Raw genomic sequence first — 57671 nt, 5'->3', positions numbered from 1 at the left:
GGCCTTGGCCCACGGCACCAACGACGCCCAGAAGACCATGGGTGTCATCACCTTGGTTCTGGTGGCGTCAGGTCTTCAGGAATCCGGCACCGGACCGCACTTCTGGGTCATTGCCACGTGCGCCATTGCCATCGCGGCCGGCACCTACGCCGGCGGTTGGCGCATCATCCGCACCCTGGGTTCGGGGCTGACAGACGTCAAGCCCGCCCAGGGATTCGCGGCCGAAACCAGCACGGCCACAGCCATTTTGGCCTCCAGCCACCTCGGTTTTGCCCTCTCCACCACGCACGTGGCCTCAGGCTCCGTCATTGGTTCAGGCCTTGGCCGCAAGGGTTCCACGGTTCGCTGGCGGGCCATTGGCAAGATCAGCCTGGCATGGCTGTTCACGCTCCCGGCCGCGGCATTCGTGGGTGGCCTGGCTGCCCTGCTGATCCGCACCGGCGCCGTGGGCATCGTCATTGTTGCTGTTCTGGGTTTGAGCGCCATCTCCATCATGTTTGTGCTGTCCCAGCGCGAAACCGTTGATCACAGCAATGCGATCAGCGATGTTGACGCCGTGGGCGAGGCTATGCACATTCCCAGCAAAAAGGAACGTGAACGCCTGGCCGCCAAGGCACGTGCGGCGGAAAAAACAGCTCAGAAGGCGGCCAAGCGTGCCGCCGAGGCTGCTGCCATCCGGGCCACCGCCCAAGCCGCACTGGACACGGCCGACACTGCCGTTTTGAAGGCCATGACCAAGGCCGCCGAGGCTCCCAAGGTCAAGGAAAAGGTTGGTGCGGCGCCCCTGGCCAAGGAGGAAGTTGTTGAGACTCCCTTGGGTACGGAAGAGACTGCCACCAAGAAGGGGAAGAAATGATCGACTGGCTCGGATTTGTCTCAGTAGCCCTGACCACCTTGGTGGGTGCCGGGTTCGTTGTTGTCATGTACTCCCTGGGCGTGCGCCTGACAGCCGTCAGCGGTGACGACGCTGACAACGTCAACCAGGCCGCCAAATGGGGCTCCTACGTGTGCTTCGGTTTCTGCGTATTAGCCGTTGCGCTCGGCATTGTCTTGATTGTGCCGCACCTGAACGAGCCGTTCTTTGCCATGCTGGACCGCTTGTTCTAAGAATCGCTGACAGCGTACGACGCCGGCCACTGACCTTTCGTTTTTCGCGGAAGGTCAGTGGCCGGCGTCGTGGGTGACGGGACGGGCGGGCTAGGCGTCCAGGATCATGTTGGTGATGCGGCAGGTGGAGAGCCGGCGGCCCAACTCATCTGTCATGACCACCTCGTGGGTGGCGAGGGTGCGGCCCAAGTGAATGGGTGTGGCCGTGCCGGTGACAAGACCCGCAACGGCGCCCCTGTGGTGTGTTGCATTGATCTCAATGCCCACTACTTTCTTGCCGGCGCCGGCATGGAAAGCTGCGGCGAAGGAGCCCAGCGTTTCGGCCAGAACCACGTGCGCGCCACCGTGCAGCAACCCCGTGACCTGGGTGTTGCCCTCCACCGGCATGGTGGCCACCATGGAGTCGACGCCCATGGTGGTGAACACGATGCCCATCTTCACCACCAGTGTCCCCACCCCATGGTGGCCCAAAACTTGATGGAATTCGGCAGGAATCCCTGCCGTCAATAGTTCAGCTGCCCGGGGATGCGGTGTGAAATTTTCGCTCATGATGACTAGGCTGACACTTGTGAGTGAATCTGCCAAAACGGCCCCCCAGTCCAGTGCACCAACCACCCCCGATTCCGGACTGTCGGAAGACGCAACGCCGCGCCTGTTGGTCATCGATGGCCACTCCATGGCTTTCAGGGCTTTCTATGCCATGCCGGTGGATAAGTTTGTGACCCAATCCGGTCAGCACACCAACGCCGTCCACGGTTTTACCGCCATGCTGCTGACCATGATCAAGGAACGCAAACCCTCCCATGTGGTGGTGGCCTTTGACCTGGACACGCCCACCTTCAGGTCGTTGGAGTACACCGAATACAAGGCCGGGCGCAACAAGACGCCCGAGGAGTTCTACGGCCAGATTGATCTGATCATCAAGGTCATGGCCGCCATGAACATCCCCACCATTTCGGTGGACGGCTTTGAAGCTGACGACATTATTGCCACCTTGTCCACCCAGGGTGAGGCTGCCGGCTGGGACGTCTTGGTCGTTTCCGGCGACCGTGACGCCTTCCAGCTCATCACCGACAAGGTTTCGGTGCTATACCCCACCAAGGGTATTTCCGCGATCCCGCCCATGGACGCCGCCTCCGTGGAGGCCAAATACTTTGTGCCGCCCAACAGGTACTCGGACCTGGCCGCCCTGGTGGGCGAAACCGCCGACAACCTCCCCGGGGTGCCCGGCGTCGGCCCCAAAACGGCAGCCAAATGGATCAACCAGTACGGCGGGCTCGAAGGCATCCTGGAGAATCTGGACGCCATTGGAGGCAAGGTGGGGGAGTCCCTGCGCGCGAATGTGGACGACGTCAAGCGCAACCGCCGCCTGAACCACCTGCTGCGTGACATGGACTTGCCCGTTCCGCTGGCGGAGATGGTGTTGCAGGCCCCGAACCGGGACGCCGTGGAGGAACTGTTCGATTCCCTTGAATTCAACCAACTGCGCAAACGCCTCTTTGACCTGTTCGGTGAGGCGGCGTCGGAGGACGACGGCGAGGCCCACGTAGTGCCCGCCCACCGCGTGGTCACCGAGGCTGCGCACCTCCAGGAGTGGTTGGCAGGGGAGGGCCTGTGCGCCATTGATGTTGTGAGCGAAAAGCTGGGGCTGGCACACGAAGCAGTCGCCGTCGCCGTGGTCCGTGCCGACTCTGCCGTTGTGGTGGACTTGCGCACGGCAGATTCGGCACTGGAATCGGCGTTGGCCAGCTGGCTGGAATCCGACACGCCCAAAGTGGTGCACGAATACAAGGAGGCGCTGAAAGCGCTGTCGGTGCGGGGCTTGTCCCTGACAGGTGTCAAGGACGACACCTCCTTGTCCGGCTACCTGATCCAACCCGATCGCCGCAGCTACGAACTCGCCGAACTGAGCCAGGTTCATTTGAAGGTCGGCTTCGAAGCGGGCGTGCAGGAGTCCAGCGGGCAACTTGATCTGGGTCTGAGCGAGGACACCTCCCTAGCCGATGCTGTGCAGCGCGGCTATGTGGCGTTGCTGCTCAGCGAGCACCTCGCCCCACAGCTGATCGAGCGTGGCGCGGCCGTGCTGTTGCGTGAGTTGGAGCTGCCTCTGGCGGCGGTTCTGGCGCGGATGGAATTGACGGGTATTGCCATTTCGCAGGAACGTTTGGCTGTCTTGCTGGCAGACTTCACGGCGGCCATGAACGCCGCCCAGAGCGCAGCCTATGCGGCCATTGGCCACGAAGTGAACCTTGGCTCACCCAAGCAGCTGCAGGAAGTCTTGTTTGAGGAACTGGGCCTGCCCAAGACCAAGAAGATCAAGACCGGCTACACCACTGATGCCGCCTCGCTGAAGGCGCTGCTGGAGAAGACCGGGCATGAGTTCCTGGCCCAGCTCATGGCGCACCGTGAAGCGTCCAAGCTGAAGCAAATGGTGGAGACCCTGAAGAAGTCCGTGGCCGAGGACGGGCGCATTCACACCACCTACGCGCAAAACGTGGCGGCCACGGGCCGGTTGTCCTCCAACAACCCCAACCTGCAAAACATCCCGGTCAGGACCGAAGAGGGACGCCGGGTCAGGGACATCTTCGTGGTCAGCGAAGGCTACGACTGTCTTCTGGCAGCCGACTACTCCCAGATTGAGATGCGCATCATGGCGCACCTTTCCGGGGACGCCGGACTGATCCAGGCCTATGCCGAGGGCGAGGACCTGCACCGCTATGTGGGCTCCCACGTATTTGGTGTGGCACCGGCGGAAGTCACCTCAGCCATGCGTTCGAAGGTCAAGGCCATGTCTTACGGCTTGGCCTATGGGTTGACCAGCTTCGGCCTCTCCAAGCAGCTGGAAATTTCCGTGGATGAGGCCCGGACCCTGGTCAAGGACTACTTCGACAGGTTCGGCGGGGTTCGCGACTACCTCCGCGGCGTGGTGGAACAAGCCCGCATTGACGGGTACACCTCAACCATTGAGGGCCGACGCCGCTACCTGCCCGATCTTTCCAGCCCCGACAGGCAACTGCGTGAACTCGCCGAACGCATCGCCTTGAACTCACCCATTCAGGGGTCAGCGGCGGACATCATGAAGCACGCCATGTTGGGTGTGGCTGCCGAGCTGAAACGTCAGGACCTCAAGTCCCGCATGCTCCTTCAGGTCCACGATGAATTGATCCTGGAAGTCTGGCCGGGAGAGCTGGAAACAGTCAAGGCCTTGGTCGTGGAGCAGATGGGTGCCGCAGCAGATTTGCTGGTTCCGCTGGAGGTTCAGCTGGGTCTGGGCGCCAGCTGGAACGACGCCGGGCACTAGTCCCCACGCCCTCCCCAGGTGCAGCCGCTGGCGCGTCTGCATCTGGGGCCCCTCGGGCGCGTGGGCCCAATCCGGCTCTCCCAGCAGTGGGCACAATCCGCTGAGTATTTGCCATTGCTTTTGTTCGTTTACGAAAGGTATCGCCGTGCCACAGAGTTATGAACCCGCCAGCAACCGGGCAGCCCGGTCCTTCCCCTATGAGCTGCGGACTTTTCCGTCGCGCCGTGTCGAGGGGAAGGTCTCTTCGGAACTGTCCAAGTGGGCCGATGCCGTTGCGCTGGGATTCCATGGGGATGTTCTCACCGATGAGGCGCTGACGTTCTACGTCACCAGCGAAGAAGTCGATGGCCGCATGGTCACCGGCGCGTACCTCATTGACGCCCAGCCGCCGGCGGGGGCTTGGGATGTGGAATACCCAGTTGCCACCTACGCCTACCACCGCAAAAGCTTGAATGTGGGTGCCGGTACGCTGCTACCGGTCCACCAGATCACCGCTGTGACAGTGCGTCCCAGCCATCGCCGTCGTGGCTTGTTGCGGGCCATGATGGACTCCGACTTGGCCCAGGCGAAAGCGGCAGGCATCCCCATAGCTGCGCTGACGGCGTCGGAAGCCACCATCTACGGACGGTTCGGGTTCGGCGTCGCAACTCACACCAGCAGCATCGAGGTGACAGTAAAGGGCGGGCTGGAATTCATCGTGCCCGCCGCCGCATCCGTGGGCGTGGTGGAAATCGCTGCGCTCGGCACTGTGCGGGACCTTCACAACCAGGTCTTCGAACGCGTTCATGCCAGCTCCTATGGGTCTATTGGCCGCCACGACATGTACAGGCTGGCCGCCGCAGGACAAGGCAACTACGGCGCCGTCGAACCGTTGAAGAACGTTCGGGCGGCGCTCCACTACGACGCTGCCGGGGCCGTGGACGGCTATGTGACGTACAAGCCCAGCGATGAGAAGAGCCGTTCGGCGGTGGAGATTGTGGACTTCCTGGCCGTCACGGACGGCGCATATTTGGCCCTGTGGAACTACCTGGGCTCTCTGGATCTCATTGACGTCATCACCTGGGACATGGCGCCCGTGGTGGACCCCTTGGAATGGGCCATGGCTGCCAAACGCGACTACAAGCGCACGGCCTCCGAGGACCATCTGTGGCTGCGCATTCTGGACACCCCCGGCGCCCTGGCCGCCCGTGAGTACGCCACCGACGGGTCCATCGTGATCCACATTGGCGACCCCCTAGGTCATGCCTCCGGGATCTTCCGGATCGAGGTGGCCCACGGCAAGGCCACTGTGACGCGCTGCCCCGAGGATGGTTCGGTGGAGGCCGAGCTGAGCATGGGCGTCAGCGAACTGTCCAGCCTGTACCTGGGCGGTGTCACGGCCAAGACGCTCCTTGCCGCGGGCCGCGTACGTGAAGGCAGCAGCGGAGCAGTGGGCGTGTTCGACGCCATGTTCGCGGCCCCGGAAACTGCCCACTGCATGACCAACTTCTAGCCGTCAGAACGTTGATGCACTGGAGGTTTTCGGGCGGGACCAGGCGCCGCGGCAACTTAGCCACAAAGTCGTGGCGGCCGCGCTGGAAGTGACCAGAAGCAAGGAGATCAGCACCAGCAATTGGATGAGCCCGGCATCCAGGGGAGCGGCTCCGCCTATGATCATGCCCACAAAAGCGCCCGGCAAGGTGACAAGTCCTGCGGTCCGGGTTTGGTCCAAGGTGGGCAAAACAGCCTCTCCAGCAACGGGTTTTGCCACCAGGGCGCGGGCTGCGTGCCACTCGAAACCCAACGCCACCGCCGCTTCCACTTCGCCGTGGCGAAGGGCTAATTCGTCGCGGATGCGCCGCCCGCTGAGCGTCACCGTAGACATGGCACCACCAATTTGTTGGCCAAGGATGGCAATGATCGCCAACGCATTGAACGGCAGCACGCCAACGGCAAACATCAGCGCAGCCGGCGGAATAACCCCGGTGGCCAAGGGAATCGCTGCCATCCACCAGCGCCCGTCGGCAGCAACCCGCCGTCCCGAAGTCCACACGGCCACCAAAAACATGAGCGCAACGAACGCAAACGCCCAGGCACCCCTGTTGGACAACCAAGCAATGACGAGCGCCACGGCCGCCAGTTGCACCAGCGCCCGAACGCCGGCCACAAGCATCTGCAGCGGGGAACGGCCCAGCGCTGTGCGCCACAGTACCGCCGCAAGAAGCAGAAAAATCGCCAACAGAACCCAGGTGCTCGGGCCCAGCCGCAAAAGAGTTGAATTGTCCACAAACGCAATTATCGCCGTCGAACACGGGTTTTGCGCTCCTTGACCCAAGCAACTAGACTAAATGGGCATGTCATGCGTGAATTCGAGCGGTTACCATCGCAAAGGATTTGTTCGTTGCGTGCATGATCTATCCGCAGGAACCCCTGCAACCATAATAATTCCGGACCCTGTCCAGCAAGACGCACCCTATGCGCGTAACTTGCTAGGGTTCGGCGAAACCAACTATCCACATCGGAGCCCCTACTACATGACCATCACGACCCCCGAGAAGACTAGTACCACTCCCGTCGTTGCCATTAACGACATTGGTACTGCTGAAGAATTCCTCGCCGCAGTAGATGCAACCATCAAGTACTTCAACGACGGCGACCTCGTCGAAGGTATCGTTGTCAAGGTTGATCGCGACGAAGTTCTGCTCGACATCGGTTACAAGACCGAAGGCGTCATCCCCTCCCGCGAGCTGTCCATCAAGCACGACGTTGATCCCGGAGACGTTGTCTCCGTTGGCGATCAGGTTGAAGCTTTGGTCCTCACGAAGGAAGACAAAGAAGGCCGTCTGATTCTCTCCAAGAAGCGCGCACAGTACGAGCGCGCCTGGGGCGACATCGAGAAGGTCAAGGAAGAAGATGGTGTCGTTACCGGTACCGTCATCGAGGTGGTCAAGGGTGGTCTTATCCTCGACATCGGCCTGCGCGGCTTCTTGCCCGCATCGCTGGTCGAAATGCGCCGTGTGCGCGACCTGGCTCCCTACATCGGTCAGCAGATCGAAGCCAAGATCATCGAGCTGGACAAGAACCGCAACAACGTTGTTCTTTCCCGCCGTGCCTGGCTCGAGCAGACCCAGTCCGAGGTTCGTTCCACGTTCCTCAACAAGCTGGAAAAGGGTCAGGTTCGTCCCGGCGTTGTTTCCTCCATCGTCAACTTCGGTGCATTCGTGGACCTTGGCGGCGTAGACGGTCTCGTTCACGTTTCCGAGCTGTCCTGGAAGCACATCGACCACCCGTCCGAGGTTGTCGAAGTTGGCCAGGAAGTCACCGTCGAGGTTCTCGAAGTGGATCTGGACCGCGAGCGTGTATCGCTCTCGCTCAAGGCTACGCAGGAAGACCCGTGGCAGACCTTCGCCCGCACCCACGCCCTCGGGCAGGTTGTACCGGGTAAGGTCACCAAGCTGGTTCCGTTCGGTGCGTTCGTTCGCGTCGAAGACGGCATCGAAGGCCTGGTTCACATCTCCGAGCTGGCAGTTCGCCACGTTGAGCTGGCCGAGCAGGTTGTCTCCGTTGGTGACGAGCTGTTCGTCAAGGTCATCGACATCGACCTGGAACGCCGCCGCATCTCGCTGTCCCTCAAGCAGGCCAACGAGGGTGTTGACGTCGACTCCACCGAGTTCGATCCGGCACTCTACGGCATGGTTGCTGAGTACGACGAAGAGGGCAACTACAAGTACCCGGAGGGCTTCGATTCCGAGTCCAACGAGTGGCTTGACGGCTACGAGAGCCAGCGCGCCGTCTGGGAGCAGCAGTACGCTGACGCTCAGACTCGCTGGGAAGCACACAAGAAGCAGGTTGCTGAGCACGCCGCAGAAGATGCAGCTGCCGATGGCGCCGGTGAAGGTGGCGAGTCCGCAGGGACTTCCTACTCCTCCGAGCCTGCTGCAGCCGAGACCGGTGCAGGCACCTTGGCTTCTGACGAAGCCCTTGCCGCATTGCGTGAGAAGCTGACCGGAAACTAATTTCCGCTCGTTGCTGACGTAGGTCAAAGAAGGCGGGTCCCCACTTCGGCGGGGGCCCGCTTTTTGCACGACGTACTCAGCGGACGGGCCATCACGAGCGAGTACTGGTGGGCGTTGCTGTCCGTTGTGGTGACGCACGTGGTTCTGGGTCTTCACGCCGCGACCCTCCATGACGCCGACATGAGCGGCTGGATGGAACTTAGAGTGGCGTGTCCACCCAGTCGACACCAACGGCGGCCAAGCTGCAGGCGCCTGCGGTGAGTGACGCCAGCCGGTCAACGGCCGCCACGATAACCTGCGTGTCATCGGCCATGGCCAGTCCAACATGGGTGTGTTCGGTGTCGTAGGTGTTGCCCGTCATGAGGTATCCGGCGGTGCGTAGCTCATTCTCCAGCCGGCCCGCGCGCGCATGGGGCACCGCCACCGTGAACAGCCTCAACCGCTCACGCCGCACCAGGGGTGCCGCGTCAATCGCCGAACTCACCGATTCGGAGTAGGCCCGAACCAGGCCACCGGCGCCCAGCAGAATCCCGCCAAAATAGCGTACGACGACGGCACACACGTCGCTGAGGTCGGCGGCACCACCGCTGCCCGCGCCGGACGCAGCACGCGTCTCACGTTTGACGAGGGCCTCCAGCATGGGGGTGCCGGCGGTGCCCGAGGGTTCGCCGTCGTCGTTAGATCGCTGCAGGTCACGGTCCGGGCCAACGACAAAGGCACTGCAATGATGTCGGGCGTCGTAGAATTCACGTCGCAACTCGGCCACCAGCGCGCGGGCGGCGGCCTCATCTTCAACCCGGCGGAGCACTGTGATGAACCGTGACCGTTTGATGCTCAGTTCGTGGCGGAAGTCCTGCCCCGCGGCGAGGGTGGCGTACGTGTTAGCACCACGGGTGGCCAACGGGGGTTCGGGTGTTTGGCTCACCAATTCAGTCTAGTGTGGAGTCATGCTTTCCTTGGGACTCACCGGCGGCATCGCTGCCGGCAAATCGCTTCTCGCCACCCGCTTCCGTGAGCTGGGCGCCGTGGTCATCGACGCCGACCAGCTCGCCCGGGAGGCCGTTGCCCCCGGCGCTGTGGGCCTGGCGGAGGTGGTAGCGCACTTTGGCCCGCACATCCTGCTGCCCGACGGGTCGCTGGACAGGCCGCTGCTGGGGTCATTGGTGTTCACCGATCCATCCGAACGGCAGACCCTCAACGCCATCATTCACCCGCGCGTGCGGGCCGCCGCACAAGCGCTAAAGAACGACGCAGGACCCGGCGCCATAGTGGTCCAGGACATCCCGCTGCTCGTCGAGACCGGGCAGGGCGCCAACTTTCACCTGGTGGTGGTGGTGCAGGCCTCCACCGGGACAAGGGTTGCGCGCATGATGGGCAACCGGGGCATGGCTAGAGCGGATGCACTGGCTCGGTTGGCCGCGCAGGCCAGCGACGAGGAGCGGGCTGCCGCCGCCGATGTCATCATTGTCAATGACGGTTCGCCGCAGCGGGCCCTGGCTGAACTTGACGCGTTATGGCATGGCCGGCTGCTGCCCTTCGCCGCCAACCTTGCCGCCGGGCTGCCGGCCTCCAACGTCGCCGGCACCACCTCGGCCCACACCGTCCCAGCCGATCCGAGCTGGCCGGCGCAAGCAGCACGCTTGGCTGCGCGGGTGAAGGCGGCTGTGGGGGAGTCGGCCGTATCGGTGGATCACGTGGGTGCAACATCCATTCCGGGGCAGGCGGCCCGCGATGTCGTGGAGCTGCACCTGCAGCTGCGCACGGCGGCGGACACGCCAGCTGCCACTGCGCCACTGGCTGGCGCTGGTTTTCCCTTGACCGGCCGGCTGGACGGGGGCGGGTCCCTGCATGTTTCGGCCGATCCTGGCAGGCCGGCAACTCTGGCCGTGGATGCTGCTTCGGTGTCGGCAGCAACTACACGTTAAATGCAGCGGGCCCCTTCCGTCCTGGGAAGGGGCCCGCCGCGACTAGCTAGTGGCTAGTACGTGGTGGTGGTCACGCCATTGTTGAGCAAAACAACGAACGCAATGACGTAGAAGATCGCCACGAGCGTGCCGAGGATGGTAAAGATCCAGCCCAGGATGACGCCAACGTTGGCCGGGGTGTTGGTGAAGCCGGCCTCTGTGGACTTCTTCTTGGCGATGATGGACACGATCAGTCCGGCCAGAGCGAAGACAAAGCACAAGACCAGGCCAATGATGCCCAGTGTCTTGCCCGGATCTTCGGCCGGTGCACCGTAGGGGGCGTTTGCGTAGGCGGGCTGGCCGTACTGCTGGGCCTGCTGCGTCTGCTGCTTATCGTACGGATTCTCGGGGGTGTTCTGCGTCATGATGTCCTCTCAAGGGCGGATGATGATAGTTGCTGATAATAGTTTTGCATGGCAGGAGCCAATTGCCGTGCATGTTGCATGGGGAGTCCTGCCCATGACATTTTTCTGTATGTGCCACAGGCGGCGCTATCAGGGGTAGCGTTAACTGCATGAGTCTTGCGCAAGAGATCAATCGTGTTGTGGCCCCCTTTGAAGTCATCAGTGAATTCCAGCCGGCCGGGGACCAACCGGCCGCCATCAAGGAACTCACCGAACGGATTAACAATGGCGAAAAGGATGTTGTGCTCCTTGGCGCCACAGGTACGGGAAAGTCGGCCACCACAGCGTGGCTGATTGAACAAGTTCAACGGCCCACACTGGTGCTGGTGCAAAACAAGACCCTTGCGGCCCAGCTGGCCAATGAGTTCCGGGAGCTGTTGCCCAACAACGCCGTCGAATATTTTGTCTCCTACTACGACTACTACCAGCCTGAAGCGTACGTGCCGCAGTCGGACACCTTCATTGAGAAGGACTCCTCCGTGAACGAGGAAGTGGAACGCCTACGGCACTCCGCCACCAATGCACTACTGACCCGCAGGGATGTCATTGTGGTGGCCACAGTGTCCTGTATTTACGGTTTGGGCACGCCGGAGGAGTATGTGGCAGGCATGGTCACCCTCACCCGCGGGGACCAGATGAACCGCGATGACCTGCTGCGCAAGTTTGTCAGCATGCAGTACACCCGCAATGACATTGATTTTCACCGCGGTACGTTCCGGGTGCGCGGGGACACAGTGGAGATCATTCCCATGTATGAAGAACAAGCCCTCCGGGTGGAATTCTTCGGCGACGAAGTCGAGAACATCTACACCCTGCACCCGCTCACGGGGGAGATCATCCGGGAAGAGAACGAGATGTACGTTTTCCCGGCGTCGCACTATGTGGCGGGCCCCGACCGGATGGCCCGTGCCGTCAAGCAAATAGAGGACGAGCTGGCCAGCCGCACCAAGGAGCTAGAAAGCCAGAACAAGCTGCTCGAAGCCCAGCGGCTGCGCATGCGCACCACCTATGACCTGGAAATGATGGAGCAGATGGGTTTCTGCAACGGCATTGAAAACTACTCACGGCATATTGACGGCCGCGACCAAGGCAGCGCCCCGCACTGTCTGATCGACTACTTCCCCGACGATTTCCTCATGGTCATTGACGAATCCCATGTGACGGTGCCACAGATTGGCGCCATGTATGAGGGCGACATGTCCCGCAAGCGCACACTCGTGGACCACGGATTCCGGCTGCCCTCAGCCATGGACAACAGGCCGCTGAAATGGGATGAGTTCCTCGAACGCGTGGGCCAGACCGTGTACCTGTCGGCAACACCCGGCAAGTACGAGCTGGGCAAGTCGGACGGGTATGTCCAACAGATCATTCGACCCACGGGCTTGATCGACCCGGAGATCATTGTTAAGCCGTCCCAGGATCAGATCAACGATCTCCTCGGTGAGATTCGCAAGCGGACCGCCAAGAACGAACGCGTCCTGGTCACCACCTTGACCAAGCGCATGTCGGAGGACTTGACCGACTATCTGCTGGGCAACGGGATCAAGGTTGAATACCTGCACTCGGATGTTGACACCCTGCGCCGGGTGGAGCTGCTGCGTGAGCTCCGGATGGGTGTTTTTGATGTACTGGTGGGCATCAACCTGCTCCGCGAAGGATTGGACCTGCCCGAGGTGTCCCTGGTCAGCATCCTTGACGCCGACAAGGAAGGCTTCCTGCGCTCGTCCACGTCACTGATCCAGACCATTGGACGCGCCGCCCGTAACGTCTCTGGTGAAGTTCACATGTACGCCGACAGGGTCACGGCATCCATGGAATTCGCCATCGACGAGACCAACAGGCGCCGCGAAATTCAGGTCGCCTACAACAAGAAACACGGCATTGATCCGCAACCGTTGCGCAAGAAGATTGCGGACATCACCGACCAGCTGGCGCGTGAGGATGCTGACACGGCAGCCTTGTTGGAGGAAGCAAGGGTCAAAAAGGTTGGTGCCGGCAAGAAGGCTGTCCGCAAGGACGGGTTGGCCTCCCGCCCCGCGGCGGAGCTGATCAGTCTCATCGAAGAGCTGACGGCACAGATGCACGGCGCGGCCGCCGACCTTCACTTCGAACTGGCGGCGCGCCTGCGCGATGAGGTCGGGGACTTGAAGAAGGAGCTCCGGCAAATGCGCGAGGCCGGCCACGCCTAACCCGCCGCATCCTCCCACGCCCTAGATTCTATGTCGCAGTTGTTACTCAAAAAAGTCGTAAGAAAGCGCTTGCCAATCCAACAACTGCGACACAGAACAGCGGGGGAGAGTGGGGGAGGTTACGCTTGCGGCGCACGCACCATGGCGAGCAGCTTCGCGAAGATGCCCTCGCCGTCGTCGGCTATCCCGTCGTGATGGAACTGGGCTGACTCCCACACTTGCAAGCCCTTGACGGCGGCAGCGGTGGCCAGGGAGATCTCCCTGTCCACATAGATGTCGTTTGTGTAGACGGCGGCCGCCACGGGCACGGTGTTGTTCAGCAACTGCTCACGGGAGTACAACTGTCCCCACCCTTCGGTGCGCTCCGCCAGCACCCCGGCAAGTTCACGCAGCGGGACCAGGGCGGGATCCTGTTCGAAGTACCAAGGGTAGATTGCCTCGCCGGTGAGCAGGGGCTCGGGCACGTCCGGGCGGAAGTCCGGGTTCTCGGCCAGGACCCTGGCCGCGGCCCACTTGCTGGGCTCATCCTGAACATAGATGGATTCGTGCATCAGCGCGTACAGTGGCTGGCTTGCCCTGCTGACCTGCGCCGACACCTGGGACAAGAAATTGTCCGACAACCTGTCACCGTCAACGGTGGGCGCAAACGCGTCCTCCAGCAGATAGTGGAGGCCGTCAAAGCGAGTGTTGCCCCCCAGATAGTTCCCCAGCATTTGCAGCCGTTCCGGGGTGAGCCGTTCACCCGTGGGCAGGAATTCGGACACGGCCACCACGTGGCGCATGATCCGGGTGACCTGCGCCCGGTCCTGCGGGTACTTGGCGAAGTATTCTGTATTGCGGCGGCGCAATCGCTCAAACGTGGCCTGATAAACCCGGTCGGCCGGCCCGTCCAGGGGCCCCAAGCCTCCCGTGATGAGAGCCTCCTTCACGCCGTGCGGGGCAAAGGAAAGGTACGTCAAGGCGCAAAAGCCGCCATAGCTTTGGCCGAACAAGGTCCACGGCCCGGAACCCAACGCGGCCCGAATCAGCTCCGCATCGGCCACAATGTCCGTGGCCCTAAAATGCGACAAGTAGTCGGCTTGGGCGTGAACGTCGCCGGCGGCCGGCAACGTTTGCCGTGTGGCCGGCGTGGACAGTCCGGTGCCGCGCTGATCGAGCATCAACACGCGGAAGTGTGCTGTGGCTTCTGCCAGCCAGCCGCCGAGCGCCGTTGGCCTATTGCCCCGTCCGCCCGGACCGCCTTGCAGGAACAGCAACCACGGCAGCTCCTCCGCGTTCGCGCGGTCATTGCGCAGTTCCCTGGCAAACAGCTCAATGCTTGGCCCCGACGGGTTGGCGTGGTCCAAGGGGGCCGTGAACCAGTGGTCACGGATCCGCACCCCTCTGATGTTGTACGGCTCCGAGACGCTCATGCCCGAGCCTCCGCAGTGATCTGCTGCGCCGCACCAAAGGCCTCCATCGCGGCACCGTCCAGACGGTATACGTGCCAACCGTCCATGGGGGCAGCCCCCAGGGACTTGTAAAAGTTGATGGCTGGTTCATTCCAGTCCAGCACACTCCACTCGACCCGGGCGTAGCCGCGTTCCACAGCGATCTGCGCCAGGGTGCGCAGCAGAGCCTTGCCGTGGCCGCCGCCGCGGATTTCCGGGCGCACATACAAGTCCTTGAGATGAATGCCGAGGGTACCTTCCCACGTCGAGTAGTTCAGGAACCACAACGCGAACCCAACAATGGGTTCACCGGGCTGCCCGGCATCCACGACGTGGGCAAAGATCTGCGGATTGTCACCAAAAAGGTTGGCGTGCAGCATCTCCACGGTGTTCTTCACGGCATCGGGCTCTTTTTCATAAACAGCCAGATCGTGAATCATGCCTAGGATTTCGGGGACATCGGAGGGCTCAGCTGTGCGTATGAAACTCATACCTTGAGCTTAGCGCGCGCCTTACATTCGGCTAAAGTCCTTGAAGAGCACGACGGCGGACCCGGCCTCGTTGGACGCGTCAAGGTCCACTGTGGCCGTCATGGACCAGTCGTGGTTGGCCTCGGGGTCCACAATGGTCTGGCGCACCGTCCAGCTGTCGTCACCCGCGGTGATCGTCAGCAGCGCCGGTCCACGGGCGGCCGGGCCCGATTCGATGAATTCGTGTTCGTCCCAGTACTCGTCCAGGGCGTCGGCCCAGCGATCCGCATCCCAGCCGTGGTCGGCGTCGAGCGCCCCCAACGCCGCAAAGTCATCATCGGCTGCCAGCTCAACCCGGCGGAACATCTCATTGCGGACCATGACGCGGAAGGCACGCTGATTGTCCGTCAGCTTGGGTGGGACAGGCGGGAGGGAGGATTCCTGGGCCAGGGTGGCGCCGTCGCTGGCGTCACCGGCGGTCATCTTTTCCCACTCGTCCAGCAGGCTCGAGTCAACCTGGCGGACCAGCTCGCCCAGCCAGGAGATGATGTCCTCAAGGTCCCCGCGGAGGGCGTCCTGGGGAACGGTTTGGCGCAGCGCCTTGTACGCGTCGGTGAGGTAGCGCAGCACGATGCCCTCGGAGCGGGCCAGCGAATAGTACTGGACGTACTCACCAAAGTTCATGGCGCGCTCGTACATGTCGCGGATGATCGACTTGGGGCTCAGCTCGAAGTCGCCCACCCACGGTGATGCCTTGCGATAGACCTCAAAGGCACCAAAAAGCAGCTCCGACAGCGGCATGGGGTAGGTGACCTCATCCAGGATGGCCATTCGCTCGTCGTACTCGATGCCCTCGCTCTTCATGGCGGCAACCTTTTCGGTGCGTTCACGTTTGAGCTGGGCGGAGAGGATTTGGCGTGGCTTCTCCAGGGTTGCCTCAATGACGGAGATGACATCGAGGGCGTAGCTGGGCGATTCGGGGTCCAGCAGGTCCAGTGCGGCCAGTGCGAACGGGGAGAGGGGCTGGTTCAAGGCAAAGTTCATTTGCAGGTGCACCGTCAGGCGCACAGTACGGCCGTCGGCTTCCAGCTCGTCCTCGGGAATCCGCTCCACCACACCGGCGCCGAGCAGTTCACGGTACATGCCAATGGCCTTGCGCATCAGGGCGCGCTGCTTCGACGGCGATTCATGGTTTTGCGTGAGCAGCGTCTTGGCGGCCAGGAAGGGATCCCCGGGGCGTTCGAGCAGGTTCAACAACATGGCGTGGGTGATGGTGAAACTGGACGTCAACGGTTCCGGCACGGATTCCACCAAACGGGTGAACGTCGGCTCGCCCCAGCTGACAAAACCCGCCATGGGCTTCTTCTTGACTACTTGGCGCAGCTTCTTTTGGTCATCGCCAAACTTCGCCACGGCCTTGGCCATGGACTTGGTGTTTTCAATGACGTGATCCGGCGCCTGCACAATGACCGTGCCGGCGGTGTCGTAGCCTGCCCGGCCGGCGCGGCCTGCAATCTGCTGGAACTCACGCACCTGCAAAACGCGCGTCCGCACGCCGTCGTACTTGCTCAAGGCCGTCAAGAGCACCGTGCGGATGGGCACGTTGATGCCAACACCCAAGGTGTCGGTGCCGCAAATGACCTTCAGCAGCCCGGCCTGGGCCAACTGCTCCACCAGGCGGCGGTACTTGGGCAGCATGCCTGCGTGGTGTACGCCGATGCCGTGCCGGACCAGCCGGTTGAGGGTCTTGCCGAACCCTGCGGAGAAGCGGAAACCGGCGATCAGATCATTGATTTTGTCCTTCTCTTCGCGGGTGCACACATTGATGCTCATGAGGTTCTGGGCCCTGTCGATGGCCTCGGCCTGGCTGAAGTGCACCACGTAGACGGGGACCTGCTTGGTGGCCAGCAGCTCCTCCAGGGACTCGTGCACACCCGTCTGCACGTAGTAGTAGTGCAAGGGGATGGGCCGCTCACTCGAGGAAACGGTGGTGGTGTCGCGGTTGGTCAGCTCCGTCAGCTCACGCTCAAAGCGGCTGACCTCGCCCAAGGTGGCGCTCATGAGCAGGAACTGGGACTGCGCCAGCTCCAACAACGGCAGCTGCCACGCCCAGCCCCGCTGCGGGTCTGAGTAGTAGTGGAACTCGTCCATGATCACCACGCCAACGTCGGCGTTGTCACCCTCGCGCAGGGCAATGTTGGCCAGAATTTCTGCCGTGCAGCAAATGATGGGAGCGTCCTGGTTGACCGAGGAGTCGCCGGTGATCATGCCAACGTTCTCGGCACCGAAGATCTCGCACAGGGCAAAGAACTTCTCGGACACCAGAGCCTTGATGGGGGCCGTGTAGTAGCTGGCAGCGCCGCGGGCCATGGCGTTGAAGTGGGCGGCGATGGCCACCATCGACTTGCCGGAGCCTGTGGGCGTGGACAGGATGACGTTGTTGCCGCTGACCAGCTCCAATGCTGCTTCTTCTTGGGCCGGGTACAGCTCAATGCCCTTGTCCAGGGTCCATTCCAAAAACGCGTCTAAAACGTCGTCATCGGAGGAGGTTTGCGGATTCAAGGTAGCAAGCTGTTCAAGAAGATTCATGGTGTTCCCAGCTTATGCGCTCCAAGCTGTGGCAGGATAACGCCATGGGTGATCAAGCGTTCCGATGGGAACCGGAAAAGTATGCGCAATTTGGCGATTTTCGCAATCGTCCGTTCTTCGATCTAACAGCGCGCATCGCCGCGTCGGCGCCGGCCAGAGTTGTTGACTTGGGGTGCGGCCCCGGCAATCTCACCGCCACACTCGCGCAGCGGTGGCCTTCTGCTTTCGTTGAGGGGCTGGACAGTTCGGCCGAAATGATCGCCACAGCCAGCTCGCACATCCAGACGTTCGACGCCGGTGCCCAGTCAGGCGAACGGCCTCACCCGGGTGCCGGGCTCAGCTTCGCCGTGGCGGATATTGCCGGCTGGGCGCCCACCGCCGAGACCGAGGTGATTGTGTCCAATGCCGCCCTTCAATGGGTACCGGACCACCAGGGGTTGATGTCGGGCTGGCTGGCGGCGCTTCGCCCGGGTGCGTGGCTGGCAGTGCAGGTGCCGGGGAACTTCGGGGCGCCGTCGCACACCCTCATGCGGGAACTGGCCGCCAGTGCACGCTGGCGGGACCAGCTGGACGGGGTGCTGCGGCATCAGGATGCGGTGGGGGAGCCGGCGGAGTATCAGGAGCTATTCCTGCGCGGCGATGCGCGAGTCGATGTGTGGGAAACCACGTACAGCCAGCTCCTGCAAGGGGAGAACCCGGTGCTGGAATGGGTTCGCGGAACGGGGTTGCGCCCCGTTCTGGCGGCCTTGGGACCCGTGGACAGCGTTGAGTTTGAGCAACAATATGCGGCGTTGGTGCAACAGGCTTATCCGGCCACCGAGTTCGGCACCAACTTTGAGTTCCGGCGCATCTTTATGGTGGGCCAGAAACAATGAGTGACGTGCCGGCATCTCCACCCTCCACTGCTTCTGCGCTTCACTGGCAGCCTGACGTAGAGGGTGGCGCCACGTCCGCTATGAACGGTGCGCAGAAGCAAGAGGTGGGCCACTCGCGACTGTGGGCCACACTCGCGGTTCTGGCCCTGACCTCCCGGTGAATGTGCAGGAAGCTCACACTGACAAGCTGCCCGCTCAGGAGTAAGTTATTACGAGTTCGAACCAATTTTGCTGGGCCCCGAGGAGTGTGAAGTGCTGTTTCACCTGATAGCCCGCAATGTGGCACCCCACAGGGCGCAGCTGATCATGATTGTGGTGCTGCAGTTCCTCTCCACCCTGGCCACCTTGTACCTGCCAACGCTCAATGCCGACATCATCGACGACGGCGTGGTCAAGGGCAACATTGACCTGATCGTGAACCTGGGTGGCTGGATGCTTGCGATCACGGCGGGCCAGGTGGTGTGTGCCATTGCAGCCACCTACCTCAGCGCCCGGCTGGCCATGGGGGTGGGGCGGCAAATCCGCCGCGACCTTTTCAACAAGGTGGAGACGTTTTCCTCCCAAGAAGTAGGCAACATTGGGGCGCCGTCGCTGATTACACGCACCACCAACGACGTCCAGCAGGTGCAGATGCTGACCCTGATGTCCTTCACCATGATGGTCATAGCACCCATCATGTGTATTGGCGGCATCGTGTTGGCCATGGCCCAGGACGTCCCGCTGTCCGGGCTGCTGTTGGTGATCCTGCCCGTCCTGATCGTGGCCATTGGCCTCATTGTGCGGATACTCGTCCCCACCTTCCGCAAGGTGCAAAAGCAGTTGGACGACATCAACGGTGTGCTGCGCGAACAAATCACCGGCATCAGCGTGATCCGCGCCTTTGGCCGGCGCGACTATGAAGCGGAACGTTTCGCCACAGCCAACGGCGCCCTGACCGCGTCCCAATTGCGGGCCGGGCGCCTGCTCTCGCTCATGTTCCCCACCATCTTCTTTGTCGTGAATGTGACTAGCGTTGGCGTGCTCTGGTTTGGCGGTCAGCGCATCGACGCCGGAGACATGCAAATTGGTGCGTTGACCGCGTTCCTGAGCTACATCATGCAAATCCTCATGTCGGTCATGATGGCCATGTTCATGTTCATGATGATTCCGCGCGCAGCCGTCAGCGCCGAACGCATCATGGACGTCCTGAACACCGAGGCCAGCGTGGTGGACGCACCCGGTGCCGTCTCCGTTCAGCAGCTCGACGGCGTGCTGCGTGTCACCGACGCGGCCTTCAGCTATCCCGGCGCCCAGGCCCCCGTCCTGTCGGGGGTGAGCTTTTCAGCCACTCCCGGAACCACGACGGCGATCATCGGCTCCACGGGTAGCGGCAAGTCAACGTTGTTGAACCTCATACCCCGGCTGCTGGACAGCACCGGTGGCTCCATCGAGCTGGGTGGTCACAACGTCAAGGCAGTGACGTTGGCTGCGCTGCGCGGCTCCATCGGCCTGGTGCCGCAAAAGGCGTACCTGTTCACCGGTACGGTGGCCAGCAACATCCGCATGGGCAACCCGGACGCCACGGATGAGCAGCTGTGGGAGGCGCTAGAGACCGCCCAGGCCGGCGACTTTGTCAGGGGCATGCCGCTGGGACTGGAAGCGCCCATCGAGCAGGGCGGCACCAATGTTTCCGGCGGCCAGCGCCAAAGGCTCTGCATTGCCCGCGCCATTGCCGCCCGACCAACCCTTTACCTTTTCGACGACAGCTTCTCCGCCCTGGACTACGCCACGGACGCGAAGCTGCGGGCCGCCTTGAAACCCGTCACCCGGGACGCAGCAGTCTTGGTGGTGGCCCAACGCGTTGGCACCATCAAGGACGCCGACAACATTCTTGTCCTCGATGAAGGTGCCCTGGTGGGCCAGGGGACGCATGAGCAGTTGCTTGAGAGCTGCCCCACATACCAGGAGATTGTCACATCCCAGCTGAGCACCGATGACCAGCTTTCAAAAGACATGGGGAGTGCATCATGACCATGATGCGAGGGGGCCGTACCGGCGGCCCGCCACAGAAAGCCATCTCCTTCGGACCCAGCCTCAAGCGCATCCTTGGCCTGATGGCGGCGGACAAAATGCGAATGGTTGCCGTTGTCGCCCTGGCAGCCATTTCCGTGGGCTTGTCGGTGCTGGCGCCGAAGGTGTTGGGTCATGCAACAGACATCATCTTCGACGGCGTCGTGGGCCAGATGTTGGGCAAGTTCCCGGCCGGCACCACCAAGGAAGAAGCGGTGGCAGCCTTACGTGGCAGCGGCCAGGGCCAACTCGCCGATATGCTCAATGCCATGAACGTGGTGCCCGGTCAGGGCCTGGACCTGCCGGCACTGGGCGCGGTCCTGACGATTGTTTTGAGCCTCTATGTGGTGGCGTTCTTCTTCAACTGGTCCCAGGGCTACATCACCACCGGCATTGTGCAACGCTCCATGTACCGGCTCAGGACTGACATTGAGGCCAAGCTGGACAAGCTGCCGATGTCACATTTTCAGCAGGAATCACGCGGCGACGTGCTCTCCCGCGTCACCAATGACATTGACAATTTCTCCCAGACGCTCAATCAAACACTCACCCAAATCCTGATCGCCGTCCTCACGGTGGGCGGCGTGCTGGGCATGATGTTTTCGATCTCCCCGCTGCTGGCCGGCATCTCCCTGCTCACGGTGCCCATGGTTGCCGTCATCACCGTCATGATCGCCAAACGTTCACAGCTGCAGTTTGCCGCCCAGTGGAAGAGCACCGGTGAGCTGAACGGCCATGTGGAGGAAATGTTCACCGGTCATGAGGTTGTCAAGGCCTTTGGTCAGCAGGACGCGGCCATTGAGAAGTTCCGGGTCTCCAACGACCGCCTCTATGAGTCAAGTGCCAAGGCCCAGTTCATTTCCGGCATCATCATGCCCAGCACGAACTTCATCTCCAACCTGAACTATGTGGTCGTGGCGGTGCTCGGCGGCATTCAGGTGGCTCAGGGCGCCCTCACCATCGGCAGCGTCCAGGCGTTTGTTCAGTACTCCCGTCAATTCAGCCAGCCCATGGCCCAGCTGGCCAGCATGATCAACCTGCTGCAGTCCGGCGTGGCCTCGGCCGAACGTGTCTTTGCCCTGCTGGACGCCCAGGAACAAACTCCCGATCACAGCCCCCCAGCGGTGTTGGCCGCGCCACAGGGTCAGGTGGTCTTTGATCACGTCAACTTTGGCTACAAGCCGGGGGAGCCGCTCATCAAGGACCTGTCGCTGGTGGCCGAGCCCGGCCAGACTGTTGCCATTGTGGGTCCCACGGGAGCCGGCAAGACCACCCTGGTCAATCTGCTCATGCGCTTCTATGAGATCGATTCGGGCACCATCACCATTGACGGGGTGAACACCGCCCACCTCACCCGGGATGATCTGCGCAGCCAATTTGGCATGGTGCTCCAGGACGCCTGGCTGTTTGGCGGGACCATCAAGGAGAACTTGAGGTACGGCAAACTGGACGCCACCGAGGCGGAGATCATCGAAGCCGCCGTGGCCACCCATGTGGATCACTTTGTGATGTCGCTTCCCGACGGCTACGAAACAGTCCTCACCGACGACGGCGGCGGGCTGAGTCAGGGGCAACGCCAGCTCATGACAATAGCCCGCGCCTGGATTGCCAACCCCGGTATTTTGATCCTCGACGAGGCCACCAGTTCCGTGGATACCCGCACAGAAGTCATGATCCGTACGGCCATGAACAAGCTCCGCCACAACAGGACAAGTTTTGTCATTGCTCACAGGCTCTCCACGATTCGTGACGCGGATTTGATACTGGTGATGAATAACGGTGAGATCATTGAACAGGGCAACCATCATGTGCTTCTTGACAGCAAGGGTTTTTACTTCGATCTATATATGAGCCAGTTCGGAGATCCGCTGGTGGAAGAGGTGAGTCAGCTATGAACACCATGGATATTTTAATGCGCCGCTGGCATCTGGACTCGGCGTCCACGGTGCCACCGTATGAGCAGATCCGCTTGCGAATCTTGGATTTGGCAGCCTCCGGCGAGCTAGCCGTGGGCAGCAAACTCCCCTCGGTACGGTCGCTTGCCGCAGATTTGAGCGTCGCAGCCAACACTGTGGCGAGGGCGTACAGGGAATTGGAACAAGCGGGCATTGTGGTGACCGCCGGACGCAGCGGCACGGCCGTGGCCTCCGGCGGAGACGCGATTTCCGCACAGATTGCCGCAGCAGCGGACGTTTTCGCCGCCGTCGTGCGTGAATTGGGTGTCCCGCAGAGTCAGGCGCTGCGCATTGTCAGTGCCGCCCTGGAACGCGCAGGCAGCGGCTAAGTTGCTACTCCCAAAGCGTACGTTCGAACGAACTTTCGATTATACTTGTCAGTGAACACGCACGAGCGCGGCCGGACCCTGGCCGGTCCGCGCCCACACAGTGGAAAGTAATGTGAAGGAAACCATGGCCCAGTCGCACGACTCTTCAATTGTTCCGCAGCGCCCAGACTTGTCGCGTCTGATAGTCAAGGGGGCCCGCGAGCACAATCTGCGCAACGTTGACCTTGATCTGCCCCGTGACGCCATGATTGTCTTTACGGGACTGTCCGGATCGGGGAAGTCCTCCCTGGCTTTTGACACCATCTTTGCCGAAGGCCAGCGCCGCTATGTTGAATCGCTGTCAGCGTATGCCCGGCAGTTCCTGGGCCAGGTGGACAAACCCGATGTGGACTTCATCGAGGGACTGTCCCCGGCGGTCTCGATTGACCAGAAGTCCACCAGCAAGAATCCCCGCTCCACCGTGGGCACCATCACCGAAATTTATGACTACATGCGCCTGCTGTGGGCCCGCGTGGGAACGCCCCATTGCCCCACCTGCGGCGAGCCCATTGCCAAGCAGACCCCGCAGCAAATCGTGGACCAGCTACTAGAGATGCCTGAGGGCACCCGCTTCCAGATCCTGGCCCCCGTGGTGCGCGACCGCAAGGGCGAGTTTGTTGAACTGTTCAAGGAACTGACAGCCAAGGGCTATTCCCGCGCCAAGGTGGACGGTGAGCAGATTCAACTCAGCGATCCACCCAAGCTGAAGAAGACGTTCAAGCACACCATTGAAGTGGTGGTGGACAGGTTGGTCGTCAAGGATGGCATCCAGCAGCGCCTCACCGATTCGGTGGAGACGGCCTTGGGCCTGGCTGATGGCCGCGTGCTGGCTGAGTTGGTGGACCTGCCGGATCAGGACGCCGGACGCGTGCGCTCCTTCTCCGAAAACCTGGCCTGCCCCAACGAGCACCCACTGGCCATTGATGAGATTGAGCCGCGCTCCTTCTCCTTCAACAACCCTTTTGGCGCGTGCAGCGCTTGCAGCGGCATTGGCACCAAGCTCGAAGTGGATGAGGAACTGGTCATCCCCAACCCGTTCCTCTCACTGCGTGAGGGCGCCATCGCCCCCTGGTCGCTGGGCACCGCCACCACCGAGTACTGGAACCGTCTTCTGGAAGGTTTGTCGGCCGAACTCGGTTTCGACCTCGACACCCCCTGGAACAAGCTGGACACCCCCGTGCGCACCTCCATCCTGTACGGCAAGGACCACAAGGTGGTGGTGCAGTACAAGAACCGCTTTGGCCGGGAACGCAAATACAGCACAGGCTTTGAGGGCGCCGTACAGTACATTCAACGCAAGCACATCGAGACGGAGTCGGACTCTGCCCGTGACCGTTACGAAGAGTACATGCGCCAGATTCCGTGCCCGGCCTGTGGCGGAGCACGCCTGAACCCTGCCTCCTTGTCGGTGCTGATCAACGGCAAGTCCATTTCTGCTGTTGCGGCGCTGTCCATGCGGGACTGCTTCGATTTCCTCTCCAACCTGGTGCTGACGGGGCGCGAAGCTCAGATTGCCAGCCAGGTGCTGAAGGAGATCCAGGCCCGACTGCGGTTCCTGCTCGACGTCGGCCTGGAGTACCTGAACCTGGAACGGGCCTCGGCCACGCTCTCCGGCGGTGAAGCCCAGCGCATCCGCCTAGCCACCCAGATCGGTTCGGGACTGGTAGGTGTCCTGTACGTCCTGGATGAGCCATCGATCGGCCTGCACCAACGCGACAACCGCCGCCTCATCGAAACTCTCACGCGTTTGCGCGATCTGGGCAACACGCTCATCGTGGTTGAACACGATGAAGACACCATCAAGGAGGCCGACTGGATTGTTGACATTGGCCCGGGCGCCGGTGAACACGGCGGCGAGGTGGTGCACTCGGGGTCCTTGCCCGAGCTGCTGGCCAATACCCGTTCCCTGACCGGCGACTACCTCTCCGGACGCAGATCCATCCCCATGCCCGCCACCCGACGCAAGTACGACAAAAAGCGTGAACTGACGGTGGTGGGGGCCAAGGAAAACAACCTCCTGAACATTGACGTCAAGTTCCCGCTGGGCGTGCTGACGGCAGTGACAGGTGTCAGCGGCTCCGGCAAATCAACGCTGGTGAACGAGATCCTGTACAAGGTGCTGGCCAACAAGCTCAACGGCGCCAAGCAGGTTGCCGGGCGCCACCTGCGCATTGACGGTTTGGAGCACCTGGACAAGGTGGTGCATGTGGACCAGAGCCCCATTGGCCGCACGCCGCGCTCCAACCCGGCAACCTACACGGGCGTCTTTGACAACATTCGCAAGCTTTTTGCCGAGACCAACGAATCAAAAATGCGCGGCTACCAGCCGGGACGTTTCTCCTTCAACGTCAAGGGCGGACGCTGCGAGGCCTGCACCGGTGATGGCACGCTGAAAATTGAAATGAACTTCCTGCCGGACGTCTATGTGCCGTGCGAGGTCTGCCACGGGGCGCGCTACAACCGCGAGACCCTGGAAGTTCATTACAAGGGCAAGTCGATTGCTGATGTGCTGAACATGCCCATCGAGGAAGGCGCCGAGTTCTTTGCCGCGTTCACCCCTATTGCCCGGCACCTGAGCACACTGGTCGACGTCGGACTGGGTTACGTCCGCCTGGGGCAGGCCTCCACCACGCTGTCCGGTGGTGAGGCGCAGCGGGTGAAGCTGGCTGCCGAGCTGCAAAAACGCTCCAACGGGCGCAGCATTTACGTCCTGGACGAACCGACCACTGGCCTGCACTTCGAGGACATCCGCAAGCTGCTCCTGGTGTTGCAGGGGCTCGTGGACAAGGGCAACACAGTCATCGTCATCGAGCACAACCTCGATGTGATTAAGAGTGCCGACTGGATTGTTGACCTGGGGCCCGACGGCGGAACCGGTGGCGGTCAGGTGATTGCCACGGGAACGCCCGAGAAGGTGGCAAAGAGCGAACAAAGCTACACGGCCACGTTCCTGCGCGAGGTCCTCACCCCCTAGAGACACCGCGAAGATATGCCCCGGCGGGCATGGATGAGTTACTACCGGGGCATGTCGTGAGAAACTATGGACGTGAATATCGCCGCCGCGCCCGTCAACCGTGACAATCCCGCCACAGCCGTCCTTTTCGACCTGGATGGGACGCTTGTTGACCCCGCCGGCGGGATCACCCAGGGCATCGAATATGCTTTGGGGCTCATGGAGCTGCCCAGCCCCGGCCTTGAGGCGCTCGATGCGATGGTTGGTCCCAAGCTCGCTGACGCGCTGGTCACCCTTGCCGGCGTGCCGTTGGAGACAGTGCCGGCCGTGATTGCTGCGTACAGGGACTGGTACGGCCGGCAGGGCATGGCCATGTCTGTGCTGTACCCGGGCATCAAGGACTTGCTGACTCAGCTAAGTGATGCCGGGGTGCCACTCGCCGTTGCGACGCAGAAACCCGAGCCGCTGGCCAAACAACTGTTGGCACAGCACGGGATTGACCAGCTGTTCTCGGTGATCAAGGGCTCCCACGCCGATGAGACCCTCATGCCGGGTCAGGCGGGCTACCGGGCGGGCAAGAGCGAGATCATAGCCGCCGCCATGACCGAACTCGCAGAGCTGAACGGGGCCGCCGCCAGCCCTTCCGGAGCCGTCATGGTGGGGGACAGGCACCAGGATGTGCTGGGCGCCCAGCACAACGGACTTCGCTGCATTGGTGTCTCCTGGGGCTTCGCCGAAGACGGCGAGCTGACAGCGGCTGGAGCTGGCGCCGTCGTTCATTCCGCCACTGAACTTGCCCAAGAATTGGCACAAACGTTCCAGGAGACACACCATGGCGCTGTATGACGTGACACGTGTGTTGACGCGCGGAACCATCAGCACCCTGTGCCGGCCCACGGTGGAGGGCTTGGCGAATGTGCCCACTGACGGGCCGTTCATTGTGGCGCCGAACCATCTTTCCTTCTTTGACTCGGTCATTGTGCAGGCGCTCACGCCCCGGCCGGTGTCCTTCTTCGCTAAGGCCGAGTACTTCACCGGCAAGGGCATCAAGGGGAAACTGATGAAGTCGTTCTTCGAGTCGGTGAATTCCATCCCGGTGGAGCGCGGGGAACAAGCAGCCAGCGTTCAGGCCTTGAAAACGCTGCTGGACATCCTTGGCCGCAACGAGGGCGTGGGCATTTACCCCGAAGGCACACGCTCCCGTGACGGCGTTTTGTATCGCGGCCGCACCGGTGTGGGCTGGCTGGCCCTGACCACGGGTGCGCCCGTGGTCCCCGTGGGCATTGTTGGCACAGAGAAGCTGCAAGCTGCCGGTGGGAAGGGCTTCCGACCGGCGACGTTCACACTGCGCTTCGGCAAGCCGCTGTACTTCGAGAAGACAGGCCCCGACCACTCCCTGCCCGCCCGGCGGCACGTCACTGACACCATCATGGATGCCATTGCCGAGCTGACGGGTCAGCAACGCAGCACCAAGTACAATCAAAGCCCCAGCGCCGAGTAGCCCGTCGCCGCACAGCCGCACCCAACCAGCGGCACCCACCCACGCACCCACGCACCCACGCCGAGTCAGACGGAAACCTGCCGGGTCCGACGTCGGGCAACACGCCGTGCGCGGCCTTCCGTCTGACTCGGCACGGCACGGGGGAGGGGCGGCTCGGCACGGGGGAGCGCGAGGGCAAACAGAGCGGCGCAGGGCGGTTCGGGCATCTGCCCACAGCTCATACGCCCGGCGCGGGTCCATCGCACACGCGGGCCCACCTTAGAATGATGGTGTGGCAGATCCAGCAAGCTACCGGCCAAAACCCGGCGAAATTCCCACGGACCCAGGTGTTTACCGTTTCCGTGATGAGCATGGACGCATTATCTATGTGGGCAAGGCCAAGAACCTCCGGTCCCGGCTGAACTCGTACTTCGCCAATCCGGCCACGCTGCTGCCCAAAACCCATGCCATGGTTCACCACGCGGCAAGTGTGCAGTGGACCATTGTGGGCAGTGAGCTCGAAGCGCTGCAGCTGGAGTACACCTGGATCAAGGAGTTCGCGCCCCGGTACAACCTGGCATTCAGGGACGACAAAAGCTACCCGTACTTGGCCGTCTCCATGAGTGAGAAGTACCCTCGCGTCCAGGTGATGCGTGGGGAACGGCGCAAGGGCAGCAAGTATTTTGGCCCGTACACGGCGGGGGCCATCCGGGAAACCATGGACACCTTGCTGCGGGTGTTCCCCGTGCGCAGCTGCAGCACGGGCGTGTTGCGCCGCGCCGAACGCAGCGGCCGCCCCTGCCTGCTCGGCTACATCGACAAGTGCGCGGCCCCGTGTGTTGGCCGGATCAGCACTGAGGACCACAAGGCCCTGGCGCAAGACTTTTGCGACTTCATGGGCGGCGAAGCCAAACGTTTCATCAGTACCTTGGAGAAGCGCATGGCTGCCGCCGTGGCCGAGCTGGACTATGAGCAGGCCGCCAGGGTGCGCGATGACATCATTGCCCTGCGCAAGGTCTTTGAACGCAACGCCGTGGTCCTGACCGAGGACACCAACGCGGACATTTTTGCTGTGGAGCAGGACGATCTTGAGGCTGCCGTGCAGGTCTTCTTCGTCCGGGGTGGCCGGATCCGTGGCCAGCGCGGCTGGGTGGTGGAGAAGGTTGAAGACGCCTCCAACGCCGAGCTGTGGGAGCACCTGATGCAGCAGGTCTATGGCGGTGAGGAACAGCAGCAAGACGCCATTCCCCGGCAAATTCTTGTCCCCGAGCTGCCTACCAACCATGAGGACCTGGCCCAGTGGCTGGGGGAGCTGCGCCGGGGCAGGGTCTCCATCAAGGTGCCCCAGCGTGGTGAGAAGGCAGCGTTGATGGAAACCGTCCAGGTCAACGCCCACCAGGCCATGGCCCTGCACAAGTCACGCCGGGCGGGGGACCTGACCACCCGCTCCCTGGCACTCCAGGAGCTACAGGAAGCCCTCGACCTGCCCATGCCGCTGCTGCGCATCGAGTGTTTCGACATCTCCCATGTGCAAGGCACCAATGTTGTCGCGTCAATGGTTGTTGTCGAGGACGGCATCACCAAGAAGAGCGAATACAGGAAGTTCGCCATCACCGGTGAGGCGGCCATCGATGACACTGCCTCCATGTCTGACGTCATCACCCGCCGGTTCCGCAACTATCTCGCCGAGCAGGAGACCCGCGCCCAGGGCGCCGCGGCTAGCGGGGAGGTTGTTGTGGCAGCTGTGGAGGACGCCGTTGAGACGCCCAAATCCAAGTTTGCCTACCCACCCAACCTCGTCGTGGTCGACGGCGGCATACCTCAAGTTAACGCTGCTGCGCGGGCACTGGCCGACTTGGGCATCACCGACGTTGCGGTGATTGGTTTGGCCAAGCGCCTGGAGGAGGTGTGGGTGCCCGGGAGTGACTTCCCGGTCATTTTGCCGCGGTCATCGGAGGGCCTGTACCTGTTGCAGCGCATCCGTGATGAAGCCCATAGATTCGCCATCACCTTCCACCGGGCTAAACGCGGCAAGGCGATGGTTGCCTCCGTTCTGGACACTGTGCCGGGGCTCGGTGCGGCCAAGCAAAAGGCCCTGCTGGCGCACTTCACCTCACTCAAGAAGGTTCGTGCCGCCACTGTTGAGGAACTTGCCCAGGTCAAGGGTGTGGGCCCCGTGCTGGCGCAAGCAATCTATAGCACCGTCAACGCCGGCGACCAGGATCAGACGCCGGCACCGGCTGTTAATATGACCACCGGCGAGATTCTTGACTAGCGCCACGTCCGGGCCCGCCGGAGGATACGCTTAGTCTGTAGATGTGGCTGGGGCGGGGAAGCTTCGGACTTCACGCCAACAACTGACAGGGAAGCGCAATGAACCAAGAGCAAGACACCACTGCCACCGGCGAGGAAACGCTGAAGGCTGTCAAACCGGTTGAAGCCGAACTGTTGGTGGTGACGGGCATGTCCGGCGCCGGCCGCAGCACTGCGGCCAACGCCTTGGAGGATCATGGCTGGTATGTCATCGAGAACCTGCCACCGCAGATGCTTGGCACCCTGGCAGAGCTCGTTTCCCGCATGCCGGCAGCGCTGCCCAAGCTCGCCGTCGTCGTTGATGTCCGCGGCAAGGCGCTCTTCGCCGACATTCGTGATTCCCTCAATGCGCTCTCGGCCGCCGGCGTCAGCTACCGGGTGCTGTTCCTGGACGCCAGCGATGACACGCTGGTGCGACGCTTCGAACAGGGCAGGCGCCCCCACCCCTTGCAAGAGGACGGGCGCATCCTTGACGGCATCGCGGCCGAGCGTTTGTTGCTGTCGGACATGAAGAGCCAGGCCGAAATGATCCTGGACACCTCCGTCATGAACGTGCACGAGCTCGGCTCAGCCGTCACGGAGCTGTTCTCCGAGTCCGGGCCGGTGGTTTTGAGCCTGACCATCATGAGTTTCGGTTTCAAGTACGGCCTGCCCGTGGACGCGAATTACGTGGCGGATGTGCGCTTCATCCCCAACCCGCACTGGATCCCGCAGCTGCGACCCCTGACCGGCCAGGATGAGGCGGTCAGCAACTTTGTGCTCAAGGACAACGGCGCGTCCGACTTTGTGGACAGGTACGTGCACGCACTGGAACCAGTTTTTGAGGGGTACCGCCGCGAGAACAAGCACTATGCGACCATTGCCGTGGGCTGCACGGGCGGCAAACACCGCTCGGTGGCCGTGGCCATTGAACTTGCCAAGCGCCTGAGCCAATTGCCGCGTGTCACAACGAGCATTCGGCACCGCGACTTGGGCCGGGAGTAGGCGTGTACACAGGTATTCTGCCGATCATCCCGTCCGCGTCAAAACTGTCCGGCCCCGCCACGGGGACAAAGGTCACAGCCCTGGGCGGCGGGCACGGACTGGCGGCATCACTCTCGGCGCTGCGTCTGGTGACGGGTAATGTCACAGCCGTTGTCACGGTAGCGGACGACGGCGGCTCCTCCGGCCGTTTGCGCGATGAGTTGGGTGTCCTCCCGCCAGGTGATTTACGCATGGCCCTTTCGGCCCTGTGCGATGACACTGACTGGGGCAGGACGTGGCGCGATGTCATGCAGCACAGGTTCGCCTCCCGTGAGGGGGTCACCGGGTCGCTGGACAACCACGCCTTGGGCAACTTGCTGATTGTGACCCTGTGGGAGCTGCTCGGTGACCCGGTGTCCGGTTTGCGCTGGGCCGGGGCGTTGCTGGGTGCCCGTGGCGAGGTGCTGCCCATGGCCAGTGTGCCGCTCACCATCGAGGGCTTGGTCAAGGTCCCCGGCTCACCCGGGCGTCTGATCCGCGGTCAATCCCTGCTGGCCAAGGCAGGTGAGGTGGAGGAGGTGCACCTGCTGCCGTCGGACGCACCGGCCTGTTCCGAGGCGGTGACGGCCATTCAACAGGCTGACTGGCTGGTTCTGGGGCCAGGCTCCTGGTACACCTCCGTGCTGCCACACTTGTTGTTGCCGCAAATGCGTGAGGCCTTGTGCACCACCAAGGCCAGGCGTCTGTTGACCATGAACTTGGACATGAACGACTCCGAGTCGGCCGGCATGAACGCGGCGGATCATTTGCACGTCATTTCACGCTACGCACCTGAGTTCAGTGTGGACGTGGTGTTGGCGGATCCGGCCTCTATCGCCGATGTTGCCGAATTCACAGAAGCTGCTGCAATGATCGGAGCCGAGGTGGTGTTCGGTAAGGTGGGGAGTTCCGGTGGCAACGCTGTCCACGACCCGTTGCGGTTGGCGGCCGCGTACCGCGATATCTTTGGGGGTCACTAATGAACGTGAAAGTAGAGGCTGAATCATGGCGCTAACAGCGGCAGTAAAGGAAGAATTGTCTCGGCTTGACGTCAAGAAATCCTCCGTGCGCAAGGCCGAGGTGTCAACCCTTTTGCGGTTTGCCGGCGGATTGCACATCATTTCCGGCAAAATTGTTATTGAAGCCGAGGTGGACACCGCCGCAACAGCACGGCGTCTGCGCCTTGCTATCGCCGAAATGTACGGCCACCAAAGCGAGATCATTGTAGTCTCCGGTGGCGGGCTGCGCCGCGGCAACCGCTATGTTGTCCGGGTGGTGCGTGACGGCGAAGCCCTGGCCCGCCAGAGCGGCCTGCTGGACGCTCGCGGCCGCCCTGTGCGTGGCTTGCCGTCGGTGGTTGTCAACGGTTCCACCGCCGACGCCGAGGCCGTGTGGCGTGGCGCGTTCCTGGCCCATGGCTCCTTGACCGAACCGGGGCGTTCCTCGGCGCTGGAGGTCACCTGTCCGGGTCCTGAGGCCGCGCTGGCCCTGGTGGGCGCCGCCCGTCGTCTGGACATTGCCGCCAAGGCCCGTGACGTGCGCGGCATTGACAGGGTGGTCATCAGGGACGGCGACACCATCGCAGCTCTTTTGGTCCGCATGGGCGCCCACGACACGTTCCTGGTGTGGGAGGAACGGCGCATGCGCAAGGAGGTTCGTGCCACGGCCAACCGCCTGGCCAACTTCGACGACGCCAATCTGCGCCGCTCAGCCCAAGCTGCCGTGGCGGCCGGCGCCAGGGTGGATCGTGCCCTGGAAATCTTGGGCGAGGACGTCCCGGACCATTTGAAGTATGCCGGCGCTTTGCGCGTGGCCCACAAGCAGGCCAGTTTGGATGAGCTGGGCAGGTTGGCCGACCCGCCGCTGACCAAGGACGCCATTGCCGGACGTATTCGCCGGCTGCTGGCCATGGCGGATAAGAAAGCCAAGGACTTGGGCATTCCGGGTACTGAGTCGAACGTCACTTTCGACATGCTCGATACCTAGACTGCCTAGTATGAAAGAGTAGAGAAAGAGCCGCCTGTTCCAGACGGTTTTACCGTGCCGGATATGTACCGCTGGCAACACCAAAGATGAAGAATCGCAACGGAGGAACCGTGACTAAGTACACACTTCCAGAACTCAGCTATGACTATGCTGCCCTGGAGCCCAATATTTCCGCCCGCATCATGGAACTGCACCACAGCAAGCACCACGCTGCCTATGTTGCAGGAGCCAACCTGGCTCTGGACCAGCTGGCTGAGGCACGCGAGAGCAACAACTTCGCCAACGTTGCCAAGTACTCCAAAGACCTGGCGTTCAACTTGGGTGGCCACACCAACCACTCCATCTTCTGGAACAACCTTTCCCCCGAGGGTGGCGACAAGCCCACAGGCGAGTTGGCCGCAGCGATTGATGACGCGTTTGGTTCCTTCGACGCCTTCCGCGCACACTTCACCGCAGCCGCCATGGGCATCCAGGGTTCCGGCTGGGCCTTGCTGTCCTACGAAGGCCTCGGCGGCAACATCCTGATCGAGCAGCTCTTCGACCAGCAGGGCAACGTTCCCGTAGCGACCACCCCGTTGCTGATGTTGGACATGTGGGAGCACGCCTTCTACCTGGACTACGTCAACGTCAAGGCTGACTACGTCAAGGCCTTCTGGAACATTGTGAACTGGGCGGACGTCTCCAAGCGCTTTGAGGCGGCCCGCAAGAACGCCACAGGCTTGATCCTGCCGTAACGAGCAAACACCATTTTTCAACGGTGTTTCTGACCAACATATGGACGCCCGCTCCGTAGGATTAACGGGGCGGGCACCATAGAACGTAATATAGATCACGGGGCGCGCTTGTCGATGCGCGCCATCGAAAGAATCTCTGCCCAACGTCGTGCGGGAAACAATGGTTGAAGGTGACCTTCAACCTGACTACGTGTGCTCGCAAGAGCACTCAAGGAGAGAACTAAGTGACTACTCGTATTGGTATTAACGGGTTCGGCCGCATTGGCCGCAACTACTTCCGCGCCGCACTTGCTCAGGGCGCCGACATTGAGATTGTTGCTGTCAACGACCTCACCAGCCCCGAGGCCTTGGCACACCTGCTCAAGTATGACTCCGTCAACGGCCGCTTGTCCGTTTCCGTAGAGGTTGTTGACGGCCACTTGGTGGTTGACGGCAAGACCATCACCGTTTTGGCTGAGCGCGACCCCGCCAACCTTCCCTGGGGCGAATTGGGCGTTGACATTGTCATCGAGTCCACGGGCTTCTTCACCAAGGCTGCCGACGCACAAAAGCACCTCGATGCCGGTGCCAAGAAGGTCCTCATCTCCGCTCCGGCGTCGAATGAAGACATCACCATCGTTTTGGGCGTCAACGACGAACTGTACGATCCGGCTGCGCACCACATCATCTCTAACGCATCATGCACCACCAACTGCCTGGGGCCGCTGGCCAAGGTCTTGAACGACAACTTCGGTTTGGAGCGTGGCCTGATGACCACCATCCACGCCTACACCGCCGATCAGAACCTGCAGGACGGCCCCCACGGCGACCTGCGCCGTGCCCGTGCCGCTGCGTTGAACATGATCCCGACCTCCACCGGTGCAGCCAAGGCCATCGGCCTGGTCCTGCCCGAGCTCAAGGGCAAGCTGGATGGTTACGCCATCCGCGTTCCCGTCCCCACAGGTTCAGCCACCGACCTGACAGCCACTGTGAGCCGTGAAGTAACCGTTGAGGAAGTCAACGCCGCTTACAAGGCTGCAGCAGCCGAAGGCAAGCTCGCCGGCTACCTGACGTACACCGCAGACCCGATCGTGTCCTCGGACATTGTTGGTGACCCGGCCTCCTCCATCTTTGACTCTGGCCTGACCAAGGTCATTGGCAACCAGGTTAAGGTTGTTTCCTGGTACGACAACGAGTGGGGCTACTCCAACCGACTGGTCGACTTGACCGAGCTCGTAGCCTCCAAGCTCTAAGGCGCATAAATGACACTTCACACCCTCAGCGAACTCATCGATGAAGGTGTCCGCGGGCGGTACGTTCTTATCCGTAGTGATTTGAACGTGCCGCTTGACGGCTCTACAGTCACCGACGACGGCCGCATCAGGGCCTCCCTGCCCGGGATCAAGGCATTGGCCGACGCCGGTGCCAAGGTTCTGCTCAGTGCCCACCTGGGCCGGCCCAAGGGCGCACCGGAAGCCAAGTACTCCTTGGCTCCGGCCGTTGCCCGCCTGGCCGAGTTGGCTCCCGAGCTCAACGCCACCCTGGCCGCTGACACCACAGGTCCTGCAGCCAAAGCCGCTGCCGCGGCTTTGGCGGACGGTTCTGTCCTGGTGTTGGAGAACGTGCGTTTCGACGCCCGGGAAACGTCCAAGGACGACGCCGAACGGGCTGCATTTGCCGCCGAACTTGCAGCGTTGACGGGGGAGCACGGCGCTTACGTCGACGACGCTTTTGGCGCTGTTCACCGTAAGCACGCCAGCGTCTTTGACATTGCCAAGATTCTGCCGTCCTACCAGGGCGATCTGGTGCGTACCGAGTTGGAGGTCCTGCGCAAGCTGACCACCAACACCGAACGCCCCTATGTTGTGGTTCTGGGCGGGTCTAAGGTTTCCGACAAGTTGGCTGTCATTGACAACCTCCTCGGCAAGGCAGACACCATCCTGGTGGGTGGCGGCATGCTGTTCACCTTCCTCGCAGCACAGGGCCACAGGGTTGGCGCATCACTGCTGGAAGTTGACCAGATTCCCGTGGTCCAGGACTACCTGGACCGTGCGGCCGCTGCCGGCACCACGTTTGTGTTGCCGACTGATGTTGTGGTTGCCTCAGGCTTCGCGGCCGACGCCAGCCACGAAGTGGTTGCCGCGGATGCCATCGAGGAAAGCTCCTTCGGCGCCGGCGGCCTGGGTCTGGACATTGGTCCGTTGTCCGGGGCAGCCTTCGCCACTGCTATTGCGCAGGCGAAGACTGTGTTCTGGAACGGGCCCATGGGCGTGTTCGAGTTCGCAGCGTTCGCCGAAGGAACGCGTGCCGTGGCCGGTGCGTTGAGCACCAACAGCACCAATGGCGGCTTCACAGTCGTTGGCGGCGGCGACTCAGCAGCAGCCGTGCGCACCCTCGGGTTCGCCGACTCGGCCTTCGGTCACATCTCCACCGGTGGTGGAGCCAGCCTGGAGTTCCTTGAAGGTAAGGAACTTCCGGGGCTGAGCGCACTAGAGCGCTAAGCTGAAAGGCGGCGGCGGGATGATCCTGCCGCCGCCTTTTCTCGCGCCATCTGGCGCAACTTTTCAGGTTTTGATATAGCTACGCAAGAAACGAGACAGCGATGACGACTTCAACCAACGGTAATTTCGACCGGACACCGCTAATTGCCGGCAACTGGAAGATGAACATGGACCATGTCCAGGGCATCACCTTGCTGCAGAAGCTCGCCTGGACACTTTCCGATGCCCGCCACGATTTCAGCCGGGTAGAGGTTGCAGTTTTCCCCCCGTTCACTGACCTACGTGGAGTTCAGACACTTGTCCAGGGCGACAAGCTCAAGCTTGTCTACGGTGGACAGGACCTGTCCGATCAGGATTCGGGCGCGTACACGGGTGACATTTCAGGAGCCTTCCTGAACAAGCTTGGTTGCGCCTACGTTTTGGTCGGCCACAGCGAACGCCGCAGCATCCATGGTGAGAGCGATGAACTGCTCAACGCCAAGGTCAAGGCCGCGTTCCGCAACGACGTCACCCCGGTACTGTGTGCCGGCGAGGGCCTTGAGATCCGCCAAGCCGGCACCCATGTTGAGCACACGCTCGCCCAGGTGCGCGCAGGCGTCGCCGGGTTGAGTGCCGAGCAGGCCGCCACACTGGTTATTGCCTACGAGCCCGTCTGGGCCATCGGTACCGGCGAGGTTGCCGGGCCTGACGATGCTCAGGAAATGTGTGCAGCCATCAGGGCCGAACTTGGCGAACTCTTTGACGGCGATACGGCCGCCAAGACCCGCCTGCTGTACGGCGGTTCGGTGAAGGCCAACAACGTTGGCGCCATCATGGCCGGGCGCGATGTTGACGGTGTATTGGTGGGCGGTGCCAGCCTGGATGCCGGCGAGTTTGCCAGCATTGCCCGCTTTGAGAACCACCTCGTCACGAACTAGCGAATACGCACCCACTGCCCGTGTCCATTCGCCATGTGCGGGTGGACACGGATAGACTTGGGGCGAACATAGCGCGTCCCTGACCTGTTGCACAGGCTGGTACGCGGCTTATGTAAACCACCTCTTCGTGAGTTACCTCATTACCATGCTGAAAGGCCCCTCGTGGAAACACTACACATCGCCCTGCAGATCCTTTTGGGTGTCACCAGCTTGCTGCTGACCTTGCTGATCTTGCTGCACAAGGGCCGCGGCGGCGGACTGTCAGACATGTTTGGCGGCGGCATGAGCTCAAACCTTGGCTCCTCCGGCGTTGCTGAGCGTAACTTGAACCGCTTCACTGTGGTCCTGGGTATCACCTGGGGCGTTGTGATCATCGGCCTGGGCCTGATCATGTCCTACAGCTAAGCAGCATATAGGCTCAAAGAAGAGGTCCCGTCCGGCATGTGCCGGGCGGGACCTCTTCTTTGCCATCGCCCCCGGCGACGCTATCGCAGCAGTGGCTTGATTTCCGGCAACGCTATCGCACTACTCAGTGGCTGCACAGCCAAATTCTGGCAATACCTACCGGCCCGGCAGGAGCCACTGCTGCGATAGCGTCAAGGAAAAACACGCCACTGCTGCGATAGCGTCGGTGGGGGAGGGGCTAACGTTCGCGACGCAGCAACTGCGCGGGAACTTTCGCGGCCGATTGCTCATCGAGCAGCCACAGGGTCTTGTTCCTGCCACGGGCACCCGAGGCCGGCACCTGCACCGTGTTGGCGCCAGCCAGGCCAAGACCCACAGCTGCCGCCTTGTCAGCCCCTGCCGCCACAAGCCAAATTTCTTGGGCCGAGTTGATGGCCTCCAGCGTCAAGGAAACCCGCGACGCCGGCGGCTTGGGGGAGTTGTGCACCCCCACCACGTTGCTTCCCGTGGCACGGATACCGGCCCTGTCCGGGAACAGTGAGGCAATATGAGCGTCGGGGCCAAGGCCCAACAACAGCACGTCGAAGCGGGGAACGGTGGGCGCCTGCTCGGAAGCGTCGTCGCTGTTCTCCCATTCCTGCTGCGCAGCCCGGGCCAACTCGTCAGCATAGAGCGTCACTGCCTCGTCGAGGTCGGCAACGGTGTCGGATGCGGCCATGATGTGAACCCGGGCAGGGTCAACGTCAATGTGGTTCAGTAGCGCCTGCGCTGCCTGGCCGGCGTTCCGCTCAGCGGAGTCGGTGGGCACAAAACGGTCATCGCCAAACCAGAAGTTGACCTTGCTCCAGTCAACCGCCAGCCGGGCGGGGGCCAGGGCAATCTCGCGCAGCGTTGCGATACCAACGCTGCCACCTGTCAGAACCACTGTGGCTTCACCACGTTCGCTCTGGACATCCAACAGGCGGGTGATCAGCCGGGCAGCGGTCGTGGCGGCCAGAACATCGAAGGAGGGGTGCTTGGTGATACGAACGGTGGAGCTCATGACTGAATAACCTTTTCTTCTGCCAGCAACTTGCGCAAGCCGTCGGTGACTACTTCGCCAAATACGTCGTCGGGATCTAGCCGGCGCAGTTCCTCGGCCAGACAGTCCTGGAGTGAACGGCGCGGCAGGGAGATTTGCTGGCCGGGTTGACCGGGCTGGGTCAGGGAAGCCTCGTTCGCCCCGGGACGTGTCAGCACCACGTTGCCCTTGCTGCGTTCAATAATAACCGTGCGGATGCCCGTCCCGCTGGAATCTTCACGGACCACTATGGGCACGTTGAGCGCCCTGTGCAGCCAGGAAGCCAACAACAAGGTGCTGGGGGAGTCACTGGCGCCTTCCACCTGCAGCCCGGTGATGGGATCCGCGCCGTCGTACCTGTCCAAGGTAGCCGCCAGCTGGATGCGCCAATTGGTCAGTCGGGTCCACGCCAAGTCCGTGTCGCCGGCCGCATACGTTTCGCCAATGTGCTTGAGGGCGTCGCGCGGATCGGCGGCGTTGGCCGAGTCGGTGATGCGCCTGTGAGCGATCCGGCCCACCGGCGACTCACTGGGCTTTTCGGGGGCACAGTTGGGCCACCAAGCAACGATTGGCGCATCCGGCAGGAGCAGCGCAGACACCAGCGACTCATTTTCCGCCGCAAGTTCACCGTAACCGTGCAGCACAATGACCTCGGAGGCTCCGGCGTCGCCGCCCACACGAATCTCACCGTCAAGGCGGGTTGGATCCTGCTCCGAGCCTGCCGCAAGCACAATGATCCGGCACGGGTGTTCGCGGCTGGCCAGGTTGGCAGCCTCAATCGCTTCTTCTTCACTGCCACGCTGGGTGATCACCACAAGTGTCAACACGCGGCCCAGGGCAACAACGCCGCCCTGCTCACGCAGCTTGACAATTTCCTTGGTGATCTTGGACGTTGTGGTGTCGGGGAGTTCAACTATCACGGTCTACGCCACGTCCTTCCATCTCGTTTCAACAGTTCATCTGACGACGGCGGGCCCCAGCTGCCGGGATCATAGGCCTCAGGTTGTTTGCCCTCGGCCGCCCAGAACTCCTCAAACGGGTCAAGGATCTTCCAGGACAGTTCAACTTCTTCGTGGCGGGGGAACAGCGGCGGCTCACCCAGCAACACATCAAGGATCAGGCGCTCATACGCTTCGGGGCTTGATTCGGTAAAGGCGTGGCCATAGCCAAAGTCCATGGTGACGTCGCGGACCTCCATCTGCGTGCCAGGCACCTTCGAACCGAACCTGATGGTGACGCCCTCGTCGGGCTGCACCCGGATCACCACGGCGTTCTGGCCGAAGTCATCTTCCTGATGATCGGTGAACAACAGATTTGGTGCACGCTTGAAGACGACGGCGATCTCGGTGACTCGCCTGCCCAACCGTTTGCCGGCGCGCAGGTAGAAGGGAACTCCCGACCATCGGCGCGTGTGGATGTCCAGCCGGATGGCGGCAAACGTCTCCGTGCTGGAATCGGCCGGAATGCCCTCTTCCTCCAGGTAGCCAAGCACGTGCTCGCCGCCCTGCCACCCGCCAGCGAACTGACCGCGCGCAGAATGCGTGGACAGGTCCTCCGGCAGCTTGACAGCGGCCAGCACTTTTTCCTTCTCGGCCCGCAAGTGATCGGCGTCGAAAGAAATCGGCTCCTCCATGGCAGTCAGGGCGAGCAGCTGCAGCAGGTGGTTTTGGATGACGTCGCGGGCGGCACCCACACCGTCGTAGTAGCCGGCACGTCCACCGGTGCCAATGTCCTCGGCCATGGTGATCTGCACGTGGTCAACATAGTTGGCGTTCCACAGCGGCTCAAAGAACTGGTTGGCAAAACGCAACGCCAAAATATTCTGGACGGTTTCCTTGCCCAGGTAGTGGTCAATCCTGAAGACGGCGTCCTGCGGGAACACCGACTCCACAATGTCATTGAGGGCACGGGCTGATTCGAGGTTGTGCCCAAAGGGCTTCTCAATCACCACACGACGCCAACTCTCATCGGTGCCTTGCGCCAAACCATGCTCGGAGAGCTGACGGCACACCAATTCAAAAGCCTTCGGCGGAATGGAGAGGTAAAACGCGTGGTTGCCGCTGGTGCCCCGGGTGGTGTCCAGTTCGGCCAGTGTCACCTTCAAACGTTCAAAGGCCGCATGGTCATCAAAGGCGCCCTGGACAAAACGGATGCCCTCGCTGAGCTGATGCCACACGCTCTCATCAAAAGGCGTCCGGCAATGAGCCTGCACGGAGGTTTTCACCTGGGCGGCGAAGTCCGAATCAGACCATTCACGGCGACCAAAACCGACCAAAGCGAAACTGGGCGGCAGCAAGCCGCGGTTTGCGAGGTCGTAGACGGCGGGCATGAGCTTCTTGCGCGCCAGGTCACCGGTAACTCCAAAGAGCACCAGCGAGGACGGGCCCGCAACGCGGGACAGTCGGCGATCCCGACTGTCCCGGAGCGGGTTTTCATGGTGTGTTGCGGCGGAGGTGGGCATCTGTTGAGAAGTTACCTTATACGTCGGTGTGCTGGCCGGCGAGTCCGGCCACCACAGTCTTGAGTTGTGCAACACCGGCGGCCACATCGGTGAGATGAAGGCGCAGCACCGGGCGTCCGTGATCAGCCAGCACGGTGGCGTCGCCGGCGGCCTGAGCGGAAATCAGCTCCCCAAAACTAAACGGCCGTTCCGGAATGGCCAAATCCGCTTGCGCGTCGCCGGTAACCTGCAAGAACACTCCCACGGCGGGACCGCCCTTGTGGAACTGTCCGGTGGAGTGCAAGAAGCGCGGCCCCCACCCGAACGTGACGGGACGGTTACTCAGGGCCGCCAAGTCGTTGCGGACCCCCGCCAGTGGTGCGTTCGCCAGTCGGTCCAGGTACACCTGGACGCTGAGGTAACCATCCTGGGCCAGCGTGCCGAGCAGGGCGGTGATCGCCTGCTCAACCGTGCCTGCCCCGGCCAACCATGCGGCGTCGTCGTTGGCGGTGCGAACCTCAATGGCACCGTCGGTGAACAACGCCGGAGTTGGCACCGGGGTTGCATCCAACAGTCCGCGGGCAGCAGACTTGGCTGCCTCCACATCCGGCTGGTCGAAGGGGTTGATCCCCAACAAGCGGCCGGCGACGGCTGTGGCAAATTCCCACACCATCATCTGCGCGCCGAGATCCCCGGCAATGCTGACCTCATTTTCACGAAGTTCGACGTCGGCGTCCCCGGCTACCAGCCGCACTACCAGAACGTCCTCAGCACCGGAAACCACTTCGGGGGAGTGGGCATCGGCCACAACCGGCAGGACGCCGGTGCCCAACTTGCCCGTTGACTCAGCAATGAGCTGCTCGGCCCAGTCGGCGAAACCGATCATGCCGGAGCCGTCCTCCACAATGACAATCTTGTTGCGCAACGGTGCGGTGCCACCCAGGGCTGCTGCCAACCGCAAGCCAACATTGTCCACGTCGTCGTCGCGGAGCATTTCGCCGGCCTCTTCGGCAGAGTCCAACAGGGCGGCAATGTCCGCCCCGGCCAAGCCCGACGGAACCAGCCCAAAGGCTGTCAGGCCTGAGTAGCGGCCACCCACATTGGGGTCGGCGTTGAACACCTTGCGGTATCCAGCCTCCCTGGCGACGACGTCCAGCGGTGAGCCCGGGTCGGTGACAATGATGATGCGTGCCTTCGCATCAATGCCGGCGGCCGTGAACTCCGCCTCAAAGATGCGTCGCTGCGAGTCGGTTTCCAGGGTGGAACCCGACTTGGAGGAAACCACAACGGCAGTGGTGGCCAGCCGGTCGCTGACAGCTGCGCGCACCTGGTCCGGGTCGGTGCTATCCAAAACTGTCAGCTCAACCCCGGCAGTACCGGTGATGACCTCCGGCGCCAGGGACGAGCCGCCCATGCCGCACAGCACAATATGGTTGACGCCTTCAGCCCGCAGCTCGGCGCGCAAGGCGGTGATCTGCTCAACCAGGGGTGCGGAGACTTCTGCCGCCTCCACCCAGCCCAAACGAATGGCTGATTCTGCTTCTGCAGCGGGGCCCCACAGGGTGGCGTCTTTGGCGAAAATCCGCGACGCCACCTGATCTGCCACGAGTGTTAGCAGCTGCGTGGACCCTGCTTCCTGAGCGGCGCCTGTGGCCGCAAATGCCAGTGATGTCATAGTTCCTAGCCTTCCGCCCCTGCAGCGTCCAGAGCTTCCTGGACGTGGTTGAGGAGTTCTTTCCAGCTGGCCACGAACTTGTCCAGGCCCTCGGTCTCCAACACCTTGACGACCTCGTTGTAGGAGATCCCCAACCCCTCGAGCTGGTTCAGCAAGGCGTTGGACGCCTCGTAGCTGCCCGTGATGGTGTCGCCCGTGACGACGCCGTGGTCATACGTTGCATCCAGTGTTTTTTCCGGCATGGTGTTGACCACGTTGGCGGCCACCAGTTCGGTCACGTACAAGGTGTCCGGGTAGGCCGGGTTCTTGACACCCGTGGAAGCCCAGAGCGGGCGCTGGGGGAGTGCACCGGCGTCGGCCAGCAGGGCCCAACGCTCGGAGGCGAGGACTTCCTCAAAGGCCTGGTAGGCCAGGCGCGCGTTGGCGAGGCCCGCCTTGCCCTTCAGTGCGGTGGCTTCCTCGGTGCCGATGGCATCGAGGCGGCTGTCGATTTCCAGGTCAACGCGGGAAACGAAGAAGGAAGCCACTGAGTGGATGTCTGCCAGCTTGTGACCGTTGGCCTTGGCCAGTTCCAGGCCGCTCAGGAAAGCGTTCATGACTGCGCGGTAGCGGTCCAACGAGAAGATCAAGGTGACGTTGACGCTGATGCCTTCGCCGAGTGTGGCCGTGATGGCCTCCAGACCTTCAAGGGTGGCCGGGATCTTGATGTAGACGTTCTTCTTGGCCACCTTGGCGTAGAGGCGCTTGGCCTCGGCGAACGTGCCCGCTGTGTCCCATGCCTTGCGCGGGTCAACTTCGATGGAGACGCGGCCGTCAACACCGTGGGTGGCTGCTGCGATGGGTGCGAACAGCTCGCAACCTGCTGCCACGTCGGAGGTGGTGATTTCAAAGACGGCGTCTTCGGCGTTCACGCCGGCGGCGGAGAAGGCCTTCAGTTCGGGCTTGTAGTCATCGCTCTTGGTGATGGCCGCCTCGAAGATGCTGGGGTTGGTCGTGACGCCAACAACGCTCTTGTCGTCAATGAGCTTTTGCAAGCTGCCGCTGCTCAAGCGTGCGCGGGACAAGTCATCGAGCCAGATGGAGACACCGGCTGCGGAAAGTGCTGCTGTGGGAGTGGAATGAGTCATTTTGCTACTTCCTTAAGATGAAGGCCCTGCCTTAAAGCGCTCTGCAGGAACGATAGTTCTGTTGCCCGAGCCGCCCGCCAGGGCCGGCGGCTTGGGCAACAGGGTGAAGACACGGTGGCCGGACAAGCCAGCCTGTGGTGCTTAGGAGTTGGCGGCCGCCAGGGAGGAGTTGGCTGCTACCAAGGAGTCCTTGGCTGCGGCAGCGACTGCCTCGGTGGTGATGCCGAATTCCTTGAAGAGGATCTTGTAGTCAGCCGAGGCGCCAAAGTGCTCCAGTGAGATGGAACGGCCGGCGTCGCCAACAAACTCGCGCCAGCCCAAAGCCAGACCGGCTTCAACGGATACGCGGGCCTTGACGGCGGACGGCAGAATCTGCTCGCGGTACTGGGCCGGCTGGGCGTTGAACCACTCAACACACGGCATGGAGACAACACGGGTGGCGATGCCCTCGGCCTGCAATGCTTCGCGAGCCTCAACGGCCAGCTGCACCTCGGACCCTGTGGCGATCAAGATGACAGCAGGGGTGACAACGGCGCCGTCGGACACGGCCTCGGCCAGCACGTAGCCGCCGTGGGCAACGCCGCTGGCGGAACCGAATTCGGTGGCCGTTGCAACGCCGGCGCCGCGGGAGTAGGTGGGAATGTTCTGACGAGTCAGGACAATACCTGCCGGGTTGCTGGTGGTTTCGAGGATCTTCTGCCATGCGGCAGAAACTTCGTTGGAGTCACCGGGGCGCACCACGTCCAAGCCTGGAATGGCGCGCAGGCTCGAAAGCTGCTCGACGGGCTGGTGGGTGGGTCCGTCTTCACCCAAACCGATGGAGTCGTGGGTCCACACGTAAATGGAGGGAACACCCATCAGGGCGCTGAGGCGGATGGCCGGGCGCTGGTAGTCGCTGAAGATCAGGAACGTACCGGAGAACGCACGGGTGGGCCCGCCCAGGTGAATACCGTTCACGATCGATGCGGCCGCGTGCTCACGGATACCAAAGTGCAGGACGCGGCCGTAGGGGCCACCTGACCAGGTGTCGGTCTGCTTGGCGGCAGGAACGAAGGAGCCGGCGCCTTCGATGGTGGTGTTGTTCGAGCCCGCCAAATCGCAGGAACCGCCCCACAGTTCGGGCAGCACACCGCCAATGGCGTTCAGGACCTTGCCGGAGGCGGCACGGGTGGACACGTCCTTGCCGCTTTCAAAGACGGGCAGGTTTTCCTCCCAGTTGGCCGGGAGTTCTTTCTTTTCGATCCGCTCCAACAGCGCTGCCTGCTCCGGGTTGGCGTTCTGCCACGCCGCGAAGCCAACGTTCCACTCCGCGCGAGCGTCGGCGCCACGGGCAAGCAGCTCACGGGCGTGTGCCAGGATGGCCGGGTCAACGTCGAAGTGCTTCGCCGGGTCAAAGCCCAGGACGTCCTTCAGGGCGGCAACCTCTGCTGCACCCAGGGCTGAACCGTGGATGCCGCCGGTGTTCTGCTTCTTCGGCGACGGGAACCCAATGATGGTGCGCAGGGAAATCAGGGACGGCTTGGTGGTCTCGGCCTTAGCCGCTGCCAGGGCTGCGTGGAGTTCGGCAACGTCTTCGACGTATTCGCCCGTCCTGGTCCAGTCGACGCGCTGCACATGCCAGCCATAGGCTTCGTAGCGCTTGAGCACGTCTTCGGAGTAGGAGATGTTGGTGTCATCTTCAATGGAGATGTGGTTGGAGTCATAGATGACAACCATGTTGCCCAGTTCCTGGTGACCGGCAAGGCTGGAAGCCTCACTGGTAACACCCTCTTGCATGTCACCGTCGGAGGCAATGACCCAGACAGTGTGGTCGAAGGGGCTGGTGCCCGGGGCGGCGTCGGGGTCCATGAGGCCGCGCATCCGGCGCTGGGAGTAGGCGAAGCCAACAGCCGAGGCCAGGCCCTGACCCAACGGGCCCGTGGTGATCTCCACGCCGGCTGTGTGCTTGTACTCGGGGTGGCCCGGTGTCAGGGAACCCCAGGTGCGCAGCGCCGCAAGGTCATCCAGTTCCAGGCCGTAGCCGGAAAGGAAAAGCTGGACGTACAACGTCAGGGACGTGTGCCCCGGGGAAAGGATGAAACGGTCGCGACCCATCCAATCAGGATTCTTGGGGTCAATGCGCATGACCTTCTGGAACAACAGGTAGGCGGCAGGAGCCAGCGACATCGCCGTACCGGGGTGGCCGTTACCCACCTTCTCTACTGCATCAGCGGCCAGAATTCGGGCAGTATCCACTGCGCGCTGATCGTTGGCGGTCCAGGTGAACGTTGGCAAATCCAGATGTGACACTGACAGGTCCCTCTCGTTATGGGCAAAATAATGCAGCTGCAGGGCAAGCGTGCGCGCCGAAGCAATAGTCCCAAGCTTTGGCGGCTGATTCAGGGCCCTGCCCTTTGGTGTTGCTTTCAGCTACTTCAAGCTTAGTCTCACGAGTGCTGTGAGTCGCTTGATCACACACGGTCAGGCGATTCTAAAACTACACGACCCCGGACCAAATCCGTGATTGGTTTTCACATGTTGAGAACTCAGAAGCGCGCACTTGACTTTAGCGAGTTTCGCTCCGGGACGCTTCGGACGGGTATTATAGGGATGGCTTTGCCCTCCGCGCGCATGTTGCGGCGGGAGGCGACGCCACAGCGCCGAATCAACAATGAAAACATGGTGACAGTACACGTGAGTGCAATGCATGCCCCGACCGCGGGAACCTCGGCTAACGGTTCAGTGGGTTTTGCCGAGAAGGCCAAGGGATACTTGGCCCTGACAAAGCCCCGGGTTGTGGAGCTGCTGCTGGTTACCACGTTGCCCACCATGTTCTATGCGCACGGCTTTGCCGGCAAGACAGGCGTTCCCAGCCTGTGGCTCATGGTTGCCACCATGGTCGGCGGGGCGCTGGCAGCTGGCGCGTCCGGCGCTTTCAACTGCTACATTGACCGCGACATTGACAAGATCATGAACCGCACCTCCAAACGCCCCCTGGTGACGGGCGTCATCACCCCGCGTGAGGCGTTGGTTTTCTCCTGGGTTTTGACGGTCCTCGCCGTGGTCCTGCTGTGGAGCATCAACCCACTGACAGGCATCTTGGGCATTGGCGCCATCTTCTTGTACGTGGTGGTGTACTCGCTCATCCTCAAGCGCCGTACCTCGCAAAACATTGTCTGGGGCGGGGCCGCGGGCTGCATGCCGGTGCTGATCGCCTGGGCGGCTGTGACAAATACCGTGCAGTGGCCTGCTGTGATCTTGTTCATGATCATCTTCTTGTGGACACCCCCGCACTACTGGCCCCTGTCAATGCGCTACAGCGACGACTACAACGCCGTTAACGTGCCCATGCTCGGCGCCATTGCCGGTTCACGCACTGTTGCTGTCCAGGTTGTTTTGTACACCTGGGCCATGGTGGCCTGTTCACTGCTGATGATCCCGCTCGGTGGCGCCGGCATTGTTTACACGGTGACAACAGCCGCGGCCGGTATCTGGTTCCTGGTTGAGGCTCACACCTTGTACAGCAACTCCACGAAGGACCTGGTGACGAAGAAGAACGCCATGAAGGTCTTCCATGTCTCCATCACCTACCTGACGCTGGTGTTCCTGTCGCTGGCCGTGGACCCCTTTGTCGGTTCAGCCCTGATGGGCTAATTTTCTGCTTCATGTACGACGGCGGCACTCATCCCTGCGGATGGGTGCCGTTTGGCGTTGGTGCCCGCTTCAATGCTGCCATTCCATGGCCATCCGGGCGAAGGCCTTAGCGGCGAAGCTATGGTACGCGCCTTTGCGCCGCAACAGGGCTGCCGTACGTGGCGCAATGGCGGGCGTCAACGGAATCGAGTGCAACCCCGGGTGGTGCTGCGCAATGGCCCGGGGCAGCACAGTGGCCAGCTGCCCGCGGCCGACGATCTCAACGATGGCGCTAATGGAGTTCGCTTCAATGGAGATTCGCGGGGAAATGCCGTTGGCCTGGAAATAGTTATCGATGTGCGCCCGAGTCGAAAAATCGCGACTGAGAAGCACCAGCGATTGTGCATCCCAGCCCTCCGGCGTGAAATGTGCCACGTTCTCCGCACCCGGATGGGATGCCCCCACCACCAGCTGCAGTTCCTCCACAAACAGTTCCTGTACAGCAATGTCCGCCGACCGGGTCTTCGAAAAAGCTACCCCCAGGTCAAGGTCGTCGCTCGCCAACGCGGCCTCAATGCTGTCCTGCGTCATCTCCCTGACGCTCAGCACAATCCCGGGGTAGCGAGCGTTGAACTGCTCCGCCAGTGGGCCCATCAAGTACGACGTGAACGACGGCGTCATGGCCAAGCGGAGCGAACCGCGCCGCAAGTCTTGGACGTCGTGGATGGCGCGCTGCGCTGCCTGCAGTTCACGCCGGGCCCGGTGTGCGTAGAGCAGGTAGCTGGCCCCGGCATCCGTGAGGCGCACAGTTCGCCCAGACCTATCCAGCAGCTGAACTTTGAGACTTCTCTCCAGCGCCTTGATTTGTTGCGACAGGGTTGGCTGTGAAATATGGAGGGCCGCCGCCGCCCGCGTGAAGTTCTGATGCTCGGCTACAGCCGCCAGATAACTGATCTGTCGTAACTCCATGACGCTCCAACTATAGAAAATGGCTATTGATTTGATTGTAAATGAGTCTTGGACACTATAGCTATTCTCCTTCATGCTTGAAACAACAGCCCATCAGAAGGAGACGTAAATGCAAGAAATCATCGACGGATATTTGAAGTTCCGCCGCGAGGCATTCCCGGAACGCGCGGAACTTTTTGGCAGCTTGGCCGGACAACAAAGTCCCGGGACACTTTTCATTGCGTGCTCGGACAGCCGTGTTGTGCCGGAGCTACTCACCCAACAGGAGCCCGGTGACCTCTTCGTCATCCGGAACGCCGGAAACATTGTGCCCGCCTATGGTCAGCAACCGGGCGGAGTCAGCGCCAGCGTTGAGTATGCCGTGGCAGTTTTGGGCGTGCGCGACATTGTGATCTGCGGACACTCCGATTGTGGCGCCATGACCGCATTGATGCAGGGGGCGAACCTGGCCCACCTGCCGGCAGTGGCAGGCTGGTTGGCCCACGCCACCGCAGCCAAGGCTGTCAACGACTCCCAGCAGCACGCCACAGCGGGAGAACAACTTAGCGCCCTGGTTCGCGGCAACGTCAGGGCCCAATTGGCCAACATCAAAACGCACCCGGCAGTGGCCCGCGCCTTGGACCAGGGGAAGGTAAGCCTGCACGGGTGGGCCTTTGACATCCAGAGCGGACACATGGATGTGCTCGATGAGGCGACGGGCCACTTCAGGGAACTAACAAGCCACCAGCAGCACAGCCAGGCCCACGCCGGCATCCGCGCCTAAATTCTTCACAATAGAAAGAGAAAACACCATGATTCATGCCCAAAACACCCAAGGCCGCCGCGAAGCATTGACGGAGACCATCATCGACACCAAACTGCGCAAGGACCTCTCCTGGGCGCAGCTGTGCGAAGGCACCGGCCTGAGCGTGGCATTCGTGACGGCAGCCCTATTGGGGCAGCACCCGCTGCCCGCAGCGGCGGCGGAAGCAGTCAGCACCCAACTGGAGCTGGGCCGCGACGCCACAGCACTGTTGCAGACCATTCCGCTGCGTGGCAGCATTCCCGGCGGCATCCCCACCGACCCCACCATCTACCGCTTCTACGAAATGTTGCAGGTTTACGGAACCACCTTGAAGGCCTTGGTGCACGAGGAGTTCGGCGACGGCATCATCAGCGCCATTAACTTCAAGCTCGACATCAAAAAGGTTGAGGACCCCGACGGCGGCTCCCGTGCTGTCATCACTCTCGACGGCAAATACTTGCCCACCAAGCCGTTCTAGGCCACGACTTCTTCCCCGACGACGCCGGTCCCGCACCTTTTCCACCTCGGTGCGGGACCGGCGTCGTACAGGTAGTTCACCCACTGTTCCCGAGCCAGCCGCCTGACGTTGAGGTTCTGGCTACGGCGGATCTCTACTCTCATGATGCAACCGCGGCCCAAACAGGCGCCGCACCACGTTGGAGAGGTAGCTATGACGGCAAGCATCAACCAGCCAAAACTCAGCCGGAGGGCAGCAATGGCTGCCGCGGGAACCCTTGGGGCGCTGGGCATCACCGTGGCGGCGGGGTCCGAGAGCGACGCGGCTCCCGGGCCGAAGCCGGCCAAGCCGAGCCTTGCGTTCCGGCCCGACGGATCCTTCAAGATTGTTCAGTTCAATGATACTCAGGACGACGAACGCACCGACCGCCGCACCATAGAACTCATGGAGCGAACCCTTGATGCGGAGAAACCCGATTTTGTTGTTATCAACGGTGACGTGATCACCGGGGGTTGCGACTCGGCACTGGAGGTCAAGCAGGCCTTGAACCATGTGGTCCTGCCCATGGAACGGCGGAAGATCACCTGGGCCGTGACGTTCGGCAACCATGATGAGGATTCCCTGGCGCGAACAGGAATGACCGAGGCGAAGATGCTCACGTTCCTGCAGAGCTACGAGTTCAACGTCAATGCCAACTCCACACCGAACCTTACGGGCACCTCGAACACCCAGCTGCTCATCAAGTCGGCCACCTCGAAGGTACCGTCCTTTGGTCTGTGGCTCATCGACACGGGCAGGTACGCCCCCGACGCCATCAACGGGCAAAGTTTTGAGGGCTACCCGGACTGGGACTGGGTACGGATGGATCAGGTCAACTGGTACCGGGACCTGTCGGTGGCAACGGAGCGGAAATACGGGAAGAAGATTCCCTCACTGATGTGGGGCCATATTGCTTTGCATGAGCACCGCAACATGTGGTTTGCCAGCATTGACTCCCGCAAGGACTCCGACCACGCACGGGCGCTCACCCGGCACACGATTGTCGGCGAGCGCAACGAGGATGAGTGCCCCGGCCCCATCAACTCAGGACTGTTCAATGCGTTCCTGGAACGCGGAGATGTGCTGGGGTACTTTGTGGGTCACGACCATGTGAACACGTATATGGGCAACTACTACGGTGTCCAGTTGGGCTACGCTCCGGGGACCGGATTCGGCGCATATGGCCTGCCCGGTGCCGAACGGAACCGCCTGCGTGGGGCACGGGTCTTTGAGTTGGATGAGAACCATCCCGGCATCTACAAGGACACCCGCGTGGTCTTTGCCAAGGACTTCGGGATTGACCTGACAGCAAATGACCAGCCGATAGAGCCGCTCCCGCTCAGCCCCGGTCAGCAATAGCCGGTCCGCTGCTTCTGCTTGATCCCGGCAAGCCCCGTGGGAGCGATGGCGCCCATTCCTCCCTGACGTACCGTGGAGCCATGAACACATGGACAGATCAGGCATCAGTGGTGGCATTCCCTGATGGCCGGCGCATTCGTGGAACGAGCCTGCGTGATGCTCGCCGAACCGACGACCGTCCAGACTTCGCGGTGTACTTGCTGGGGCGCGCGCCCAGTCACCCGTCAGGGGACTGCCGCTGGGTGAAGTGGCGGGACTTCGGTGTGCCGGCGTCGAGCGCGGATGCTGTTGAAGCTTTGCGGGAGGCGTTCGAGAGGTCGCCGGGGGAGCGGGTTGAGATCAGCTGCCGGGGCGGGGTTGGGAGAACCGGCACGGCCCTAGCGCTGCTGGCCATGATGGCCGGAATCCCCGACGCCGACGCCGTGGACTGGGTTCGGGCGAACTACCACCGCCGCGCCGTCGAGACCGCCGGCCAGCGGCGGTGGTTGCACCAGGCGGCAACCCTGCTCTGACGTGCCGGAGGTAGCGGCCACATCGCCTATGTCTGACTAGAAAATGGCGTTGATGGCATTCCAGCCATGACCCACCTGGATGCGCGTGTTCCATGTTCCTTGTGCCGTGCGCGGGTAGAGCCATAGTAAGCCCGCAGAGTCGTACGCCACGACGTCGGCAGTTCTGTCACCGTTGAAGTCCCCGGGGCTCATGAGGCCAGGGAACGCGTTCCAGCCGCTTCCGATGAGGACTCGCGGATTCCAGCCGCCGGTAGCTGTGCGCGAATACAACCACAGCCGCCCAGTGGTGCGTTCCCGGGCCAGAATGTCGGCAGTCCCGTCACCGTTGCAGTCACCGGGTCCCAGTAGGGTGTTGAACCCGCTCCAGCCGGTACCCACCAGAACCCGGGGGAGCCAGCCGCCGCGGCCGTTGCCCGGGTATAGCCACAAGCGTCCCGTGCTTGTCTCACGGGCCAGAACGTCAACCCGCTGATCACCGTTCATGTCCCCGGGGCCAACAATGGAGTCGAAAGCGTTCCAGCCACTGCCTATCACCTGCTTCGACAACCATCCGCCGCTGCCACTGCCGCGGTATAGCCACAGCTGTCCCGTTGCCGGTGCCCGTGCTATCACGTCCCGATGGCCGTCACCGGAGAAGTCGCCAACTGTCTCCAACACATTGAATCCGCCCCAGCCGGTCCCGATCGTGGAGCCCGCGGCGAAGGTACCCTTGCCGTTGCCTGGATAGAGGCGCAACTGATTCGTCGCTGCCACGCGGGCCAGAACGTCATTGTTCCAGTCGCCGTTGAAATCGGCGGTGGAGCCGGCCAGGATAGATCCGGGCATGGGAAGTGCACTCAACGCATAGTTTGAGCAGGTGATGTCGTAGTCACGAACATCGTCATACCACTGGGACAGATAGACGCGGCCGCCGGAAAAGCTCGGTTGCACGCAGCGGTCCTGTGCCTCGGTAGGGTAGTCAAGCCGCCCGGCGGTGGCCCAGACGGGGACACCGGGCAGGTACCAGGATGCTGTGATTGACGCCCATCCGCTGGCAAAGGAGTACAGGCCATACGAATAGCCGGCATCCCGCAGCCCCCGCATCAGCCCCTCGACGACGAGGCGGTTTTCGCGTTGCGCCGCAGCCGTCGCGGTGGGCCACGGCTGGGCCGGGCGAGGTTCGACGTCGATCCACACCATGGCAGGTCGGAAGTTGTTGCGCGCCATGGACGCCACGGCGAAGGCCGCCTCCGCGTAGCCGACATTGGAGAGTTGCCCGGCACGGGTGGTGGGTGACCACGGACCCTTCGCGCGGTAGCTCACCAGTTGGCTTGCGGTGGGGAACGCGGCCATGGTGTACGCCTGGGCCGGTTTGGAATTGCTCCGCACCCACGTGAGTTGGCTGCCCAGACAAGGATTTTCCGTAAACGGCAGGCCCTTGGTCAACCCCACCACCACAAATTGGGTGCTCGTGGGCGGCAGCGGCAATCCGTACCCGCCAACTGCGGTTGAACATTGGGGCCAAGAGATGTCGTGGCCACTAAGGGTGGCAGCTTGGGCAGGATGTGCGCTGACCAGCAAACTCATGAGGAGGACCCAGGTGGCCAACACGCTTTGAATCAGAAGACGGGTAGTTGTCGTCCTCGTGGACACCCTTCTCTGCTGACCGGCCGGACCGTGTTGCGTGTGCATGGCTTCGCTTTCCACTTCCAGTTAACCACTCAAACGTCCGGCCGACCAGATGTCGCTGTGTCATATTTTCAAATCCCGCAGTGCCACCTGTGAAGTGCTGGCAGCGGAGCAGGCCCGGTCGGCCCAACAGCTGTAGCTAGCCGGTGTGTTCCGCGGCTGGTTGATTCATCCGATGACAGCCTTCCGATATACCTCCGTGGCCATCCTCGTCGCCGCTGTAGCGTCTGTGTTTTTTCTCGACGTGCCCGTGTGGGCGAAGTTCGTCATCCTTGCCTGGCCAGCGGCATCCGTGGCCGTCAATGAGTATCGGTTCCACAAGCAACCCACGGCGACGGCCGAACAATCCGCCCATGCATCGGACCAATTGCCGGATACGCTGCTGCACGCCTACCGCGAAAGCGAATAGGCAGGCAACACTGGGCTCGCATGCGCCTGTTGCAAGTGAAAGATTGCCCGTCTTGACGTCTCCATTGACGTGGCAGCCCTTACCGTGGCTGTGTGGGGGAGTGGCCCGAGTCCCTGTCAGTTCTAACGGAGCGCCTGGCAATCGGGGGGCGAAAGATCGGCTGCACACCGCTGAAGGGCGTCAGCCACTGTTGAGGACTGGCGCTTCGGCAACGGGCACCCAGCGGGAAGCGCACTGCCGCGAGACTCCGAGTTCCTTGGCGACATGAGATACCGGGCGCCGGTCACTGACGACCCGCCGCACCAGCAAAGCCCTTCCATGAACCGTCAACCTGGCATTAGCGTGAGGCATGGGAACCTCCGGAACGTGAAGTGATAGACAACTCCACTAAGCCCGGAGGTTGTCCCAAATATCAAGCCCGAGTTTCACCAACCTCATGGCCGGGTACACCTAGCGTCCGCCGCCGTGCATCTGATCGTCGGCAAGGCACGCGACGAACTCGGATTGCACCGTCTGGAAGCAGGCACTCTGTTGCACAATATTGGTTCCCAGCGGGTGCTGTTGAAGGCGGGTTTCCGGCAAATCGGGATGGCACCGCGATACTTACAGATCGCCGGGAAATGGCAAGACCACAACCTGTACCAAGTACTCCTGCACAACAACGAATAGCCCGGCGCGAGACCCCTCTGTAAAGCGGCGCTTTCGGGACGTGACGCGTCCAGGCTGAGGTCCAATACTCAACGCCGCTACATTGATCCAGTATTTCGAGGAATCACGAGCCGCGATTAGTGTCATCGTTTGGAGACTCTCGGACTCATCGGCTCAGGCAATATCGGAAGCACTGTCGCAAAACTGGCAATTCTCGCCAGCTGCGACATCGTGGTGGTCACGGTGCCGTTGAAGAACCTGCGTGACATCTATCCAGAACTGCTCAATGGTCGAATCGTCGTGGACACGATGAATTACTATCCGGAGCGTGACGGGCATATAGGGGCACTGGACAGCGGATCGATCTCGACCTCCGAGCTCGTACAAAAGCACTTCGCGGGATCACGAGTTGTGAAGGGATTCAACAACATCAGCTATAGTCATCTGGCCGGTCTCCCAACTTCTCACAGAGCGCCGCGGCGCTCTGCCCTACCCATTGCCACCGACTCAGGAGCCAGAAGGGCCGTTACTCAATTGATCAATAGGCTCGGCTACGACGTCGTCGACGCTGGCCCCATTGCCGAAGGTTGGCGATTCGAACGCGGACGCCCGCCTATTGCGCCCTGCGTCGCAGATCCGCAAGCCCTTTCGCTCAGCACTCCGGCCAACCGTCCCACAGAAACGCGCGTCGCAGACGCACGCGAGATTCGAGAGCTTCTGGAAAAGAGCAACCGCTAGTCGCGAAAGACAACATCCCCGAAACGTCCCTCGGCCCCCATAGGGGAAAGATTCTTGGAGACCAACTAGCTTTTCGAATGGGGCGCGAATCACCTCCGCTCGGCGGGATGGCGGGGGCAGATCCTCGATTGCCTGGTGGCCATGAGGTTGCCATCCAGGACCGGCGTGGCTCGAAGGCGCCTCGTGCCGTCCAGCCATCGCTGATTCCACTGCGGATCCGGTCGCGGAACACCTCTAGATACGGTTAGCGGGTCATGGGGTCCGACCCGCTAACACCGACCCAGGAGGCGCCGTGCAGGTTCACCAAAGTTTAGCTCGCATCAGCCCTAAGAGCGGCGATGGCATCGATTTCAAGCAGGAATTCCGGTTCGACGAGTGCGGATACCTGCACCAGGGTGCTGGCCGGTTTCGGATCCTCGAAGTATTCGCTTATGACTTCACGGAGCTGAGCTAGATCAGCCATGTCGGTGAGGAAATAGGTCAATTTGACCACGTCAGCGAGACTGCCGCCCTCTGCATCCAAGATGATGGCTATCCGGTCGAAGACCGCCGTCGCTTGTTCGCGAATTCCGCCACTGACCGGCGTCCCCCGAGCGTCCAGCGGAAGCTGTCCCGAAACGAAAAGCAGTGGGCCCTCGGCCTTTCGTGCTTGGCTGAAAGCCGGCGCATTCATGGGCGCGCCGGGTGTGTTGGATTGATGTTGATTGAGTCGATGACGGCGTTGCTGCCAAGATCGAGAGCGGCCAGGACCACTGATGCCACTTGGGCCGGTTGTATCCAGGCCGCGCCGTCGTAGTCCTTTTGCTCCCAGGAGTGCATTTGAGCCTGCATGGGAGTGTCGACCCGGCCCGGATGCACTGATGTTACCCGGACCCCGTGGGTTGCCTCCTCGAGCCGGAGCGCGTCTGCGAAAGCGCGCATCCCGAATTTGCTGGCACTGTAGGCGCCAGAGCCGGCGGCTGAGTGGTGACCCAGTCCAGAATTCACCATGACCACGTGAGCTGCGCTCCGGCGCAATAGCGGCAACAACGCCCGCGTGAGCGCCACGGGGGCCAGGAGGTTTAGCTCCAAGCTCTCCCGCCACTGGTCCAGACTAAGTTCTTCAACCGTGCCCAAGTGGAGAACTCCCGCGCTATGGACCAAAACATCAAGGCTCCGCACACCTGATGCAATAGTCGCGATCCCGGCTTCCGTGGCGAGATCCCCGATGAGCACTTCCGCGGAAGGCAACTCGTCCGCGAGGTTCTGCAGCGCTTCGCGATTGCGTCCGGCCAGATAGAGGTGGGACGTGGGCGCCAACGATTCAGCAATAGCCCGGCCAATTCCGCCTGATGCGCCCGTGATGAGTACGCGTCGTTTCATCAAATTCCCCCCATAGTTCCTTGTGTCCTACACCCGTAATCCATGCGCCTTGCCCCACCCAACGGCCACGCGGGCTGCCCGGATGCTCGATGGGTCCGCTGCCGCATTGCCCTCAACACTATGGCCGGAAGGTTAAGCGCGGCTCCAAAGCCGCACGTGTCGTGGATCACCTAAATAGTAGCGGTGGCTTCCGGTCACGCCCTGCCGGGTACGCTTCGACAAAGTTTGGATTGGATCGATCATTCAACAAATTCGTTTGCGGAAACGTCGTTCGGTTTGACCTGAGGGCGCCTCGCATTTCACTTGTTCGGTGCGGACAAATCCGGATCTCTCGTAGACGCTGATGGCACGCTCGTTGCTACTGATAACCCACAGCTCAAGCATGGTACGCCCGATATCCCTGGCATAGTCTTCCGTGCCGCCGAGCAACTTGCTGGCAACACCGCTGCCCCACGATTCTGGAACCACTGCCAGATAGAAGACCTCCAGTGTTTCTGAGCGCGGGGCAAACAGACTGAAGCCCACATAGGCATCATCTCGCCTAGCCAGGAGAAGTTTCGCTCCGTCGATACGGAGGCGCCGCTGGATCCCCAGGATGGTTTCCTCGACAGTAGCTGGTTTTGCAGCCCTATCGCGCCGCGCCTTGGCGCGAGCCCAAATCATTGCCGCTGCCCTCACAGCATCTGGTTCGAGGCACATGGCCAGCTGCGTCCCACCATCCAAACTATTCACCCCAGCATCCTTCCACACCGGTTCCCTGTGTGGGCTCGTGCGCAATGCCATGACAGGCGGCAAACTGGCCTGCCGAAGCCCGCAAGCCTAGAGAGCATACGCCTAGCGGGACGGGAGGTGAGGCCAACGCCGCTATCGACGCCGGTCCCATCGGCTTGGTGGACGACGACGTTCGAGACATGTGAATGTTGGGGGAGTGGCGCCGTCAAGGTGCCTTGTAACGTGGCGAGTGTGCTGCTAAGACACCGATACAGCTACGCCCAGTCCGCTTCATAGTAGATCTTTGATAGACCAAGGAAAAACCTTATAGCCTAGGGGTTCTTCGCCTTAAACCCTCATCATGCTTTTTTTGAAAAGGTACTTGAAGTGTCCTGCGATCTTCCGGTCTATGCAGCCACACCTTTGGGCTTCGACGAACTTCTGGCGTTGGTGCGCAGCACTGCCGAGCTCGACGTCGACGGCGACCCTGGCAGCGATGCTGACTCCTTGATGGTGGTCCGGGGTGCACGCCGCAAAGTTTGCCCGGAAACTGGCCAAATCCACAGCTGGGGCAACGTTGGATGAACAAACTGGCGAGGTCTGGCCCAAGGCCAAGGGCAGCCGCGTGGCCCGGCCCGCGAAGCGGCCCGAGTCACGGAGCTGGTGACGGCTAATTTCTACACGCTCATGAACGAGATGCCAATGGATCTGCCCGGCAGTTACCTTGCCCTGGCAAGAAAGTACCTGCCCGAGGCGCTCCCCACACGATTTGGCACCTACGAGCCCTTGCAAGGCAAGCTGGTCAGGGATGGCGACCAAGCCTTCTCCGACATGTGGCTGGGGAACCCAACACATACTCTGTACTTCGATTGCCCGGACCCCATTGGTTTTGACGCAATACAGGCCAGTCGGGAAAACTTCTCTGAAGTTTGACCGTGCGGCCCTTTCCGATACGAGCTGGCTGTGGGGCCTACGGCAGCTTTTCGTGTCATTCGCGATGAAATCCAACAGTTCCTTTGCCTCGTGTGTTTCGTCAAGTTAAAGTAGGCCGTTTCAGCGCTAAGAATCAGGCCACGGCGGCAGGTTTTTAGGCCATTTCAGCAGTTTGCTCATTTCATCAACGCATTCTTGACCC

Annotated in this window: 52 protein-coding genes and 1 pseudogene (1 of these 53 running past the window's edge); 33 read left to right on the top strand and 20 right to left on the bottom strand. The window is 61.9% G+C overall.

Annotated features, from left to right (window positions below; all coding sequences use genetic code 11):
* Positions 1 to 856, top strand: the 3' portion of a protein-coding gene (locus ACX80E_RS05405) for an inorganic phosphate transporter (protein ID WP_459300884.1). The gene continues 584 nt to the left of window position 1, outside the view; the window shows 856 of its 1440 coding nt (coding positions 585-1440); its start codon lies beyond the left edge, outside the window; the stop codon is at positions 854 to 856.
* A complete protein-coding gene (locus ACX80E_RS05400) occupies positions 853 to 1107 on the top strand; it encodes a hypothetical protein (RefSeq protein WP_459300883.1) in 255 nt (84 codons plus the stop codon). Before ACX80E_RS05405 ends, ACX80E_RS05400 begins: the two co-directional genes overlap by 4 nt.
* Before the next feature lie 90 nt (positions 1108 to 1197).
* Here ACX80E_RS05400 and ACX80E_RS05395 read toward each other — a convergent pair whose 3' ends face one another.
* Positions 1198 to 1656 (bottom strand): hotdog fold thioesterase, encoded by a 459-nt coding sequence (locus ACX80E_RS05395; protein WP_459300882.1) that lies wholly within the window; start codon positions 1654 to 1656, stop codon positions 1198 to 1200.
* Position 1657: 1 nt separating this feature from the next.
* On the opposite strand from ACX80E_RS05395, the gene polA reads away from it, so the two are divergent.
* Together polA and ACX80E_RS05385 are read left to right on the top strand one after the other, a co-directional pair.
* Complete coding sequence (polA, locus tag ACX80E_RS05390; protein ID WP_459300932.1) at positions 1658 to 4408, top strand: DNA polymerase I; 2751 nt, start codon at positions 1658 to 1660, stop codon at positions 4406 to 4408.
* A gap of 145 nt (positions 4409 to 4553) precedes the next feature.
* Positions 4554 to 5900 (top strand): GNAT family N-acetyltransferase, encoded by a 1347-nt coding sequence (locus tag ACX80E_RS05385; protein WP_459300881.1) that lies wholly within the window; start codon positions 4554 to 4556, stop codon positions 5898 to 5900.
* Positions 5901 to 5903: 3 nt separating this feature from the next.
* Here the strand turns inward: ACX80E_RS05385 and ACX80E_RS05380 are convergent, their stop codons facing one another.
* Positions 5904 to 6674, bottom strand: coding sequence for an ABC transporter permease (locus tag ACX80E_RS05380; protein ID WP_459300880.1), 771 nt, complete (start codon positions 6672 to 6674; stop codon positions 5904 to 5906).
* 247 nt (positions 6675 to 6921) lie between these two features.
* Here ACX80E_RS05380 and rpsA point away from each other — a divergent pair, with 247 nt between their 5' ends.
* Positions 6922 to 8403, top strand: coding sequence for a 30S ribosomal protein S1 (gene rpsA, locus ACX80E_RS05375; protein ID WP_459300879.1), 1482 nt, complete (start codon positions 6922 to 6924; stop codon positions 8401 to 8403).
* 199 nt (positions 8404 to 8602) lie between these two features.
* Here the strand turns inward: rpsA and ACX80E_RS05370 are convergent, their stop codons facing one another.
* A complete protein-coding gene (locus ACX80E_RS05370; protein ID WP_459300878.1) occupies positions 8603 to 9328 on the bottom strand; it encodes an IMPACT family protein in 726 nt (241 codons plus the stop codon).
* 22 nt (positions 9329 to 9350) lie between these two features.
* Here ACX80E_RS05370 and coaE point away from each other — a divergent pair, with 22 nt between their 5' ends.
* Positions 9351 to 10328 carry a dephospho-CoA kinase gene (coaE, locus tag ACX80E_RS05365; protein WP_459300877.1) on the top strand — a complete coding sequence of 326 codons (978 nt, stop codon included), beginning with the start codon at positions 9351 to 9353 and terminating at the stop codon, positions 10326 to 10328.
* A 53-nt stretch (positions 10329 to 10381) separates the two neighbouring features.
* Here the strand turns inward: coaE and ACX80E_RS05360 are convergent, their stop codons facing one another.
* Positions 10382 to 10732, bottom strand: coding sequence for a DUF4190 domain-containing protein (locus ACX80E_RS05360; protein ID WP_459300876.1), 351 nt, complete (start codon positions 10730 to 10732; stop codon positions 10382 to 10384).
* Between the two features lie 149 nt (positions 10733 to 10881).
* On the opposite strand from ACX80E_RS05360, the gene uvrB reads away from it, so the two are divergent.
* On the top strand, positions 10882 to 12960 hold the full coding sequence (gene uvrB / locus ACX80E_RS05355) for an excinuclease ABC subunit UvrB (RefSeq protein WP_459300875.1): 2079 nt from the start codon (positions 10882 to 10884) through the stop codon (positions 12958 to 12960).
* A gap of 119 nt (positions 12961 to 13079) precedes the next feature.
* Here the strand turns inward: uvrB and ACX80E_RS05350 are convergent, their stop codons facing one another.
* Genes ACX80E_RS05350 through ACX80E_RS05340 form a run of 3 tightly spaced genes read right to left on the bottom strand, consistent with a single transcriptional unit; the run spans position 13080 to position 17449 of the window.
* Positions 13080 to 14372 carry an alpha/beta fold hydrolase gene (locus tag ACX80E_RS05350; RefSeq protein ID WP_459300874.1) on the bottom strand — a complete coding sequence of 431 codons (1293 nt, stop codon included), beginning with the start codon at positions 14370 to 14372 and terminating at the stop codon, positions 13080 to 13082.
* Positions 14369 to 14881 carry a GNAT family N-acetyltransferase gene (locus ACX80E_RS05345; protein ID WP_459300873.1) on the bottom strand — a complete coding sequence of 171 codons (513 nt, stop codon included), beginning with the start codon at positions 14879 to 14881 and terminating at the stop codon, positions 14369 to 14371. Before ACX80E_RS05345 ends, ACX80E_RS05350 begins: the two co-directional genes overlap by 4 nt.
* A gap of 21 nt (positions 14882 to 14902) precedes the next feature.
* A complete protein-coding gene (locus ACX80E_RS05340) occupies positions 14903 to 17449 on the bottom strand; it encodes a DEAD/DEAH box helicase (RefSeq protein ID WP_459300872.1) in 2547 nt (848 codons plus the stop codon).
* Positions 17450 to 17493: 44 nt separating this feature from the next.
* Between ACX80E_RS05340 and ACX80E_RS05335 the strand changes: the two genes are divergently transcribed.
* The 16 genes from ACX80E_RS05335 to secG all read left to right on the top strand — a co-directional run bounded on the left by ACX80E_RS05335 (position 17494) and on the right by secG (position 36966).
* Positions 17494 to 18324, top strand: a complete 831-nt coding sequence (locus tag ACX80E_RS05335; protein WP_459300871.1) for a trans-aconitate 2-methyltransferase — start codon at positions 17494 to 17496, stop codon at positions 18322 to 18324.
* A gap of 252 nt (positions 18325 to 18576) precedes the next feature.
* Positions 18577 to 20334: an ABC transporter ATP-binding protein gene (locus ACX80E_RS05330; RefSeq protein ID WP_459300870.1), complete on the top strand. Its 1758-nt coding sequence runs from the start codon at positions 18577 to 18579 to the stop codon at positions 20332 to 20334.
* Complete coding sequence (locus tag ACX80E_RS05325) at positions 20331 to 22268, top strand: ABC transporter ATP-binding protein (protein WP_459300869.1); 1938 nt, start codon at positions 20331 to 20333, stop codon at positions 22266 to 22268. Before ACX80E_RS05330 ends, ACX80E_RS05325 begins: the two co-directional genes overlap by 4 nt.
* Positions 22265 to 22657, top strand: coding sequence for a GntR family transcriptional regulator (locus tag ACX80E_RS05320; RefSeq protein ID WP_459300868.1), 393 nt, complete (start codon positions 22265 to 22267; stop codon positions 22655 to 22657). Before ACX80E_RS05325 ends, ACX80E_RS05320 begins: the two co-directional genes overlap by 4 nt.
* Before the next feature lie 124 nt (positions 22658 to 22781).
* Positions 22782 to 25670, top strand: coding sequence for an excinuclease ABC subunit UvrA (gene uvrA, locus ACX80E_RS05315; RefSeq protein WP_459300931.1), 2889 nt, complete (start codon positions 22782 to 22784; stop codon positions 25668 to 25670).
* Between the two features lie 72 nt (positions 25671 to 25742).
* Complete coding sequence (locus tag ACX80E_RS05310; RefSeq protein ID WP_459300867.1) at positions 25743 to 26495, top strand: HAD hydrolase-like protein; 753 nt, start codon at positions 25743 to 25745, stop codon at positions 26493 to 26495.
* Positions 26482 to 27150, top strand: coding sequence for a lysophospholipid acyltransferase family protein (locus tag ACX80E_RS05305; RefSeq protein ID WP_459300866.1), 669 nt, complete (start codon positions 26482 to 26484; stop codon positions 27148 to 27150). The genes ACX80E_RS05310 and ACX80E_RS05305 overlap by 14 nt, the downstream gene beginning before the upstream one ends.
* 271 nt (positions 27151 to 27421) lie before the next feature.
* Positions 27422 to 29404: an excinuclease ABC subunit UvrC gene (gene uvrC, locus ACX80E_RS05300; protein WP_459300865.1), complete on the top strand. Its 1983-nt coding sequence runs from the start codon at positions 27422 to 27424 to the stop codon at positions 29402 to 29404.
* Between the two features lie 98 nt (positions 29405 to 29502).
* The gene (gene rapZ, locus ACX80E_RS05295) at positions 29503 to 30426 is read left to right on the top strand and encodes an RNase adapter RapZ (protein ID WP_459300864.1); all 924 of its coding nucleotides are present in this window, start codon (positions 29503 to 29505) and stop codon (positions 30424 to 30426) included.
* A 2-nt stretch (positions 30427 to 30428) separates the two neighbouring features.
* Positions 30429 to 31424 (top strand): gluconeogenesis factor YvcK family protein, encoded by a 996-nt coding sequence (locus ACX80E_RS05290; RefSeq protein ID WP_459300863.1) that lies wholly within the window; start codon positions 30429 to 30431, stop codon positions 31422 to 31424.
* A gap of 25 nt (positions 31425 to 31449) precedes the next feature.
* On the top strand, positions 31450 to 32430 hold the full coding sequence (gene whiA / locus ACX80E_RS05285) for a DNA-binding protein WhiA (protein ID WP_459300862.1): 981 nt from the start codon (positions 31450 to 31452) through the stop codon (positions 32428 to 32430).
* A 110-nt stretch (positions 32431 to 32540) separates the two neighbouring features.
* Positions 32541 to 33164: a superoxide dismutase gene (locus ACX80E_RS05280; RefSeq protein ID WP_459300861.1), complete on the top strand. Its 624-nt coding sequence runs from the start codon at positions 32541 to 32543 to the stop codon at positions 33162 to 33164.
* A gap of 224 nt (positions 33165 to 33388) precedes the next feature.
* The gene (gap, locus tag ACX80E_RS05275) at positions 33389 to 34396 is read left to right on the top strand and encodes a type I glyceraldehyde-3-phosphate dehydrogenase (RefSeq protein ID WP_459300860.1); all 1008 of its coding nucleotides are present in this window, start codon (positions 33389 to 33391) and stop codon (positions 34394 to 34396) included.
* A gap of 9 nt (positions 34397 to 34405) precedes the next feature.
* Positions 34406 to 35644 carry a phosphoglycerate kinase gene (locus ACX80E_RS05270; protein ID WP_459300859.1) on the top strand — a complete coding sequence of 413 codons (1239 nt, stop codon included), beginning with the start codon at positions 34406 to 34408 and terminating at the stop codon, positions 35642 to 35644.
* Between the two features lie 101 nt (positions 35645 to 35745).
* Positions 35746 to 36561: a triose-phosphate isomerase gene (tpiA, locus tag ACX80E_RS05265; protein ID WP_459300858.1), complete on the top strand. Its 816-nt coding sequence runs from the start codon at positions 35746 to 35748 to the stop codon at positions 36559 to 36561.
* 162 nt (positions 36562 to 36723) lie between these two features.
* Positions 36724 to 36966, top strand: coding sequence for a preprotein translocase subunit SecG (secG, locus tag ACX80E_RS05260; protein ID WP_459300857.1), 243 nt, complete (start codon positions 36724 to 36726; stop codon positions 36964 to 36966).
* Positions 36967 to 37204: 238 nt separating this feature from the next.
* Here secG and pgl read toward each other — a convergent pair whose 3' ends face one another.
* The 6 genes from pgl to tkt form a co-directional block, all read right to left on the bottom strand.
* Positions 37205 to 38008, bottom strand: a complete 804-nt coding sequence (gene pgl, locus ACX80E_RS05255) for a 6-phosphogluconolactonase (protein WP_459300856.1) — start codon at positions 38006 to 38008, stop codon at positions 37205 to 37207.
* Positions 38005 to 38946, bottom strand: coding sequence for a glucose-6-phosphate dehydrogenase assembly protein OpcA (locus ACX80E_RS05250; RefSeq protein ID WP_459300855.1), 942 nt, complete (start codon positions 38944 to 38946; stop codon positions 38005 to 38007). Before ACX80E_RS05250 ends, pgl begins: the two co-directional genes overlap by 4 nt.
* On the bottom strand, positions 38943 to 40487 hold the full coding sequence (gene zwf / locus ACX80E_RS05245) for a glucose-6-phosphate dehydrogenase (protein ID WP_459300854.1): 1545 nt from the start codon (positions 40485 to 40487) through the stop codon (positions 38943 to 38945). Before zwf ends, ACX80E_RS05250 begins: the two co-directional genes overlap by 4 nt.
* A 16-nt stretch (positions 40488 to 40503) precedes the next feature.
* A complete protein-coding gene (locus tag ACX80E_RS05240) occupies positions 40504 to 42141 on the bottom strand; it encodes a glucose-6-phosphate isomerase (protein WP_459300853.1) in 1638 nt (545 codons plus the stop codon).
* 5 nt (positions 42142 to 42146) lie between these two features.
* Positions 42147 to 43268: a transaldolase gene (tal, locus tag ACX80E_RS05235; protein WP_459300852.1), complete on the bottom strand. Its 1122-nt coding sequence runs from the start codon at positions 43266 to 43268 to the stop codon at positions 42147 to 42149.
* A 141-nt stretch (positions 43269 to 43409) separates the two neighbouring features.
* A complete protein-coding gene (gene tkt, locus ACX80E_RS05230; RefSeq protein ID WP_459300851.1) occupies positions 43410 to 45557 on the bottom strand; it encodes a transketolase in 2148 nt (715 codons plus the stop codon).
* A 372-nt stretch (positions 45558 to 45929) separates the two neighbouring features.
* Between tkt and ACX80E_RS05225 the strand changes: the two genes are divergently transcribed.
* Positions 45930 to 46901, top strand: a complete 972-nt coding sequence (locus ACX80E_RS05225; protein ID WP_459300930.1) for a heme o synthase — start codon at positions 45930 to 45932, stop codon at positions 46899 to 46901.
* Positions 46902 to 46970: 69 nt separating this feature from the next.
* Here ACX80E_RS05225 and cynR read toward each other — a convergent pair whose 3' ends face one another.
* Positions 46971 to 47849, bottom strand: a complete 879-nt coding sequence (gene cynR / locus ACX80E_RS05220; RefSeq protein ID WP_459300850.1) for a transcriptional regulator CynR — start codon at positions 47847 to 47849, stop codon at positions 46971 to 46973.
* A 109-nt stretch (positions 47850 to 47958) separates the two neighbouring features.
* Here cynR and ACX80E_RS05215 point away from each other — a divergent pair, with 109 nt between their 5' ends.
* Complete coding sequence (locus tag ACX80E_RS05215) at positions 47959 to 48612, top strand: carbonic anhydrase (RefSeq protein ID WP_459300849.1); 654 nt, start codon at positions 47959 to 47961, stop codon at positions 48610 to 48612.
* A 28-nt stretch (positions 48613 to 48640) separates the two neighbouring features.
* On the top strand, positions 48641 to 49111 hold the full coding sequence (cynS, locus tag ACX80E_RS05210; RefSeq protein WP_459300848.1) for a cyanase: 471 nt from the start codon (positions 48641 to 48643) through the stop codon (positions 49109 to 49111).
* On the opposite strand, the gene ACX80E_RS05205 is transcribed toward cynS, so the two are convergent.
* Entirely contained in the window at positions 49108 to 49254 is a 147-nt protein-coding gene (locus tag ACX80E_RS05205) for a hypothetical protein (protein WP_459300847.1), read from the bottom strand. The genes cynS and ACX80E_RS05205 overlap by 4 nt on opposite strands.
* 49 nt (positions 49255 to 49303) lie before the next feature.
* On the opposite strand from ACX80E_RS05205, the gene ACX80E_RS05200 reads away from it, so the two are divergent.
* Together ACX80E_RS05200 and ACX80E_RS05195 are read left to right on the top strand one after the other, a co-directional pair.
* A complete protein-coding gene (locus tag ACX80E_RS05200; protein WP_459300846.1) occupies positions 49304 to 50488 on the top strand; it encodes a metallophosphoesterase family protein in 1185 nt (394 codons plus the stop codon).
* An 80-nt stretch (positions 50489 to 50568) separates the two neighbouring features.
* The gene (locus ACX80E_RS05195) at positions 50569 to 51000 is read left to right on the top strand and encodes a protein-tyrosine phosphatase family protein (protein WP_459300845.1); all 432 of its coding nucleotides are present in this window, start codon (positions 50569 to 50571) and stop codon (positions 50998 to 51000) included.
* 36 nt (positions 51001 to 51036) lie between these two features.
* Here the strand turns inward: ACX80E_RS05195 and ACX80E_RS05190 are convergent, their stop codons facing one another.
* A complete protein-coding gene (locus ACX80E_RS05190; RefSeq protein WP_459300844.1) occupies positions 51037 to 52671 on the bottom strand; it encodes an FG-GAP repeat domain-containing protein in 1635 nt (544 codons plus the stop codon).
* A 172-nt stretch (positions 52672 to 52843) separates the two neighbouring features.
* On the opposite strand from ACX80E_RS05190, the gene ACX80E_RS05185 reads away from it, so the two are divergent.
* Entirely contained in the window at positions 52844 to 53077 is a 234-nt protein-coding gene (locus ACX80E_RS05185) for a hypothetical protein (RefSeq protein ID WP_459300843.1), read from the top strand.
* A 216-nt stretch (positions 53078 to 53293) separates the two neighbouring features.
* On the opposite strand, the pseudogene ACX80E_RS05180 reads toward ACX80E_RS05185, so the two are convergent.
* Positions 53294 to 53428, bottom strand: a pseudogene (locus ACX80E_RS05180) (leucine zipper domain-containing protein); the annotation flags it as partial.
* A gap of 60 nt (positions 53429 to 53488) precedes the next feature.
* Between ACX80E_RS05180 and ACX80E_RS05175 the strand changes: the two are divergent.
* Both ACX80E_RS05175 and ACX80E_RS05170 read left to right on the top strand, forming a co-directional pair.
* Complete coding sequence (locus ACX80E_RS05175; RefSeq protein WP_459300929.1) at positions 53489 to 53746, top strand: GNAT family N-acetyltransferase; 258 nt, start codon at positions 53489 to 53491, stop codon at positions 53744 to 53746.
* A 129-nt stretch (positions 53747 to 53875) separates the two neighbouring features.
* Positions 53876 to 54463, top strand: coding sequence for an NADPH-dependent F420 reductase (locus ACX80E_RS05170; RefSeq protein ID WP_459300842.1), 588 nt, complete (start codon positions 53876 to 53878; stop codon positions 54461 to 54463).
* A 310-nt stretch (positions 54464 to 54773) separates the two neighbouring features.
* Here ACX80E_RS05170 and ACX80E_RS05165 read toward each other — a convergent pair whose 3' ends face one another.
* From ACX80E_RS05165 to ACX80E_RS05155, 3 genes are all read right to left on the bottom strand, one after another.
* Positions 54774 to 55136, bottom strand: coding sequence for a RidA family protein (locus ACX80E_RS05165; protein ID WP_459300841.1), 363 nt, complete (start codon positions 55134 to 55136; stop codon positions 54774 to 54776).
* On the bottom strand, positions 55133 to 55825 hold the full coding sequence (locus ACX80E_RS05160) for an SDR family oxidoreductase (protein ID WP_459300840.1): 693 nt from the start codon (positions 55823 to 55825) through the stop codon (positions 55133 to 55135). Before ACX80E_RS05160 ends, ACX80E_RS05165 begins: the two co-directional genes overlap by 4 nt.
* A 243-nt stretch (positions 55826 to 56068) precedes the next feature.
* The gene (locus ACX80E_RS05155; protein ID WP_459300839.1) at positions 56069 to 56488 is read right to left on the bottom strand and encodes a GNAT family N-acetyltransferase; all 420 of its coding nucleotides are present in this window, start codon (positions 56486 to 56488) and stop codon (positions 56069 to 56071) included.
* Positions 56489 to 56923: 435 nt separating this feature from the next.
* Here ACX80E_RS05155 and ACX80E_RS05150 point away from each other — a divergent pair, with 435 nt between their 5' ends.
* Together ACX80E_RS05150 and ACX80E_RS05145 are read left to right on the top strand one after the other, a co-directional pair.
* On the top strand, positions 56924 to 57121 hold the full coding sequence (locus ACX80E_RS05150; protein WP_459300838.1) for a hypothetical protein: 198 nt from the start codon (positions 56924 to 56926) through the stop codon (positions 57119 to 57121).
* A gap of 102 nt (positions 57122 to 57223) precedes the next feature.
* Positions 57224 to 57469, top strand: a complete 246-nt coding sequence (locus tag ACX80E_RS05145) for a hypothetical protein (RefSeq protein ID WP_459300837.1) — start codon at positions 57224 to 57226, stop codon at positions 57467 to 57469.
* The last annotated feature ends 202 nt before the right edge of the window (positions 57470 to 57671 follow it).

This window comes from Arthrobacter sp. TMN-49, assembly GCF_054511095.1.
Note: the sequence above shows the minus strand (reverse complement) of the source record. Positions and strands in the feature narration are given on the sequence as shown.

Coding starts and splice junctions, on each gene's coding strand:
- cynR (WP_459300850.1), bottom strand. CDS start 47,849: ATGGAGTTACGACAGATCAGTTATCTGGCGGCTGTAGCCGAGCATCAG.
- ACX80E_RS05270 (WP_459300859.1), top strand. CDS start 34,406: ATGACACTTCACACCCTCAGCGAACTCATCGATGAAGGTGTCCGCGGG.
- ACX80E_RS05340 (WP_459300872.1), bottom strand. CDS start 17,449: ATGAATCTTCTTGAACAGCTTGCTACCTTGAATCCGCAAACCTCCTCC.
- cynS (WP_459300848.1), top strand. CDS start 48,641: ATGATTCATGCCCAAAACACCCAAGGCCGCCGCGAAGCATTGACGGAG.
- ACX80E_RS05205 (WP_459300847.1), bottom strand. CDS start 49,254: ATGAGAGTAGAGATCCGCCGTAGCCAGAACCTCAACGTCAGGCGGCTG.
- pgl (WP_459300856.1), bottom strand. CDS start 38,008: ATGAGCTCCACCGTTCGTATCACCAAGCACCCCTCCTTCGATGTTCTG.
- tpiA (WP_459300858.1), top strand. CDS start 35,746: ATGACGACTTCAACCAACGGTAATTTCGACCGGACACCGCTAATTGCC.
- uvrA (WP_459300931.1), top strand. CDS start 22,782: ATGGCCCAGTCGCACGACTCTTCAATTGTTCCGCAGCGCCCAGACTTG.
- ACX80E_RS05200 (WP_459300846.1), top strand. CDS start 49,304: ATGACGGCAAGCATCAACCAGCCAAAACTCAGCCGGAGGGCAGCAATG.
- ACX80E_RS05160 (WP_459300840.1), bottom strand. CDS start 55,825: ATGAAACGACGCGTACTCATCACGGGCGCATCAGGCGGAATTGGCCGG.
- ACX80E_RS05335 (WP_459300871.1), top strand. CDS start 17,494: ATGGGTGATCAAGCGTTCCGATGGGAACCGGAAAAGTATGCGCAATTT.
- ACX80E_RS05305 (WP_459300866.1), top strand. CDS start 26,482: ATGGCGCTGTATGACGTGACACGTGTGTTGACGCGCGGAACCATCAGC.
- ACX80E_RS05215 (WP_459300849.1), top strand. CDS start 47,959: ATGCAAGAAATCATCGACGGATATTTGAAGTTCCGCCGCGAGGCATTC.
- ACX80E_RS05165 (WP_459300841.1), bottom strand. CDS start 55,136: ATGAATGCGCCGGCTTTCAGCCAAGCACGAAAGGCCGAGGGCCCACTG.
- ACX80E_RS05350 (WP_459300874.1), bottom strand. CDS start 14,372: ATGAGCGTCTCGGAGCCGTACAACATCAGAGGGGTGCGGATCCGTGAC.
- ACX80E_RS05325 (WP_459300869.1), top strand. CDS start 20,331: ATGACCATGATGCGAGGGGGCCGTACCGGCGGCCCGCCACAGAAAGCC.
- uvrB (WP_459300875.1), top strand. CDS start 10,882: ATGAGTCTTGCGCAAGAGATCAATCGTGTTGTGGCCCCCTTTGAAGTC.
- ACX80E_RS05145 (WP_459300837.1), top strand. CDS start 57,224: ATGAACGAGATGCCAATGGATCTGCCCGGCAGTTACCTTGCCCTGGCA.
- ACX80E_RS05320 (WP_459300868.1), top strand. CDS start 22,265: ATGAACACCATGGATATTTTAATGCGCCGCTGGCATCTGGACTCGGCG.
- ACX80E_RS05190 (WP_459300844.1), bottom strand. CDS start 52,671: ATGCACACGCAACACGGTCCGGCCGGTCAGCAGAGAAGGGTGTCCACG.
- ACX80E_RS05185 (WP_459300843.1), top strand. CDS start 52,844: ATGACAGCCTTCCGATATACCTCCGTGGCCATCCTCGTCGCCGCTGTA.
- ACX80E_RS05240 (WP_459300853.1), bottom strand. CDS start 42,141: ATGACATCACTGGCATTTGCGGCCACAGGCGCCGCTCAGGAAGCAGGG.
- ACX80E_RS05195 (WP_459300845.1), top strand. CDS start 50,569: ATGAACACATGGACAGATCAGGCATCAGTGGTGGCATTCCCTGATGGC.
- ACX80E_RS05360 (WP_459300876.1), bottom strand. CDS start 10,732: ATGACGCAGAACACCCCCGAGAATCCGTACGATAAGCAGCAGACGCAG.
- coaE (WP_459300877.1), top strand. CDS start 9,351: ATGCTTTCCTTGGGACTCACCGGCGGCATCGCTGCCGGCAAATCGCTT.
- whiA (WP_459300862.1), top strand. CDS start 31,450: ATGGCGCTAACAGCGGCAGTAAAGGAAGAATTGTCTCGGCTTGACGTC.
- ACX80E_RS05155 (WP_459300839.1), bottom strand. CDS start 56,488: ATGATTTGGGCTCGCGCCAAGGCGCGGCGCGATAGGGCTGCAAAACCA.
- tal (WP_459300852.1), bottom strand. CDS start 43,268: ATGACTCATTCCACTCCCACAGCAGCACTTTCCGCAGCCGGTGTCTCC.
- rapZ (WP_459300864.1), top strand. CDS start 29,503: ATGAACCAAGAGCAAGACACCACTGCCACCGGCGAGGAAACGCTGAAG.
- rpsA (WP_459300879.1), top strand. CDS start 6,922: ATGACCATCACGACCCCCGAGAAGACTAGTACCACTCCCGTCGTTGCC.
- ACX80E_RS05395 (WP_459300882.1), bottom strand. CDS start 1,656: ATGAGCGAAAATTTCACACCGCATCCCCGGGCAGCTGAACTATTGACG.
- ACX80E_RS05400 (WP_459300883.1), top strand. CDS start 853: ATGATCGACTGGCTCGGATTTGTCTCAGTAGCCCTGACCACCTTGGTG.
- polA (WP_459300932.1), top strand. CDS start 1,658: ATGACTAGGCTGACACTTGTGAGTGAATCTGCCAAAACGGCCCCCCAG.
- ACX80E_RS05345 (WP_459300873.1), bottom strand. CDS start 14,881: ATGAGTTTCATACGCACAGCTGAGCCCTCCGATGTCCCCGAAATCCTA.
- zwf (WP_459300854.1), bottom strand. CDS start 40,487: ATGCCCACCTCCGCCGCAACACACCATGAAAACCCGCTCCGGGACAGT.